The organism is Kitasatospora sp. NPDC059722 (genome assembly GCF_042733235.1).
In the GTDB taxonomy this organism is placed as follows: domain Bacteria; phylum Actinomycetota; class Actinomycetes; order Streptomycetales; family Streptomycetaceae; genus Kitasatospora.
Window position 1 is genome coordinate 89,887 of sequence record NZ_JBHWGD010000003.1, and the last position, 49,653, is coordinate 139,539.

46 protein-coding genes are annotated in these 49,653 nt (G+C 72.3%); 26 read left to right on the forward strand and 20 right to left on the reverse strand.

Translation table 11 applies throughout. The features are described from left to right. Positions 1–141 precede the first annotated feature (141 nt). The 3 genes from ACFV4F_RS02750 to ACFV4F_RS02760 form a co-directional block, all read right to left on the reverse strand. Complete coding sequence (locus tag ACFV4F_RS02750) at positions 142–1,779, reverse strand: alkaline phosphatase family protein (RefSeq protein ID WP_380500185.1); 1,638 nt, start codon at positions 1,777–1,779, stop codon at positions 142–144. Between the two features lie 283 nt (positions 1,780–2,062). Beyond that, positions 2,063–3,472 (reverse strand): M14 family zinc carboxypeptidase, encoded by a 1,410-nt coding sequence (locus ACFV4F_RS02755; protein WP_380500186.1) that lies wholly within the window; start codon positions 3,470–3,472, stop codon positions 2,063–2,065. Positions 3,473–3,758: 286 nt separating this feature from the next. Next, on the reverse strand, positions 3,759–4,052 hold the full coding sequence (locus ACFV4F_RS02760) for a hypothetical protein (protein ID WP_380444779.1): 294 nt from the start codon (positions 4,050–4,052) through the stop codon (positions 3,759–3,761). A gap of 83 nt (positions 4,053–4,135) precedes the next feature. On the opposite strand from ACFV4F_RS02760, the gene holA reads away from it, so the two are divergent. Further along, positions 4,136–5,134, forward strand: coding sequence for a DNA polymerase III subunit delta (gene holA, locus ACFV4F_RS02765; protein WP_380444780.1), 999 nt, complete (start codon positions 4,136–4,138; stop codon positions 5,132–5,134). Between the two features lie 346 nt (positions 5,135–5,480). Here holA and rpsT read toward each other — a convergent pair whose 3' ends face one another. Next, on the reverse strand, positions 5,481–5,750 hold the full coding sequence (rpsT, locus tag ACFV4F_RS02770) for a 30S ribosomal protein S20 (RefSeq protein WP_218205877.1): 270 nt from the start codon (positions 5,748–5,750) through the stop codon (positions 5,481–5,483). 199 nt (positions 5,751–5,949) lie between these two features. Next, positions 5,950–6,255: an antibiotic biosynthesis monooxygenase family protein gene (locus ACFV4F_RS02775; protein ID WP_380444781.1), complete on the reverse strand. Its 306-nt coding sequence runs from the start codon at positions 6,253–6,255 to the stop codon at positions 5,950–5,952. A gap of 214 nt (positions 6,256–6,469) precedes the next feature. Between ACFV4F_RS02775 and lepA the strand changes: the two genes are divergently transcribed. Beyond that, a complete protein-coding gene (gene lepA, locus ACFV4F_RS02780; protein WP_380444782.1) occupies positions 6,470–8,338 on the forward strand; it encodes a translation elongation factor 4 in 1,869 nt (622 codons plus the stop codon). 120 nt (positions 8,339–8,458) lie between these two features. Here the strand turns inward: lepA and ACFV4F_RS02785 are convergent, their stop codons facing one another. From ACFV4F_RS02785 to ACFV4F_RS02800, 4 genes are all read right to left on the reverse strand, one after another. Continuing rightward, the gene (locus ACFV4F_RS02785) at positions 8,459–9,538 is read right to left on the reverse strand and encodes an NAD(P)/FAD-dependent oxidoreductase (RefSeq protein ID WP_380500187.1); all 1,080 of its coding nucleotides are present in this window, start codon (positions 9,536–9,538) and stop codon (positions 8,459–8,461) included. Positions 9,539–9,627: 89 nt separating this feature from the next. Further along, entirely contained in the window at positions 9,628–10,539 is a 912-nt protein-coding gene (gene sigJ, locus ACFV4F_RS02790; protein WP_380500188.1) for an RNA polymerase sigma factor SigJ, read from the reverse strand. A gap of 180 nt (positions 10,540–10,719) precedes the next feature. Beyond that, a complete protein-coding gene (locus tag ACFV4F_RS02795) occupies positions 10,720–12,618 on the reverse strand; it encodes an ABC transporter ATP-binding protein (RefSeq protein WP_380444826.1) in 1,899 nt (632 codons plus the stop codon). 134 nt (positions 12,619–12,752) lie between these two features. After that, positions 12,753–14,486 (reverse strand): ABC transporter ATP-binding protein, encoded by a 1,734-nt coding sequence (locus tag ACFV4F_RS02800; protein WP_380444785.1) that lies wholly within the window; start codon positions 14,484–14,486, stop codon positions 12,753–12,755. Positions 14,487–14,832: 346 nt separating this feature from the next. Between ACFV4F_RS02800 and ACFV4F_RS02805 the strand changes: the two genes are divergently transcribed. Genes ACFV4F_RS02805 through ACFV4F_RS02815 form a run of 3 tightly spaced genes read left to right on the forward strand, consistent with a single transcriptional unit; the run spans position 14,833 to position 18,598 of the window. Beyond that, positions 14,833–16,755: an AMP-dependent synthetase/ligase gene (locus ACFV4F_RS02805; RefSeq protein WP_380500189.1), complete on the forward strand. Its 1,923-nt coding sequence runs from the start codon at positions 14,833–14,835 to the stop codon at positions 16,753–16,755. A 58-nt stretch (positions 16,756–16,813) separates the two neighbouring features. Beyond that, positions 16,814–18,043, forward strand: coding sequence for a radical SAM family heme chaperone HemW (gene hemW / locus ACFV4F_RS02810; protein ID WP_380500190.1), 1,230 nt, complete (start codon positions 16,814–16,816; stop codon positions 18,041–18,043). A gap of 42 nt (positions 18,044–18,085) precedes the next feature. Further along, complete coding sequence (locus ACFV4F_RS02815) at positions 18,086–18,598, forward strand: Uma2 family endonuclease (RefSeq protein ID WP_380500247.1); 513 nt, start codon at positions 18,086–18,088, stop codon at positions 18,596–18,598. On the opposite strand, the gene ACFV4F_RS02820 is transcribed toward ACFV4F_RS02815, so the two are convergent. From ACFV4F_RS02820 to htpX, 3 genes are read right to left on the reverse strand one after another with little or no spacing between them, the layout of a single operon-like run. After that, positions 18,589–19,422: a DUF3097 domain-containing protein gene (locus tag ACFV4F_RS02820; RefSeq protein ID WP_380498169.1), complete on the reverse strand. Its 834-nt coding sequence runs from the start codon at positions 19,420–19,422 to the stop codon at positions 18,589–18,591. The genes ACFV4F_RS02815 and ACFV4F_RS02820 overlap by 10 nt on opposite strands. 24 nt (positions 19,423–19,446) lie before the next feature. Continuing rightward, positions 19,447–20,031: a hypothetical protein gene (locus ACFV4F_RS02825; protein ID WP_380444792.1), complete on the reverse strand. Its 585-nt coding sequence runs from the start codon at positions 20,029–20,031 to the stop codon at positions 19,447–19,449. Positions 20,032–20,084: 53 nt separating this feature from the next. After that, entirely contained in the window at positions 20,085–21,005 is a 921-nt protein-coding gene (gene htpX / locus ACFV4F_RS02830; RefSeq protein WP_380444793.1) for a zinc metalloprotease HtpX, read from the reverse strand. Between the two features lie 249 nt (positions 21,006–21,254). Here htpX and hrcA point away from each other — a divergent pair, with 249 nt between their 5' ends. The 15 genes from hrcA (at position 21,255) to era (ending at position 35,685) form a co-directional block, all read left to right on the forward strand. Beyond that, positions 21,255–22,289: a heat-inducible transcriptional repressor HrcA gene (gene hrcA / locus ACFV4F_RS02835; RefSeq protein ID WP_380444794.1), complete on the forward strand. Its 1,035-nt coding sequence runs from the start codon at positions 21,255–21,257 to the stop codon at positions 22,287–22,289. 77 nt (positions 22,290–22,366) lie between these two features. Next, a complete protein-coding gene (dnaJ, locus tag ACFV4F_RS02840) occupies positions 22,367–23,509 on the forward strand; it encodes a molecular chaperone DnaJ (RefSeq protein ID WP_363649839.1) in 1,143 nt (380 codons plus the stop codon). A gap of 127 nt (positions 23,510–23,636) precedes the next feature. Next, complete coding sequence (locus tag ACFV4F_RS02845) at positions 23,637–24,386, forward strand: 16S rRNA (uracil(1498)-N(3))-methyltransferase (RefSeq protein ID WP_380498166.1); 750 nt, start codon at positions 23,637–23,639, stop codon at positions 24,384–24,386. Between the two features lie 148 nt (positions 24,387–24,534). Continuing rightward, positions 24,535–27,783, forward strand: a complete 3,249-nt coding sequence (locus ACFV4F_RS02850) for a S41 family peptidase (protein WP_380500191.1) — start codon at positions 24,535–24,537, stop codon at positions 27,781–27,783. Between the two features lie 100 nt (positions 27,784–27,883). Beyond that, positions 27,884–28,633 (forward strand): RDD family protein, encoded by a 750-nt coding sequence (locus ACFV4F_RS02855; RefSeq protein WP_380500192.1) that lies wholly within the window; start codon positions 27,884–27,886, stop codon positions 28,631–28,633. A 65-nt stretch (positions 28,634–28,698) separates the two neighbouring features. After that, on the forward strand, positions 28,699–29,052 hold the full coding sequence (locus ACFV4F_RS02860) for a histidine triad nucleotide-binding protein (protein ID WP_380444801.1): 354 nt from the start codon (positions 28,699–28,701) through the stop codon (positions 29,050–29,052). A 5-nt stretch (positions 29,053–29,057) separates the two neighbouring features. Beyond that, positions 29,058–29,981: a ribonuclease Z gene (locus ACFV4F_RS02865; RefSeq protein ID WP_380444803.1), complete on the forward strand. Its 924-nt coding sequence runs from the start codon at positions 29,058–29,060 to the stop codon at positions 29,979–29,981. Positions 29,982–30,187: 206 nt separating this feature from the next. Then, positions 30,188–31,324 carry a PhoH family protein gene (locus ACFV4F_RS02870; protein ID WP_380444804.1) on the forward strand — a complete coding sequence of 379 codons (1,137 nt, stop codon included), beginning with the start codon at positions 30,188–30,190 and terminating at the stop codon, positions 31,322–31,324. Positions 31,325–31,338: 14 nt separating this feature from the next. Next, on the forward strand, positions 31,339–31,833 hold the full coding sequence (gene ybeY, locus ACFV4F_RS02875) for an rRNA maturation RNase YbeY (protein ID WP_063347517.1): 495 nt from the start codon (positions 31,339–31,341) through the stop codon (positions 31,831–31,833). A gap of 19 nt (positions 31,834–31,852) precedes the next feature. After that, positions 31,853–33,178 (forward strand): hemolysin family protein, encoded by a 1,326-nt coding sequence (locus ACFV4F_RS02880; RefSeq protein WP_380444806.1) that lies wholly within the window; start codon positions 31,853–31,855, stop codon positions 33,176–33,178. Between the two features lie 43 nt (positions 33,179–33,221). Further along, positions 33,222–33,458: a hypothetical protein gene (locus ACFV4F_RS02885; protein WP_380444808.1), complete on the forward strand. Its 237-nt coding sequence runs from the start codon at positions 33,222–33,224 to the stop codon at positions 33,456–33,458. A 38-nt stretch (positions 33,459–33,496) separates the two neighbouring features. Beyond that, entirely contained in the window at positions 33,497–34,042 is a 546-nt protein-coding gene (locus ACFV4F_RS02890) for a DUF4383 domain-containing protein (protein WP_380498162.1), read from the forward strand. A gap of 46 nt (positions 34,043–34,088) precedes the next feature. Then, on the forward strand, positions 34,089–34,442 hold the full coding sequence (locus tag ACFV4F_RS02895) for a cytidine deaminase (protein WP_380444811.1): 354 nt from the start codon (positions 34,089–34,091) through the stop codon (positions 34,440–34,442). Between the two features lie 102 nt (positions 34,443–34,544). Beyond that, positions 34,545–34,706 carry a hypothetical protein gene (locus tag ACFV4F_RS02900; protein WP_380444812.1) on the forward strand — a complete coding sequence of 54 codons (162 nt, stop codon included), beginning with the start codon at positions 34,545–34,547 and terminating at the stop codon, positions 34,704–34,706. A 49-nt stretch (positions 34,707–34,755) separates the two neighbouring features. Continuing rightward, the gene (gene era / locus ACFV4F_RS02905) at positions 34,756–35,685 is read left to right on the forward strand and encodes a GTPase Era (protein ID WP_359969813.1); all 930 of its coding nucleotides are present in this window, start codon (positions 34,756–34,758) and stop codon (positions 35,683–35,685) included. Positions 35,686–35,734: 49 nt separating this feature from the next. Here the strand turns inward: era and ACFV4F_RS02910 are convergent, their stop codons facing one another. Then, positions 35,735–36,001 (reverse strand): protealysin inhibitor emfourin, encoded by a 267-nt coding sequence (locus ACFV4F_RS02910; RefSeq protein WP_329931097.1) that lies wholly within the window; start codon positions 35,999–36,001, stop codon positions 35,735–35,737. A gap of 143 nt (positions 36,002–36,144) precedes the next feature. Then, a complete protein-coding gene (locus tag ACFV4F_RS02915; protein ID WP_380500193.1) occupies positions 36,145–37,194 on the reverse strand; it encodes a M4 family metallopeptidase in 1,050 nt (349 codons plus the stop codon). Positions 37,195–37,543: 349 nt separating this feature from the next. Here ACFV4F_RS02915 and leuA point away from each other — a divergent pair, with 349 nt between their 5' ends. The 4 genes from leuA (at position 37,544) to ACFV4F_RS02935 (ending at position 42,093) form a co-directional block, all read left to right on the forward strand. Further along, a complete protein-coding gene (leuA, locus tag ACFV4F_RS02920) occupies positions 37,544–39,340 on the forward strand; it encodes a 2-isopropylmalate synthase (RefSeq protein WP_380444815.1) in 1,797 nt (598 codons plus the stop codon). A gap of 240 nt (positions 39,341–39,580) precedes the next feature. Continuing rightward, positions 39,581–40,273, forward strand: coding sequence for a TerB family tellurite resistance protein (locus ACFV4F_RS02925; RefSeq protein ID WP_380444816.1), 693 nt, complete (start codon positions 39,581–39,583; stop codon positions 40,271–40,273). Positions 40,274–40,505: 232 nt separating this feature from the next. Further along, positions 40,506–41,252 carry a DNA repair protein RecO gene (gene recO / locus ACFV4F_RS02930; RefSeq protein ID WP_359969802.1) on the forward strand — a complete coding sequence of 249 codons (747 nt, stop codon included), beginning with the start codon at positions 40,506–40,508 and terminating at the stop codon, positions 41,250–41,252. Between the two features lie 4 nt (positions 41,253–41,256). Next, positions 41,257–42,093 carry an isoprenyl transferase gene (locus tag ACFV4F_RS02935; RefSeq protein WP_380444817.1) on the forward strand — a complete coding sequence of 279 codons (837 nt, stop codon included), beginning with the start codon at positions 41,257–41,259 and terminating at the stop codon, positions 42,091–42,093. Between the two features lie 73 nt (positions 42,094–42,166). Here the strand turns inward: ACFV4F_RS02935 and ACFV4F_RS02940 are convergent, their stop codons facing one another. The 4 genes from ACFV4F_RS02940 to ACFV4F_RS02955 are packed head-to-tail and all read right to left on the reverse strand — an operon-like array spanning position 42,167 to position 45,343. Next, positions 42,167–42,577, reverse strand: coding sequence for a Fur family transcriptional regulator (locus ACFV4F_RS02940; RefSeq protein ID WP_329931091.1), 411 nt, complete (start codon positions 42,575–42,577; stop codon positions 42,167–42,169). Between the two features lie 35 nt (positions 42,578–42,612). Next, the gene (locus ACFV4F_RS02945) at positions 42,613–43,542 is read right to left on the reverse strand and encodes a metal ABC transporter permease (RefSeq protein WP_380444818.1); all 930 of its coding nucleotides are present in this window, start codon (positions 43,540–43,542) and stop codon (positions 42,613–42,615) included. Then, complete coding sequence (locus ACFV4F_RS02950) at positions 43,539–44,303, reverse strand: metal ABC transporter ATP-binding protein (RefSeq protein ID WP_380444819.1); 765 nt, start codon at positions 44,301–44,303, stop codon at positions 43,539–43,541. The genes ACFV4F_RS02945 and ACFV4F_RS02950 overlap by 4 nt, the downstream gene beginning before the upstream one ends. A gap of 11 nt (positions 44,304–44,314) precedes the next feature. Then, positions 44,315–45,343 (reverse strand): metal ABC transporter substrate-binding protein, encoded by a 1,029-nt coding sequence (locus tag ACFV4F_RS02955; protein WP_380500194.1) that lies wholly within the window; start codon positions 45,341–45,343, stop codon positions 44,315–44,317. 212 nt (positions 45,344–45,555) lie between these two features. On the opposite strand from ACFV4F_RS02955, the gene ACFV4F_RS02960 reads away from it, so the two are divergent. Then, positions 45,556–46,938: a glycine--tRNA ligase gene (locus ACFV4F_RS02960; RefSeq protein ID WP_380444821.1), complete on the forward strand. Its 1,383-nt coding sequence runs from the start codon at positions 45,556–45,558 to the stop codon at positions 46,936–46,938. 76 nt (positions 46,939–47,014) lie between these two features. On the opposite strand, the gene ACFV4F_RS02965 is transcribed toward ACFV4F_RS02960, so the two are convergent. Further along, entirely contained in the window at positions 47,015–48,070 is a 1,056-nt protein-coding gene (locus ACFV4F_RS02965) for a hypothetical protein (protein ID WP_380500195.1), read from the reverse strand. A 249-nt stretch (positions 48,071–48,319) separates the two neighbouring features. Next, positions 48,320–48,898: an NADAR family protein gene (locus ACFV4F_RS02970; RefSeq protein WP_380498157.1), complete on the reverse strand. Its 579-nt coding sequence runs from the start codon at positions 48,896–48,898 to the stop codon at positions 48,320–48,322. Positions 48,899–49,040: 142 nt separating this feature from the next. Here ACFV4F_RS02970 and ACFV4F_RS02975 point away from each other — a divergent pair, with 142 nt between their 5' ends. After that, positions 49,041–49,550, forward strand: a complete 510-nt coding sequence (locus ACFV4F_RS02975) for a hypothetical protein (protein WP_380444824.1) — start codon at positions 49,041–49,043, stop codon at positions 49,548–49,550. Positions 49,551–49,653: the final 103 nt, after the last annotated feature.

Below are 49,653 nucleotides of genomic sequence, written 5' to 3' on the forward strand. Positions count from 1 at the left end.
ATTCTTTATACCACACAGGCGCACGCCGTGGCGGCCCAGCAAAGGCCCCCGCGCTTGCGGGCGAGCGGCCGCCCGCGCGGGGGGGGGGGCCGCTCGGGGTGGGTCATCGGAGGCCGGCGGGCGGCTTCCGCCGTCCGGCCGTCAGTGGACCGGCAGGACCCGGGTGTGCTCCTCGCGGACGGCCTCCAGGGCGTTCGGCTTGAGGCCGAGCAGCTTCAGGATGGTCGGCGCGATCTGCTTGGTCTCGACCTTCTCGTCCTCGCGGACGCCGCCCGGGGTGCCGGCGCCGGAGACGACCAGCGGCACGTTCAGGTCGTCGGCGTGGGCCCCGCCGTGCTCGGCGATCTTGCTGCCGCCGGTGTAGACGACGCCGTACTGCGCGACGCCGAAGACGTCCGGCACCCGGGGGTCGCCCGGGTCGACGCCGAAGTGGTCGGCGGCCTCGTCGCCCGCGTAGATCCGCTCGATGCCGCTCCGGGTGAACGGGCGGGCCTTGCCGTTGATGTCGACGCCGTTGCCGCTCTGCGCCAGCAGGTAGTTCTTGGCGAACCCGGTGGCGGCGTCGGAGCGGTCGTTGAGCCAGAGCAGCACGCCGTCGTCGTCGACCGCGTGGGCGACGAGGTTGCCGGCGCCCGGGTGGGCGGCCTTCCAGGCGGCGTTGAGGCCGTCCAGCAGCGGCCCGTCGTCGATCCGGTTGAGCGCGGTCGGGTCGGTCGGGGACTGGCCGTGCTTGGCCGACAGGATGATCGTGGTGGAGCCGTCGAGGTGCTGTGCGCGCAGTTCCGCGGTCAGGGCGCCGATCTGCTGGTCGACGAACTCCAGGCTCTTCGCGAGCAGCGGGCCGGGCACGCCCTTGGTGGCGTAGCCGCCCTGGAGCCCGTCGGAGCTGTTGAGCTTCTGCGCGGTGGAGACGGACTGGAGGTTCAGGCCGAAGACCGCCGGGGTGCCGACCTTCTCCGCGCGGCTGTGGTCGTAGCCGTCGATCTCGTTGAGGACGGCCTGCACCTTGTACGAGTCGTACTGCTGGGTGGCCTTGTTGTCCTTGGTCCAGTCGCCGCTGTACCCGGTCGCCTTGCTGTTGATCTCCGGGGTGAAGAGGTCCTGGATGCCCTCGCCGGAGGGGCCGTTGAGGATGTCGTAGGCGGCGTGCTTGTCCGACCAGGCCGTGCGCAGGCCGGCCTGGCGGGCCACCTCGAAGACGGTGTTCACCTGGAGGTAGGAGTGCGGGTAGACCGGCTGGCAGGTGTCCGGGTCGACCGGCAGCTTGGCCGGGTTGATCAGCGTCTGCGGCCGGCCGGTCATCTGCAGGATGGAGCCGGGCAGGCCGGCGAGGCCCTGGCCGGCGTCGATCGAGTCCTGGTTCTTGTCCAGGTCCTCGGTGAGGTCGATCTCGACGCCGGGCTTGGCGTTCTCGCAGTCGGTGGTGCCGGCCGGGAGCAGTTCGGCGTTGTAGGTGTCGTCGTAGTAGACGCCGGTGGTGCCCGGACCGCCGCCGGTCAGCTGCGCGACCATGCCGGGGAAGGAGTCCGAGGGGTTGGTGGTGCTCGCGCGGGTGTACTCGACCCCGCCGCCGACCAGCCGGGCCAGCGCGGACTGGGGGTGCTGGGCCACGAACCAGGCGAGGTCCGACTGGTGCAGGCCGTCGACCGAGACCAGCAGCACGTGCTTGGCGTGGGCGTCGCGGCCCTCTTCGGCGGCGGCTGCCTGGGCGACGGTGGATCCGGCCAGCACTCCGGCGGCGCCGAGGGTGGCGGCGAGCCGGACGTAACGACGGGTCACGGAAGACTCCTGTCGAGGGGGAAGGTGGCTGCGGCGGTGCGCTCATAGGGTGGGAGGCCCCGGTATACCGGCGGCGGCCGGGGAATGAACAGCGTCGGACTCCTCGGCGGAGAAATTCGAGAATTCGGCGAATCTCACCAAGTGGACTCACGGTCAACGGAATTGGTGAACATGCACCGTCAATGAACGGGCAGCCGGAAATGTCCTCGGTCCGAATGGGGCCGGCCGCGGCGTTCCGGGGAGTCCGGAACGCCGCGGCCGGGGGTGGGGCGGGTGGGGCGGTTCAGCCGTCGGTCGCCGTGGTCGTGTACGGGGCCTGGGCGTGGGTGGCGGCGTACATCAGGGCGGTCTTCATCTTGGGCCAGAAGTAGGAGTCCTGGCAGGAGTAGGCGGGCATGAAGCCGGAGCAGCCGCGGGAGTCGCTGTCGCCGACCTCGATGGTGAAGCTGGCGGTCCCGAGCTTGTCGTAGACCCAGTCGTCGGTGCCGCCGGCGGCGTCGTAGAGGATCTCGCCGGCCTGGCCGGCCTGGTAGTTGGTGAGGGTGCCGAGTTTGCCGGCGAGGGCGCGCAGCGCGGCGTCGTTGCCGGTGTGGACGGTGTGGTCGTGGGCCCACGGGAAGATGACCATGCTGGCGTCGCTGTGCAGGGTGATCATGATGCCGCGGGTGTCCGCCGGGGCGGGGTCGGTGTCGCCGGGGCCGCGCACGGCCGGGTAGAGGTTGCGGAACAGCCCTTCCAGGGCGGTGTTCTCGACTTCGGAGTCGGCCTGCGGCCCGAGGTAGATCTCGGAGCACGGGTCGGGGGAGGTGCCGAGTCCGCCCCAGTGGGTGCCGGCGTTGCGGTTGAGGTCGACGCCGATCTGGCCGGAGAAGTCGCAGGCGGAGCCGTTCGAGTCGTCGGCGTTCTTGCGCTGGTAGAGCGGGTTGTCGCCGCCCTGCTGGACGATGTCGACGCCGTCGGGGTTGGCGATCGGCACGACCCAGAGTTCGGTGGAGTCGAGGAGCGCGGTGACGTCCTGGTCGGTGCCGTAGCCGCCGGTGAGGTGGTCGATCCAGCGCCACGACATTTCGCCGGTGGTTATCTCGCGGGCGTGGATCTGGCTCATCAGGAAGAAGCGGGGTTTGGCCGAGTTCGGTGAGAGCGAGCAGTCGTTCCCGGTCCGTTTGGTGATGCAGACGGCCTTGAGGTCGTAGCCGCCGGGTCGGCCGTTCTGCTTGCGCCAGGACTGGCCGTAGGTGACCACGGTCGCCAGGTCGGGGTGCTGGGAGGCGACTTGGTCGAGGTGGGCGTAGTGGGCGTTGACGGTGTGGTAGCCGCCGTCGTACGTCTCGTTCGGGTTGCCGGCCGCCAGTTGGCCGCTCCTGGGACGGAGTTGGAGCGGCGCCTGGGCCGGGTCGGGCATGGTCCGCTCGACCGTCGGCGTGAAGCCGAGCAGTCGCAGCCGGGTGCCGTCGCGGGCGTCGCCGAGGACGAACAGGTCGTCGCCCTGCCGGTGTTCGAGCAGGTCGAAGCCTGCGCCGGTGAGCGTCTGGGCGTCTGCCGCGGTGTGGGTGGGGATGCGGTAGACGAAGACGTTCCCGGGGCCGGACCGGTGGGTGTTCTGGGCCGTCGCGCTCGGTACGGCGGTGAGGGCGAGCGCGGTGAGTGCGGCGAGGGTGCCGGCCGCGAGGGCGATGGAACGCTTCCTGGCCATGGGGGGCCTCCGAAGTCGTGGGGGTGTCGCGTGGGGGACGGGTGGTGGAGCGGGCGGGGAGCGGGAAGCAGGGAGCGCCATGCGTTTGTGTCAGGGGCATGACATCAAGTGAGCCGCACGCCACCACCACCGTCCATGAAGCAAAGCGCCGCCCTGGCCACCCGTCAACTATCGGCGGGGAGTTTTCCGTTGTGGCCAGAGCGGTCAAGTCCGCCGGAGCGGTCAAGTCCGCCAGAGCGCGCAAGTCGCCCCGGGAGCCCGGGCGGTCGAGCCGCCCCGGGTGTGGTCAGCCCTCCTCGCGCCAGCCCTCGTACTCGGCGGCGAGCGCGTCCAGGGCGCGCAGCCTGGCCGGGGTCCACCCGTCCTCCGGGGGTTCGACGACGACCAGCCACTGGGCGTCCTCGGCGTCGTCCTCGCCGGCCAGGGCGTCGCGGACGACCTCCAGTTCGCCGAGGTCGGGCTGGGTGGCGCTGAGTTCCTCCGCGGCCTCGTCGGCGGCGTCGCGGTCGGGCAGGACGAGCAGCTGCCGGGCGTGCGGGTCGTCGACGTCCGGCTGGTCGGTGGTGAGGTCTTCGGTCACCGGCCCATTCTCCAGGTCCGCCGGGCGGTGCCGTCGCCCAGGTCCGGCCGGGGCTGTCCGCGCTCCGTGGGATGCTGGTGGGGATGGCCAGGAAGAGTGCACCCGACGACCTGCTCGCCCCGCTGACCCTCGCGGTCGGCCAGGAGGAGCTGCTGCTCGACCGTGCGGTCGCCCAGGTGGTGGCGGCGGCGAAGGCGGCGGATCCGGACACCGACGTGCGGGACGTCCCGCCGGGCGGGCTCCAGCCCGGCAGCCTGGCCGAGCTGACGACGCCGTCGCTGTTCGCCGAGCGCAAGGTGATCGTGGTCAGGGCCGCCCAGGACCTCTCCGCCGACTCCGTCAAGGAGGTCAAGGCGTACATCGAGGCCCCGGCCGAAGAAGTGATCATGGTGCTGGTGCACGCGGGCGGTGCCAAGGGCAAGGGCCTGCTGGACGCGGGGCGCAAGGCGGGCGGCCGGGAGGTGGCCTGCGCCAAGCTGGCGAAGGCGAGCGAGCGGCTGGCCTTCGTCAAGGGCGAGTTCCGCACGCTGGGGCGCTCCGCGACGCCGGAGGCCTGCCAGGCCCTGCTGGACGCGCTCGGCAGCGACCTGCGCGAGCTGGCTGCCGCGTGCAGCCAGCTCACCTCGGACGTCGAGGGCACGATCGACGAGACCGTCGTGGCCCGCTACTACAGCGGCCGGGCCGAGGCCACCGGCTTCGAGGTGGCGGACCTGGCCGTCACCGGCCGGGCGGCGGAGGCGCTGGAGCGGCTGCGCTGGGCGCTGGCGGTCGGGCAGCCGCCGACGGGCATCACCTACGCGCTGGCGTCCGGCGTGCGCAGCATCGGGCGGCTGGCGAGCGCCGGGCGGAACATGCGCCCGGGGGACCTGGCGCGCGAGCTGGGCATGCCGCCGTGGAAGGTCGACCGGGTCCGCCAGCAGATGCGCGGCTGGACGGGCGACGGCGTGGCCGTCGCGCTGACGGCGATCGCGCAGGCGGACGCCGCGGTCAAGGGGGGGTCGGACGATCCGGCCTTCGCCCTGGAGCGCGCGGTGGTCGCGGTGGCCCGAGCGGCCCGGGCGGGCAGCCGTCCGTCGTACTGAGCCGTCCTAGACCGTCCTGGGCCGCCCTAGGCCGTACTGAGCCGTACTGGGCCGTACCGACGAGCGCGGCCAGGGGCGCCTCGAAAGCCCCCGCGCCCCCGCACGCTCCCACGCTCCCGCGCGCCCTCGGGGGCGTCACTCCCACCGCCCGCATGGGCCCAACGCGACAGGCGCCGTGACCGGCCTCTGGAGAAGAGGGGGGTCACGGCGCCTGCCGTAGTGCTGTGTGCACCGCACCCGCGTGGCGAACGCAGGCCGCGTGCGGTGCGAGTCTCGCGCGCCTCAGGGGTCCGGGTAGAGGGCCGGGTCACCCTGCGGCGTCGGGGGCCGGTGGCCCCCGGTGGCGTCAGGCCTGGACGGCGGTGTTGACGCGCTTGGTGATGGCCGACTTCTTGTTGGCGGCCTGGTTGGCGTGGATGACGCCCTTGCTCACGGCCTTGTCCAGCGCCTTGGAGGCGGCGCGGGCCAGCACGACGGCCTTCTCGGTCTCGCCGGCGGCAGCGGCCTCACGGGCCTTGCGCAGAGCGGTCTTCAGCGAGGACTTGACGGCCTTGTTGCGCAGGCGCGCCTTCTCGTTGGTCTTGTTGCGCTTGATCTGGGACTTGATGTTCGCCACGAAGGAGCCTCAGTCTTGTCTAAAAGGTATTGAACGGGTTGCACCTTCGGGCCGTCGGACCAGCTGAGAGGGCATGCCGAGGCCAGGTGCAGCTGACTACGCTACCAGGGGCCCGCCGCCCGCCCCAAACCGGCCGGAGCGCCGCACCCCGGCCGGCCGCACGTCCGGCTGGCCGCATCCCGACCGCCCGCGCACCGAGCTACGCGTCGAGGACCGGCTCGCCGTAGTGCTCGACCTCAGGGAAGGGCCGGTAGAAGCGGTGCAGGAGGTCCCGCCAGCGTTCGTACTCGGCGGAGCCGCGGAAGCCCTCGGTGTGGTCGGCGAGGGTCTCCCACTCGACCTGGAGCAGGAAGCGCGAGCCGCGCCCCTCGTCGAGGCAGCGCCGCAGCTGCAGCGAGCGGAAGCCGCGCTGGACGGCGATCAGCGGCCGGGCCTCGGCGAAGGCGGCGAGGAACTCGTCCTCCCGGCCGGGCAGGACGTCGAGCAGGGCGCTTTCCAGGATCATGGGACGCCATCCTGTCGCCGCTCGGTCCGGGCGGGAAGGCCTGCTCCGCACCCCCACGAACGACCCGGGCCGGACCGAACGGCGGCCCGCGCCGGGGTCGTGGGAGGATGGGAGGAACTATTTCGATCGGACGAGACTGTCCGGTCCCCCCGGGAAGCCGGTCAGCGATGACCCGGACGCCCCCGGCCCCGGACCAACGGAGAATCGGACCAAGGTGCCCGCGACCCCCAGCAATGTGCCAGAGCCCAGCCGTACCGACCCGGCGCTGATCCGCAACTTCTGCATCATCGCCCACATCGACCACGGCAAGTCGACGCTCGCAGACCGGATGCTGCAGATCACCGGCGTCGTCGACCCGCGGCAGATGCGTGCCCAGTACCTCGACCGCATGGACATCGAGCGTGAGCGCGGCATCACCATCAAGTCGCAGGCGGTCCGCCTCCCGTGGGCGCCGAAGACCGGGCCGAACACCGGGTCGACGCACATCCTCAACATGATCGACACCCCCGGCCACGTGGACTTCACGTACGAGGTGTCCCGCTCCCTCGCCGCGTGCGAGGGCACCATCCTGGTGGTCGACGCGGCCCAGGGCATCGAGGCGCAGACCCTCGCCAACCTGTACCTGGCGCTGGAGAACGACCTCACGATCATCCCGGTGCTCAACAAGATCGACCTGCCGGCCGCCCAGCCGGAGAAGTACGCCGCCGAGATCGCGCACATCATCGGCTGCGACCCCTCCGACGTGCTCCAGGTCAGCGCCAAGACCGGTCTGGGCGTCGAGGACCTGCTGGACCACATCGTCAACACCATCCCGGCCCCGGTCGGCGTCAAGGACGCCCCGGCCCGCGCGATGATCTTCGACTCGGTGTACGACTCCTACCGCGGCGTGGTCACCTACGTCCGTGTCGTGGACGGCCAGCTCACCAAGCGCGAGCGCATCGCGATGATGTCCACCGGCGCGACCCACGAGCTGCTGGAGATCGGTGTCATCTCGCCCGAGCCGAAGGTCGCCGACGGCCTCGGCGTCGGCGAGGTGGGCTACATCATCACCGGCGTGAAGGACGTCCGGCAGTCCAAGGTCGGTGACACGATCACGTCGATGCACAAGGGCGCGACCGAGCCGCTCGGCGGCTACAAGGACCCGCGCCCGATGGTGTTCTCCGGCCTGTACCCGCTGGACGGCTCGGACTACCCGCTGCTGCGCGACGCCCTGGACAAGCTGCGCCTGAACGACGCCGCCCTGGTGTACGAGCCGGAGACCTCGGTCGCGCTCGGCTTCGGCTACCGCTGCGGCTTCCTCGGCCTGCTGCACCTGGAGATCATCCGGGAGCGCCTGGAGCGCGAGTTCAACCTCGACCTGATCTCCACCGCCCCGAACGTGGTCTACCGGGTGATCATGGAGGACGGCACCGAGCACACCGTCACCAACCCGAGCGAGTTCCCGAGCGGCAAGATCGCCGAGGTGTACGAGCCGGTCGTGCGCGGCACGATCCTCGCGCCCAACGAGTTCGTCGGCGCGATCATGGAGCTGTGCCAGTCCCGCCGGGGCAGCCTCCAGGGCATGGACTACCTCTCCGAGGACCGGGTCGAGCTGCGCTACACCCTGCCGCTCGCGGAGATCGTCTTCGACTTCTTCGACCAGCTGAAGTCCAAGACCCGCGGTTACGCGTCCCTCGACTACGAGCCCATCGGCGAGCAGACCGCCGACCTGGTCAAGGTCGACATCCTGCTGCACGGCGACGCGGTCGACGCGTTCTCCGCGATCGTGCACAAGGACAAGGCCTACAACTACGGCGTGATGATGGCGGGCAAGCTGCAGAAGCTCATCCCCCGCCAGCAGTTCGAGGTGCCGATCCAGGCGGCCATCGGTTCCCGGGTGATCGCCCGCGAGACGGTCCGCGCGATCCGCAAGGACGTCCTCGCCAAGTGCTACGGCGGTGACATCTCGCGCAAGCGCAAGCTGCTGGAGAAGCAGAAGGAGGGCAAGAAGCGGATGAAGATGGTCGGCCGCGTGGAGGTCCCGCAGGAGGCCTTCATCGCCGCGCTGTCCACCGACGCCGAGGCCCCCAAGGAAAAGAAGTAACGGAAGAGAAGTAGCAGCGGCGGAAGGGCCCGGAGCGATCGTGCTCCGGGCCCTTCCGCGCGTCCGGGGACGGTCATTTCCCGTCCGGGGAGGGTCACTTCTGCTCCCGTCCGGGGACGGTCACTTCAGTGCGCCGAGCACCCCGGCGACGATCGCGGCCTTGGCCAGCCGCCCCGCCGTCCCGGTGAGCACGGTGGGCCGCATCGAGTCGTCCCCGCGGACCAGTTGGAGCATCCCGTCGTGCCGCCCGAGGCTCAGGCACTGCGCGACGTACTTGTACGCGAAGGGCCCGTCCGTGCGCCCGTCGAGCAGCTTGCCGACGTACTGGCCCATCGGCAGGGCGGTGGCGCAGCCCATCCGCAGGGTCCCGGTGCCGGGGACGGTCACCGCGGCGGCGTCGCCGACGACGTGGACGTCCGGGTGGGACACCGACCGGAGGTACTCGTCGACCAGGGCCCGGCCGCGGTCGTCGACGGCCAGTCCCGCCGCGGCGGCCAGCGGGTGCGGCTCCATCGAGGCGGCCCAGACGGTGACGTCGGCGTCGACCGGGCCGGTGGTGGTGCGCAGCCCGGTGGGGGTGACCTCGGTGACGGTGGCGTCCTCGTGGACGGCCACGCCGAGCCGGTCGAGGACGCGGCGGACGTGGGCGCGGCCCTTGGGGGAGTAGATGCCGCCGACCCGGCCGGCGGTGACGATCCGCACCCGCCACCGGGGGTGGGCCTCGGCGAGCTCGGCGGCGAGCTCGATGCCGGTGGCGCCGCCGCCGACGACGGCGAGGGTGCCGGGTTCGCCGGCGTCGCGCAGGCGGTGGTCGAGTTCGGCGGCGCGTTCGGCGCCGTAGGCGTGCTCGGCGGCGCCGGGGACGTCGTGCCAGGCGGTGCGGCTGCCGAGGGCGTAGACGAGGGTGTCGTAGCCGAGGACGGTGCCGTCGTCGAGCTGGACCTTGTGGCCGTCGAGGTCGAGTCCGACGGCCCTGGCGCGGCGGTGCTCGATGCGCCGGCCGCGCGCGAGCCGTGCGATGGCGGGCCAGTCCCGCCCGCCGCCGGCCGCCGTCTCGTGCTGGCGGACGCGGTGGAGGAGCCGCTCCTCGGGCGCGACGAGGGTGACGGCGTGGTGCCGGCCGGCGCCCTTGGCGGTGCTGAGTCCGGCGTAGCCGGCGCCCAGGACGACGATCCGCTTCTCGGTGGTGGTGCTGCTCATCTCGTCCGCCTCCCTGCGAGGTGCGCTGTCGTTCAGCGCGGTTCGGCAAGGGGACGACGCAGCCGGACGGGGTGTGACAGTGACCTGCGTCACGCCCCGCTGCTCAGCCCCTCGAAGGGGCCGAGGTGGGTGAGCTTCCCGGGGTTGACCACGACGTACGTCCCGGTGATCAGGCCGTCGGCGACGGTGAACGCCAGCACGCCGGCGACGGCTCCGGTGGTCGAGTCGTACCAGACCATGCCGGGTTCGCCGTTGACCTCGGCGAGGGCGAGCCGCAGCTCCGGCGTGAACCACTTCGCGACCGAGCCGGCGATCAGGCGGGTGACCTTGTCGGCGCCGCGGACCGGGCGGGCGGCGGCGCGGACGATGCCGCCGCCGTCGGCGGTCCACACCACGTCCGGGTCGAGGACGGCCATCAGCCCCTGGAGGTCGCCGCCGAGTGCCGCGGCGGCGAACGCCTCGACGGCGCGCCGGTGTTCGGCCCGGTCGGCGCTCGCGCGGCGGCCGCCGTCCCGGACCCGGCGGCGGGCCCGGGAGGCGAGCTGGCGGGCGGCGTCGGGGGTGCGGTGGAGCGAGTCGCCGATCTCGTCGAAGCCGACCGCGAAGACGTCGTGCAGCACGAACGCGGCCCGCTCGGCGGGGGTGAGCTGTTCCAGGACGGCGAGCAGCGCGAGCGAGACGGACTCGCCGCGTTCGGCGAGTTCGGCGGGGGAGTCGGGGGCGCTCGCGTAGGAGACGGACGGCTCGGGCAGCCACTCGCCGCTGTAGGACTCGCGGCGGGCCCGGGCGGAGCCGAGCTGGTCGTAGCAGAGCCGGGTGACGACGGTGGTGAGGAACGCCCGTGGGTCGGCGACGGCGGCGCGGTCGGCGGCCCGCCAGCGCAGCCAGGCCTCCTGGAGGACGTCCTCGGCGTCGGTGAACGTGCCGAGCAGCCGGTAGGCGACCGAGCCCAGGTAGCGTCGGTTCGCCTCGAACGCGTCCGGGGCCTCCTCGTCGATCACGGGCCCAAAGGTAGCGGTCCGCACGGGGAAAGCGAAGGCCGGGTGAGCGGGTCCGGGCCGCGCGGAGGGCCGGCCCTTCGGACGGCCCGGGCCGTCCGAAGGGCCGGCGAACGCGAAGGGCCCGGGAACGCGGAGGGCCGGAGCGGGAGAGTCCCGCCCCGGCCCGAACGCGACCTCCGGTCAGTCCACCTCGGCCACGGCCTCCGCGAACTGCGCCTGGTACAGCCGCGCGTACGCGCCGCCGGCGGAGATCAGTTCGTCGTGCGAGCCCTGCTCGACGATCGAGCCGTTCTCCATCACGAGGATCACGTCGGCGTCCCGGATGGTGGAGAGCCGGTGCGCGATGACGAAGCTGGTGCGCCCGGTGCGCAGCCGGGCCATGGCCCGCTGGATGAGCACCTCGGTGCGGGTGTCGACGGAGCTGGTCGCCTCGTCGAGGACGAGGATGGAGGGCTGCGCGAGGAAGGCCCGGGCGATGGTGATGAGCTGCTTCTCGCCCGCGCTGACGCCGGCGCCGTCGTCGTCGATGACGGTGTCGTAGCCGTCCGGCAGGGTGCGCACGAAGCGGTCGACGTGGGCGGCCTTGGCGGCCTCGACGACCTGCTCGCGGGTGGCGCCCTGGGCGCCGTAGGCGATGTTGTCGGCGATGCTGCCGCCGAACAGCCAGGTGTCCTGGAGCACCATGCCGATGCCGGAGCGCAGGTCCTCGCGGGACATCGCGGAGACGTCGACCCCGTCGAGGGTGATCCGCCCGCCGCTGACCTCGTAGAAGCGCATCAGCAGGTTGACGAGGGTGGTCTTGCCGGCGCCGGTGGGGCCGACGATGGCGACGGTCTGGCCGGGTTCGACCTTGAGCGAGAGGTCCTCGATGAGGGGCTTGTCGGGCTCGTAGCGGAAGGAGACGTCCTGGAAGGCGACCCGGCCGTGGATCACGTCGGGCTTCTCGGGCATGGCCGGTTCGGGGGTCTGCTCGGGCGCGTCGAGGAGTTCGAAGACGCGCTCGGCGGAGGCGACGCCGGACTGCACCAGGTTGGCCATGCTGGCGACCTGGGTGAGCGGCTGGCTGAACTGCCGCGAGTACTGGATGAACGCCTGCACGTCGCCGATGGACAGCGCGCCGCTGGCGACCCGCAGTCCGCCGACGACGGCGACGAGCACGTACTGCAGGTTGCCGATGAGCATCATCGCGGGCTGGATGATGCCGGAGATGAACTGGGCGCGGAAGCTGGAGGCGAACAGTGCCTCGTTGTGCTCGCGGAAGGTCTCGGCGGACTCGCGCTGCCGGCCGAAGACCTTGACCAGGGCGTGCCCGGTGTACATCTCCTCGATGTGGGCGTTCAGCCTGCCGGTGGAGGCCCACTGCTGGACGAACTGCGGCTGCGCCCGCTTGCCGACCTTGGCGGCGACGACCACCGACAGCGGTACGGACACCAGGGCGATCGTCGCGAGCAGCGGGGAGATCCAGAACATCATCGCGAGCACGCCGACGACGGTGAGCAGCGAGTTGACGACCTGTCCGAGCGTCTGCTGCATCGACTGGCTGATGTTGTCGATGTCGTTGGTGACCCGGCTGAGGACCTCGCCGCGCGGCTGCTTGTCGAAGTAGCTCAGCGGCAGGCGGGCGAGTTTGGCCTCGACGTCCTGGCGCAGCCGGTAGCCGGCCCGCTGGATGGCCTTGGTGGCGAGGCGGCCCTGGACGATGCCGAACAGGGCGGAGGCGACGTAGATCGCGAGCACCCAGAGCAGGACGGTGCCGATGGCGCCGAAGTCCATGCCCTGGCCGGGGGTGAAGTCGACGGAGGAGAGCAGGTCGGCGATGCCGCCCTGGCCGTGGGCGCGCAGCCCCTCGACGGCCTGCGCCTTGGAGGTGCCGGGCTCGAAGCGGGCACCGACGACGCCGGCGAAGATCAGGTCGGTGGCGTTGCCGAGGACCTTGGGGCCGGTGACGGCGCAGCCGATGCTGAGCACGCCGAGGCCGAGGACGGCGGCGAGCAGGGGGCGTTCGGGGCGCAGCAGGCCGAGCAGGCGCTTGCCGGAGCCCTTGAAGTCCATGGACTTCTCGGTGCCCTGGCCGCCCATGAAGCGGCCGGGGCCGGCCGGTCCGCGGCGGGCGGCGGCGGCCTGGGAATCGCTGGGGAGCTCGTCGGCCGTCGCCCGGTCCGACGGCTGATGCCCGGCGGGCTGCTGGGGGGCGCTGGGCTTGCGGGGGGTGGTCACGCCGCCTCCTGCTCGGTGAGCTGGGAGAGGACGATCTCCCGGTAGGTCGGGTTGCCGGCCATGAGCTCGTGGTGGGTGCCGCTGCCGACGACGGCGCCTTCGTCGAGGACGATGATGCGGTCGGCGTCGCGGATGGTGGAGACGCGCTGGGCGACGATCAGGACGGTGGCGTCGGAGGTCTCGTGGGAGAGGGCCTTGCGCAGCCGGGCGTCGGTGGCGTAGTCGAGCGCGGAGAAGGAGTCGTCGAAGAGGTAGACGTCGGGCTTGCGCACGAGGGCGCGGGCGATGGCGAGGCGTTGGCGCTGGCCGCCGGAGACGTTGCTGCCGCCCTGGGCGATGGGGGCGTCGAGGCCTTCGGGGAGCTTCTCGACGAAGTCCTTGGCCTGGGCGACGTCGAGGGCGTGCCAGAGTTCCTCGTCGGTGGCGTCGGGCCGGCCGTAGCGGAGGTTGCTGGCGACGGTGCCGGTGAACAGGTAGGGCTTCTGGGGGACGAGGCCGACGCTCTCGGCGATCGCCTCGGGGGCGAGTTCGCGGACGTCGACGCCGTCGAGCAGGACCTGTCCGGTGGTGGCGTCGAAGAGCCGGGGGACGAGGCCGAGGAGGGTGGACTTGCCGCTGCCGGTGGAGCCGATGACGGCGGTGGTCTCGCCGGGGCGGGCGGTGATGGCGATGCCGCGCAGCACGGGGGCCTCGGCGCCGGGGTAGCGGAAGTCGACGTCGCGCAGTTCGAGGTTGCCGCGGCGCAGGACCTCGGTGACGGGCGCGGCGGGCGGCACGACGCTGGAGGAGGTGCCGAGGACCTCCTGGACGCGTTCGGCGCAGACCTCGGCGCGCGGCACCATCATGAACATGAAGGTGGCCATCATGACGCTCATGAGGATCTGCATGAGGTAGGAGAGGAACGCGGTCAGGGCGCCGATCTCCATGCCGCCGCTGTCGATGCGGTGGGCGCCGAACCACAGGACGGCGACGCTGGAGACGTTCACGACGAGCATGACGGCCGGGAACATGAACGACATCAGCCGGCCGACCTGGAGCGCGACGTCGGTGAGGTCGCCGTTGGCCTCGCCGAAGCGGGCCTGCTCGTGGTCGTCCTTGACGAAGGCGCGGATGACGCGGATGCCGGTGATCTGCTCGCGCAGGACGCGGTTCACCGTGTCGATCTTCTCCTGCATGCTGCGGAACTTGGGGCGCAGCGCGCGGACGAGCAGGAGGACGACGGTGCCGAGGAGGGGGATGACGGCGAGCAGCAGGCCGGACAGCGGGACGTCCTGGTTGAGGGCCATGATGATGCCGCCGACGCACATGATCGGTGCGGCGACCATGAGGGTGAAGCTCATCAGGGCCAGCATCTGGACCTGCTGGACGTCGTTGGTGGTGCGGGTGATCAGGGAGGGGGCGCCGAACTGGCCGACCTCGCGGGCGGAGAAGCTCTGGACGCGGTCGAAGACGGCCGCGCGGACGTCGCGTCCGAAGGCCATGGCGGTGTGCGCGCCGTAGTAGACGGCGCCGATCGAGCACAGGGCCTGGACGAGGGTGACGCCGATCATGACGGCGCCGACCCTGAGGATGTAGCCGGTGTCGCCCTTGACGACGCCGCTGTCGATGATGTCGGCGTTGAGAGTGGGCAGGTAGAGCGCGGCGAGGGTCGATACGAGCTGGAGGACGACCAGCAGGGCGATCGGTCGGGAGTACGGGCGCAGGTACGCCCTGAGCAGTCTGATCAGCACTTGCACACTCTTGTCGTCGACGGGTGGATTCGCATCCCAATTCTCGTTCCTTCGTGCACTCGTACAGACGATTCCCCCGGCCGGGACATGAGGTTTGTCCAGTCCTTTGCCGAACCGCCGGGCGGGCCGGGTTGCGGGGTTCACGCGGGTGCCGTCCGCGGGGCACCGGGGTGGTGGCGGGGTGCCTGGCGGGTAGACCCCCTTACGGAATGACCGGTTTCCCCCTAGGCTGCTGATTGCCCCCTTGTTACTCGCCGGTACCGCACGCGTAACGGGGGACCGGCGACCGCCCCCACGGGAGCCGCGACAAATCCCTCAGACGGCCACCCGCCCCCGGAGGTCCTCGTTGAGTTCCGCGCAGTCCCTGATCGACTCCGGCAGCGCCGACATCGTCGCCGGGCGTCCCGCCTCCGTCGCCCACCTGTTCCTGGAGCGGGTCGCCGCGACCCCCAACGCCGAGGCCTACCGCTACCCCGCCCCGGTCGACGAGCAGGCCGCGGACAGCGCCCCCGGCGCCGAGCAGTGGCGTTCGCTCACCTGGGCGCAGACCGCGGCCCGGGTCAAGGCGGTGGCCGCCGGCCTGATGGCGCTCGGCATCCAGCCCGAGGACCGGGTCGCCCTGGCCTCCTCCACCCGCCTGGAGTGGATCGTCGCCGACCTCGGCAACATGTGCGCGGGCGCGGCCACCACGACCGTCTACCCGAGCACCAACGCCGACGAGACGGCCTTCATCCTCTCCGACTCCGGCTGCCGGGCGATGTTCGCGGAGAACGCCGCGCAGCTCGCCAAGGCCGTCGAGCAGATCGGGGAACTGCCCGAACTGCGCACCGTCATCCTGTTCGACGCCCCCGCCGGGGCGCCCGAGACGGCCGGGCTCGACCTCATCACCCTGGCCGAGCTGGAGGAGCGCGGCGCCGCGTACCTCGAGGAGCACCCGGACGCCGTCGAGAAGGCCGTCGCCGCGCTCGACAAGGAGCAGCTGGCCACCCTGATCTACACCTCGGGCACCACCGGTCGCCCCAAGGGCGTGCGCCTGGTGCACGACTGCTGGGCGTACGAGGCGCGCGCCCAGGAGGCGAGCGGGCTGCTCGGCCCGGACGACGTCCAGTTCATGTGGCTGCCGCTGTCGCATGTGTTCGGCAAGACGCTGATCTCGGGCCAGATCGCCACCGGCCATGTGATGGCGGTGGACGGCCGGGTCGACCGGATCATCCACAACCTGCCGGCCATCCGGCCGACCGTCATGGCGTCCGCGCCGCGCATCTTCGAGAAGGTCTACAACGGCATCGCCGGGCGGGCCCGGGCCGAGGGCGGCGCGAAGTACAAGATCTTCCGCTGGGCCGCCGGGGTGGCCCGCGAGTACGCCCGGGTCGTCCAGGAGAACCGGATCGCCACCGGGGTGGACGGCGCGCCGTTCGCCCTGCGGGCGCAGCACGCGGTCGCCGACAAGCTGGTGTACGCGAAGATCCGCGCCGCGTTCGGCGGGCGCCTGCGCGGCGCGGTCTCCGGCAGCGCGGCGCTGGCCCCCGAGATCGGCTACTTCTTCCTCGGCGCCGGCGTGCCGATCCTGGAGGGCTACGGCCTGAGCGAGACCAGCGCCGGCTCCTGCGTCAACCGCAAGGAGGACGTGCGGATCGGCACGGTCGGCCGCGCCCTGCCGGGCACCGAGGTGCGGATCGCCGAGGACGGCGAGATCCTGCTGCGCGGCCCGGGCGTCATGCGCGGCTACCACAACCTGCCGGAGAAGACCGCCGAGGTGCTGGAGCCGGACGGCTGGTTCCACACCGAGGACATCGGCGAGCTCACCGCCGACGGCTTCCTGCGGATCACCGACCGCAAGAAGGACCTGTTCAAGACCTCCGGCGGCAAGTACGTCGCGCCGAGCGAGGTCGAGGGCAAGTTCAAGGCGGTGTGCCCGTTCGTCAGCAACATCCTGGTGATCGGCAACGGCCGCAACTTCTGCACCGCGCTGATCGGCCTGGACGAGGCCGTGATCATGCCGTGGGCCGCCGAGCACGGCCTGGCCGGCAAGTCCTACGCCGAGGTGACCGCCGACCCGCAGGTCCACGAGCTGATCGAGGGCTTCGTGAAGAAGCTCAACGGCGACCTCCAGCGCTGGCAGACGATCAAGAAGTTCCACCTGCTGCCGCGCGACCTCGACATCGAGCACGGCGAGCTCACCCCGAGCCTGAAGATCAAGCGCCCGGTGGTCGAGCGGACCTACGCGGACGCCGTGACCGCGATGTACGCGGGGGCCAACGAGGCCTGAGCCGCCCCCGTCCCGTACGGCCCGCGGGTTCGCCCCGGCCGTACGGGACAATGGGGTCATGCCCTCCGCACTCCCCGACGGCGATCCGGTGCCGTCCGACGGTTCCCTGCCCGCGCACGCCCTCGACGGGCTCGGCACCCGGCCGTTCGGCTTCTACCTGCACGTGCCGTACTGCGCCAGCCGCTGCGGCTACTGCGACTTCAACACGTACACCGCCACCGAGCTCCGCTCCTCGGGCGCGGTCGCCTCGCAGGAGACGTACGCCGACAACGTGATCGCGGAGATCCGGCTCGCCCGTCGCGTCCTGGGCGACGCGGACCTCCCGGTGGAGACGGTCTTCCTCGGCGGCGGCACCCCGACGCTGCTGCCCGCCCGCGACCTGGTGCGGATGCTCGCCGCGATCCGCGACGAGTTCGGGCTCGCCGACGGCGCCGAGGTGACCACCGAGGCCAACCCGGAGTCCGTCGGCCCGGCCTACCTCGCCGAACTGCGCGAGGGCGGCTACAACCGGATCTCCTTCGGCATGCAGAGCGCCCGCCCGCACGTGCTGCAGCTGCTCGACCGCCACCACACCCCGGGCCGCCCCGAGGCCTGCGTGGCCGAGGCCCGCGCGGCCGGCTTCGAGCACGTCAACCTCGACCTCATCTACGGCACCCCCGGTGAGTCCGACGACGACTGGCGGGCCTCCCTGGACGCCGCCATCGGCGCCGGGCCCGACCACGTGTCCGCCTACTCGCTGATCGTCGAGGAGGGCACCCGCCTCGCCGCCCGCGTCAAGCGCGGCGAGCTGCCGATGATCGACGACGACGTCCACGCCGACCGCTACCTGATCGCCGAGCGGGCGCTCGCCGCCGCCGGCTACCACTGGTACGAGGTCTCCAACTGGGCCACCACCCCCGAGGGCCGCTGCCGCCACAACGAGCTGTACTGGACCGGCGCCGACTGGTGGGGTGCCGGCCCCGGCGCCCACAGCCACGTCGGCGGCGTCCGCTGGTGGAACGCCAAGCACCCCGCCGCCTACGCCCAGGCGCTGGCCGAGGGCCGCACCCCCGCCCTGGCCCGCGAGGTGCTGACGGACGAGGACCGCCGCGTCGAGCGCATCCTCCTCGAACTGCGCCTCGCCGAGGGCATCCCGCTCACGCTCCTCACCGACACGGCCCGCGAGGCGGCCGCCGAAGCGCTCGCGAGCGGCCTCCTCGCCCCCGACACCTACGCCGGGGGCCGCGCCACCCTCACCCTCCAGGGCCGTCTCCTGGCGGACGCGGTCGTGCGTGACCTGGTGGACTGAGCCGACCTCTAGGGTGTTCGCGTGACTACTCCAAGTGCGCGAGTGTGGGGGGTTCTGGAGAGCCTTGAGATCCCGGAAGGTGTTCGCGCCGAGCTCATCTTCGGGGAGATCTTGCTGTCCTTGAGCTCCGACCTGACGACCAATCTCATCGTCGAGTCCCTGATCCATCAGATCCCCGCCGAGAGGTGGCATCGCTGGACCAGGCAGGATGTCTCCTGTGGTGGTGGCAGTCGATTGCAGCCGGATCTCGTGGTGTTCGAGAGAGGGGCTGCCGAAGCGACTGTGCCGGTGGCGACGGTGGAGGTGGTCTCGAAGACCAGTGCGCTCCGCGATTACCGGACCAAGCGCGAGCTCTACGCCGAGGGCACGATCCCCGTCTACCTGATCGTCGACCCGATCAAGGCCGTCTGTGTGCTGCTCACCGAACCCACCCGGGCGAGCGCCTCGGGTCTGCCGGATTACGTCTCCGAGCGGACCACCAAGTTCGGCGAGCCCATTCCGGTGCATCTGCTGGGCGTCACGCTCGACACCTCGGAGTTCCAGACCTACGCCTGACCCGGGAGGGTCGCGAAGTCGATCAACTCTTCCACCCTGCCCAGGAGTTCGGGCTCCAGGTCCTTGTAGGAGTTCACCTTCGACAGGATGTGCTTCCACGCCGCCGGGGTGTCGACGGGCCAGCCCAGGCGGCGGCAGACGCCTTCCTTCCACACCTCGCCGCGGGGGACCGTCGGCCAGGCCGGGATGCCGACCGAAGACGGCTTCACCGCCTGCCAGATGTCGATGTAGGGGTGGCCGACGACCAGCACGTCCTCGCCGGTGACCCGGGCGGCGATGCGGTGCTCCTTGGTGCCCGGCAGCAGGTGGTCGACCAGGACGCCGAGGCGGCGGCCGGGGCCCGGGGCGAAGTCGGCGACGATCGCGGGCAGGTCGTCCACGCCCTCCAGGTACTCGACCACGACGCCCTCGATCCGCAGGTCGTCGCCCCAGACCCGCTCGACCAGTTCGGCGTCGTGCCGGCCCTCGACGTAGATGCGGGACTCGCGCGCCACCCGGGCGCGGGCGCCGGGGACGGCGACCGAACCGGAGGCGGTGCGGGCCGGGGCGCGGACGGGGGCCGGGCCGGACGGCCGGACCAGGGTGACGACCCTGCCCTCCAGCAGGAAGCCGCGCGGCACCATCGGGAACACCCGGTGCTTGCCGAAACGGTCCTCCAGGGTGACGGTGAACCCCTCCGCCGTCTTCTCGCAGCGCACCACCGCCCCGCAGAAGCCGGTCGCCGCCTCCTCGACCACGAGGTCCCGCTCGGCGGGCACCTCCGGGGCGGGTGCCTGCTTCTTCCACGGCGGGGTCAGGTCGGGTCCGTACTGGCGGCTGCGCATGCCGGCGAGTCTACGGACGGCCCGTCAGAGCCCGGGCGCGCCCCACACCGGGAACCAGCGGCCGAGGTCCTTCTCCAGCCGCAGGTCGTTCGCCAGCATCGCGTTGATCTGCAGCTCCAGCGGGCTGTTGCGCCGCTCCCCGCCGCCGGGCATCGGCGCGAACGGGTAGAACGTGCCGCGCTTGTACAGGTAGACCAGCGCCAGCGACTGCCCCTCCCCGTTCCGGAAGCCCACCAGCGAGCAGAGCAGCTGCGGCCCGAAGCCGTTCGCCTCCAGCTCGCTGTTGACCGCGTGCAGGTCGTTCACCAGCTCCGGCAGTTCCTCCGCGGTGTGCCGGGCGAGCAGCCACGAGTAGCCGTAGCCGTCCTTGGAGGCCTCCACCGGGACGCCGCCGCGCTCGGTGTCGGCGTCGAGCAGCGCCCGCACCTGCTGCTCGACCTGGACGAACGCGGCGCCCTCGACGGCCGCGAAGCACACCGAGCCGAGCCCGGTGGGCAGGAACCCGGCGCCGGCCTCCAGGGTGAGCGCGGCCGAGGGGACGCCGAACAGCTGGTCGAGGTCGGGCTTGACGGGCTTGGTGCGGCCGAACAGGGCGTCCAGGATTCCCACGGCGGTCCCTTCAGGCGGGTCGGCGGGTCGGCGGGTCGGCGGGTCGGCGGGGCTCAGCGGCCCAGCTGGGCGGAGATCTTCGCCAGCTGCTCCAGCCGCTTCTCCAGCGTCGGGTGGGTGGAGAGCAGCTGGGAGGCCGTCTCCTTGGCGCTCAGCGCCGGGGCGAAGTAGAAGGCGTTGTAGGGCTGGGCCTGGCGCAGGTCCTTGGACGGGATCGCGGCGATCTGCCCGGTGACCTTGGTGAGCGCCGACGCGAGCGCGCTGGGCCGGCCGGTGAGCTGGGCGGCGGCGCGGTCGGCGGCGAGCTCGCGGTAGCGCGACAGCAGCCGCGTGAGCAGGAAGCTGATCGCGTAGACGACGATGGACACCAGCGGGATGATCAGCGCCGCGATCGCCGCGTTCTGGTCGTTGTTGTTGCGCCCGCCGCCGATGAACCCGCCGTACATGGCGATCCTGGTCATCGCCCCGGCGAGGACGCCGAGGAACCCGGCGATCGTCATCACGGCGACGTCCCGGTGGGCGACGTGCGAGAGCTCGTGCGCGAGGACGCCCTCCAGCTCCTCGGGCTCCAGCCGGCGCAGCAGGCCGGTGGTGACGCACACGACGGCGTTCTGCGGGTTGCGGCCGGTGGCGAAGGCGTTCGGCATGTCGCTGTCGGCGACCGCCACCCTGGGCTTGGGCATGTCGGCGAGCGCGCAGAGCCGGTCGACGGTGCCGTGCAACTGCGGGTACTGCTCGGGGGACACCGGGCGGGCGCCCATGGCCCGTTCGGTGATCTTGTCGCTGAACCAGAACTGGGCCACGAACAGCCCGCCGGAGATCAGCACGATCAGGGGCCAGGCGCCGCGCAGCAGCACGATCAGCAGGCCGGTGAATCCGACGTACAACAGCCCGATCACGAACATGGTCCCGACCATCCGGCCGGTCAGGCCGCGGTCGGGCGCGAATCGGGTGTGCTGGGCCGAGCTCGACATCGCTTGCTCCTCCGTTCGCCGTCCGCTATCGATGCTGCCACCCGGACGGCCGCGGGGCACCACCCCCGCGCCGGGAACTGCGGGCAGGATCACCCCCGCTGCGCCGTTCCTGCCGTCGGACCCGGGCCGTACACTGGCAGGTAGGGTTCTGGCACTCGTGCGCTCAGAGTGCCAAACCCGGGCCTTCCAGGCCCGCATCAGCTCGATACGTCACAACGGACAACGTGCGAAGACGGAGGTGCGTGCCCCATGGCCGGTGAGGTCCGCCAGCTCGACGACCGCAAGCTCGCCGTGCTGCGCGCGATCGTCCAGGACTACGTGGGCACCGAGGAGCCGGTCGGCTCGAAGGCCCTGGTGGAGCGGCACAACCTCGGGGTCTCCCCGGCCACCGTCCGCAACGACATGGCGGCGCTGGAGGAGGAGGGGTACATCCACCAGCCGCACACCAGCGCCGGGCGCATCCCCACCGACAAGGGGTACCGGCTGTTCGTCGACCGGCTCGCCGAGGTCAAGCCGATGAGCGCGCCCGAGCGGCGCGCGATCCGGCACTTCCTGGAGGGCGCGGTCGACCTGGACGACACCGTCGCACGCACCGTGCGGCTGCTCGCCCAGCTCACCCGGCAGGTCGCCGTCGTGCAGTACCCCTCGCTGAGCCGCTCCACCGTGCGGCACATCGAACTCGTCGCGCTCGCCCCGGCCAAGGTGATGCTGGTCCTGATCACCAACACCGGCCGGGTCGAGCAGCGGATGGTGGACTGCCCGGGCACCGTCGGCGAGACGGCCTTGTCGGACCTGCGGGCCCGGATCAACGCGCGGGCCGTCGGCCAGCGCCTGCCGGACGTCCCGGCGGCGCTGGAGGAGCTGCCCGCGATGTTCGAACAGGTCGACCGGCCGACCGTCACCACGGTCCTGGCGACGCTGTTCGAGGCGCTCGCCGAGCAGAACGAGGAGCGGATCATGCTGGCCGGCACGGCCAACCTGACCCGCTTCGGCCACGACTTCCCGCTCACCATCCAGCCGGTCCTGGAGGCCCTGGAGGAGCAGGTCGTCCTGCTCCGCCTCCTGGGTGAGACCACGGACGCGGCGATGACGGTCCGGATCGGCCGGGAGAACGCCTACGAGGGGCTGAATTCCACCTCGGTGGTGTCCGTCGGCTACGGTTCGGGCGACGAGAGCGTGGCCAAACTGGGTGTGATCGGTCCGACCCGGATGGACTATCCGGGCACAATGGGGGCGGTGCGAGCGGTGGCGCGGTACGTGGGTCAGATCCTGGCCGAGTCGTAGCAATCAGCCACCGCTGGACAGACCAGCGGTGGTGCCCTGTCGCAGCACTACTACAGGCGGAACAAGCGGAGCATTAGGTGGCCACGGACTACTACGCGGTACTCGGCGTCCGACGGGATGCGGGGCAGGACGAGATCAAGAAGGCGTTCCGGCGCCTGGCACGCGAACTGCACCCGGACGTCAACCCGGACCCGAAGACGCAGGAGCGGTTCAAGGAGATCAACGCCGCCTACGAGGTGCTCTCCGACCCGCAGAAGCGCCAGGTCTACGACCTCGGCGGCGACCCGCTCTCGCCGGGCGGCGGCGGTGGCGCGGGCGGCTTCGGCGCCGGCGCGGCCGGTTTCGGCTTCTCCGACATCATGGACGCCTTCTTCGGCGCCGCGGCCGGCCAGCGGGGCCCGCGCTCGCGCACCCGCCGCGGGCAGGACGCCATGATCCGGCTGGAGATCACCCTGGAGGAGGCCGCGTTCGGCACCACCAAGGAGCTCCAGGTCGACACGGCCGTCACCTGCACGACGTGCAGCGGGGAGGGCGCCGCGCCCGGCACCTCCGCGCAGACCTGTGACATGTGTCGCGGCAAGGGCGAGGTCTCCCAGGTCACCCGGTCCTTCCTGGGCCAGGTCATGACCTCCCGCCCCTGCCCGCAGTGCCAGGGCTTCGGCACCGTCGTGCCGACCCCGTGCCCGGAGTGCGCCGGCGACGGCCGGGTCCGCGCCCGCCGCACCCTGACCGTCAAGATCCCGGCCGGTGTCGACAACGGCACCCGGATCCAGCTGGCCGGCGAGGGCGAGGTCGGCCCCGGCGGCGGCCCGGCCGGCGACCTGTACGTCGAGATCGCCGAGACCACGCACACCGTCTTCCAGCGGCGCGGGGACGACCTGCACTGCACCGTCACCATCCCGATGACGGCCGCCTCGCTCGGCACCCAGGTGCCGCTGCAGACCCTGGACGGGCTGGAGGAGGTCGACATCCGGCCCGGCACCCAGTCCGGCCAGTCGATCCCGCTGCACGGCCGCGGCATCACCCACCTGCGCGGGGGCGGCCGGGGCGACCTGATAGTGCACGTCGAGGTGCAGACGCCCACCAAGCTCGACCCCGAGCAGGAGGAGCTGCTGCGCCGCCTCGCGGTGCTGCGCGGCGAGGAGCGCCCGTCCGGCCAGTTCGCGCCGGGCCAGCAGGGCCTGTTCTCGCGTCTGAAGGACGCGTTCAACGGCCGCTAGCCGTCCGCGGAGGGGTGCCGGGGTCCTCGCCCCGGCACCCCTTTCGCGTTCCGTCCCCCCTGGTCGCGGGCCCTGGCCGTGGTTGCCGGCCCGGGCCGCAGGTCCCACCCCGGAAAGGTTCCCCCTCATGACCGCCCCCGTGTTCGTCGTAGAGACCGAGCGGATCGCCGCCGCCGCGCCCGGGGCCGTGGTACGGCTGGACGGGCCGGAGGGGCGCCACGCGGCCGCGGTGAAGCGGCTGACGGCGGGCGAGGCGGTCACCCTGGCCGACGGGCTGGGGCTCGGCGTGGACGGGACGGTCGCCGAGGTGCTCGGCAAGGACGCGATCGACGTCACGGTGGCCGCCGTGCGCCGCGAGCCGGAGCCGGCGCCGCGGATCGTCGTCGTCCAGGCGCTGCCCAAGGGCGACCGCGGCGAGCTGGCCGTGGAGACCATGACCGAGGTCGGCGTGGACGTCGTGATCCCGTGGGCCGCCTCGCGCTGCATCACCCAGTGGAAGGGCGAGCGCGGCGCCAAGGCGCTCGCCAAGTGGCGCGCCACCGCCCGGGAGGCGGGCAAGCAGTCCCGCCGGCTGCGCTTCCCCGAGGTGCGGGACCTGATGACGACCCGCCAGCTGACCCCCGTCCTGGCCGGCGCCGCGTTCGCCGCGGTGCTGCACGAGGAGGGCTCCGAGCCGCTGGCCGCCGCCGCGCTGCCGGCCGCCGGGGACGTCGTCCTGGTGGTCGGCCCCGAGGGCGGCGTCTCCCCGGAGGAGCTGGCCGCCTTCGCCGAGGCGGGCGCGAAGCCGCACCGGCTCGGCCCGTCGGTGCTGCGCACCTCGACGGCCGGCGTGGCCGCCGGGGCGCTGCTGCTCGGGCGCACGGGGCGCTGGGCCTGACGGCCCCTGCGTTCGGGGGCCGCCCGGATCCCGTCCGGTTTTCGCCCGGATCCCACTCGGTTCCCGCCCGGATCCCGCCCCGGTCTCACCCGGGTGGAGTCGGGTAAAAGCGGCCCGCCCCGTCCGCGTACGTGCCTACGCTGGCGGCGTGACGGAACCCCTCAGCAACCCTGTCGGCGCATACCTGCGCCACCCGCATCTGCACGGTGACCTGGTCACCTTCGTCGCCGAGAACGACGTCTGGCTCGCCCCGCTGGACGGTGGCCGGGCCTGGCGGCTGACGGCCGATCACCTGCCCGTCCACCACCCGCGGTTCTCCCCGGACGGGCGGCACATCGCCTACACCTCCGCCCGGGACGGCGCGCCCGAGGTGCACGTCGTGCCGGTGGACGGCGGCCCGTCGCGGCGCCTCACCCACTGGGGCAGCGGCCAGACCCAGCTGCAGGGGTGGAGCGCCGACGGCCGTCCGATCGCCACCACCACCGCCGGGCAGGCCACCCTGCGCCGCACCTGGGCGCACGCGGTGCCGCTGGACGGCGGCGAGCCGGTGCGGCTGCCGTACGGGCCGGTCGGCGGGCTGGCCTTCGAGCCGGACGGCGACCGGGTGCTGCTGGGCACCGTCAACAACCGCGAACCGGCCTGGTGGAAGCGCTACCGGGGCGGCCGGGCGGGCAAGCTGTGGATCGGCCGGGACGAGTTCGTCCGGATCCACGAGGACCTCGACGGGCAGCTCTCCTCGCCGCTGTGGGTGGCCGGCACGGACGGCTCGCGGATCGCGTTCCTGTCCGACCACGAGGGCGTCGGCGAGCTCTACTCCAGCCTCCCGGACGGCACCGGCCTGCGCCGCCACACCACCTCCCCGGACGGCTTCTACGCCCGCAACGCCGCCACCGACGGCACCCGGGTGGTCTGGCACCGGGCCGGCGACCTGTGGCTCCTGGAGGACCTGGCCGAGGGCGCCGAGCCGCGCCGCCTGGACGTCCGGCTGGCCGGGCCGCGCACCGGCCGCCGCCCGCGCCCGGTGCACGCCGCGCACTGGCTGGAGACCGTCGCCCCGGACCGCACCGGCCGGGCCAGCGCCGTCGTGGTGCGCGGGAGCGTGCACTGGCTGACCCACCGCGAGGGCCCGGCCCGGGTGCTGGACGAGACGCCGGGCGTGCGCGGCCGGCTGGCCCGCGTGGTGCCGGGCGAGGACGGCGCGCAGGGCGTGCTGTGGGTGTCGGACGCCGGGGGCGAGGACGGGCTGGAGTTCGCCCCCGCCGTCCACGGCGCCGAGCGCCGCCGGCTGGCCGCCGGACAGCTCGGCCGGGTCAACTCGCTGGTGGTCTCCCCGGACGGCAAGCAGGCGGCGCTCGGCGTGCACGACGGCCGGGTGCTGCTGGTGACGCTCGCCGACGGCGCCGTGCACGAGCTGGCCCGCAGCACCGACGGCGAGGTCAGCGGCCTGGTGTTCAGCCCGGACTCCGCGTGGCTGGCCTGGTCGCGACCGGTGCCGGGCAGCGGGGCGTGGTCGCTGCGCCAGATCGTGCTGGCGAACCTGGCCACCCGGACGGTCGGCGAGGTCACCCAGCAGCGCTTCGTCGACACCGCGCCGGCCTTCACCGCGGACGGCCGCTACCTGGCCTTCCTGTCGGTGCGCAACTTCGACCCGGTCTACGACTCGCACGTCTTCGACCTGTCCTTCCCCAACGGCTGCCGCCCGTACCTGATCACGCTGGCCGCCGACACGCCGTCCCCGTTCGGCCCGCAGCGGGCCGGGCGCCCGCTCGGCGGGGAGGACGAGGAGCCGCGCGGCAAGAAGGGCGACGGCGAGGAGGGCGGCGCCGACGCCGCGCCGGTGACCAGGGTCGACCTGGACGGCATCGCCGACCGGATCGTCCCCTTCCCGGTGGAGGGCGGCCGCTTCGGCGCGCTCAAGGCGGGCAAGGACGGCGTGCTGTGGACGCGCCTGCCGCTGCTCGGCGAACTCGGCGACGAGGCGGCCTCGCTGGAGGACGAACGGCCCCGGGCCACGCTGGAGCGCTTCGACCTCAAGAAGCGCCGGGCCGAGCCGCTCGTGCACGGCCTGGACTGGTTCGCGGTCAGCGGGGACGGCAGCCGGCTGGCGGTCGTGGACGAGGGCGAGCTGCGGATCCTCCCGGCCGACCACAAGGCGGGCGACGAGGACGAGACGGCCGTCGACCTCGCCCGGTTGCGGGTGACGGTCGACCCGGCCGCCGAGTGGCGCCAGATGTACGCCGAGAACGGCCGGCTGATGCGCGACAACTTCTGGCGCCCGGACCTCGCCGGCGTCGACTGGGACGGCGTCCTGGAGCGCTACCGCCCGCTGGTCGAACGGGTCGGCTCGCACGACGACCTGGTCGACCTGCTCTGGGAGGTGCACGGCGAACTCGCCACCTCGCACGCCTACGTCATGCCCTACGGCCTGCACACCGAGCCCGCGCGGCGCCAGGGCCTGCTCGGCGCCGACCTGGTCAAGGACGGGGACCTCTGGCGGATCGCCCGGATCCTGCCCGGCGAGTCCTCCGACCCCCGGGCCCGCTCGCCGCTCGCCGCGCCCGGCGCCGCGATCCGCCCCGGGGACGCCGTCCTCGCCGTCAACGGCCGCCCGGTGGACCCGGTCACCGGCCCGGCGCCGCTGCTGGCCGGGACCGCCGGGCAGCCCGTCGAGCTCACCGTGGCCGGCAAGGACGGCACCGACCAGCGCCACCCGGTGGTCGTCCCGCTCGCCGACGAGGAGGCGCTGCGCTACCACGACTGGGTGGCCGGGCGCCGGGCCGAGACCCGCGAGCTGTCCGGCGGGCGGCTCGGCTACCTGCACATCCCGGACATGCAGAGCGCCGGCTGGGCCCAGCTCCACCGCGACCTGCGCTCCGAGATGGCCAAGGAGGGCGTGATCGTCGACATCCGGGAGAACCGGGGCGGCCACACCTCCCAGCTGGTGATCGAGAAGCTGGCCCGCCGGATCGTCGGCTGGAACGTCGCCCGGGACATCACCAGCTCGCAGCCCTACCCCGGGGACGCCCCGCGCGGACCGGTCGTCGCGCTCGCCGACGAGTACTCCGGCTCGGACGGCGACATCGTCAACGCCGCGATCCAGGCGCTGGGGCTCGGCCCGGTGGTCGGCACCCGGACGTGGGGCGGGGTGATCGGCATCGACAGCCGCTACCACCTGGTCGACGGCACCCTGGTCACCCAGCCCAAGTACTCGTTCTGGCTGGAGAACTACGGCTGGGGCGTGGAGAACCACGGCGTCGACCCGGACGTCGAGGTGCCGATCGCGCCGCACGAGTGGGCCGCGGGCGAGGACCCGCAGCTGGCCGCCGGCGTGCGCATCGCGCTGGCCGCGCTCGCCGAGGCGCCGGCCCGGACGGCGCCGCCGCTGCCCTGGCAGTAGGGGCGGGTCCGGAGCGGGAAGTCGGGTGGGCCGACTTCCCGCTCCGGGCGGTGAGTAGGATGCGGGGCTGATCTTGCTCGACAGCTCTACGGGGGAGCACATGGCACAGGGCTATCCATCACCGCAGCAGTACGGCCAGAACCCTTACGCACAGCCGCAGCCGCCGCAGCAGGCGTACCCGGCGCAGGGGTACCCGCCGAATCCGTACGGGCAGCAGCAGCCGCCGCAGCAGTACCAGCAGCCGCAGCAGCAGTCGCCACAGCCGCAGTACGGTCAGAATCCGTACCCGCCGCACGGGCAGAACCCGTACCCGGCGCACGGCCAGCCGTACCAGCCGCAGCCGGCCCAACAGCCGCAGCCCGCGCAGCCGTACGCGGCCCACGGGCAGGGGTTCGACGCCGCCACCGCGGCGCCCACGCCGCCGGAGACCAGCAACTACCGGCGCTTTCCGGCCATCCTGATCGACTTCCTGGTCGCCGTCGGCCCGGCCTTCGCCGTCGCGAACAAGGCCGGCCACGCGGGCAAGCACGGCGCGGTCGCCGGCGTGCCGTGGATCGTCGGCCTGCTGGCCACCGGCCTCGTCCTGTCGTTCGTCAACCAGGTGCTGCTCGCCCGCCTCACCGGCTTCAGCGTCGGCAAGGGCGTCATGGCGCTGCGGGTGATCCGCCGCAAGCGCGTCATGCACCCCAACACCTGGCGGCTCACCCGGCGTTGGCTGATCGGCTTCGTCGTCCTGCTGGTCAGCTGGCTCAGCGAGGAGTTCGAGGGCGAGGGCGACATCGTCGGCGTGCGGATCGTGCGCTGGAAGCACCTGCGGGAGTACGAGCAGGCCACCGGGCGGCTCGGCTAGGCTGCGGCCGTACGGCCCCAGCGCAGACGAAGCACGACCCCGAACGCGATCCCGAGGAGAATCCGATGGCCGGCGAGCCGCAGCCCGACTGCCTGTTCTGCAAGATCGTGGCGGGCGACATCCCGGCCACGGTGGTGCGCAAGACCGAGCGCGTCCTCGCCTTCCGCGACATCGCCCCGAAGGCGCCGGTGCACGTCCTCGTCATCCCGCACGTCCACTACCCGAACGCCGCCGCGCTGGCCGCCGCCGAGCCGGAGATCGCCGGCGAACTCCTCGCCGAGGCGGGCCTGGTGGCCAGGGACGAGGGCGTCGAGGACTACCGGCTGATCTTCAACACCGGCGCCGGCGCGGGGCAGACCGTCTTCCACGCGCACGTGCACGTGCTCGGCGGCAAGCCGATGACCGAGAGCATGGTCTGACCTACGTGTCGCAGCGCGAACTCGTCGTCCTCGGCACCGCCAGCCAGGTGCCCACCCGGCACCGCAACCACAACGGCTACCTCCTGCGCTGGGACGGCGAGGGACTGCTGTTCGACCCCGGCGAGGGCACCCAGCGGCAGATGCTGCACGCCGGGGTCTCGGCCACCCAGATCACCCGGATCGCCGTGACCCACTTCCACGGCGACCACTGCCTGGGCCTCGCCGGGGTGATCCAGCGGATCAACCTGGACCGCGTCCCGCACCCGGTCGACGTCTACTTCCCCGCCTCCGGCGAGGTCTACTTCGAGCGGCTGCGGCACGCCACCGCCTACCACGAGACGGCGGTGCTGCGCCCGCGCCCGATCGACGAGCCGGGCCCGCTGCCCGCGCCCGGCGCGCGCTTCGCGCTGGACGCGGTGCGCCTCTCGCACCCGGTGGAGTCCTTCGGCTACCGGCTGTCCGAGCCGGACGGCCGCCGCCTGGTGCCCGAACGGCTCGCCGCCCTCGGCATCCGGGGCCCGGCGGTCGGCCGGCTGCAGCACGATGGCGCGATCGAGGCGGACGGCCGGACGGTCACCCTGGACGAGGTCAGCGAGCCCAGGCTCGGCCAGAAGTTCGCGTTCGTGATGGACACCCGGCTCTGCGAGGGCGTCCACGAACTGGCCGAGGGTGCCGACCTGCTGGTCGTCGAGTCCACCTTCACCGACGCCGACGCCCACCTCGCCGAGGACCACGGCCACCTCACCGCCGGGCAGGCCGCCAAGGCCGCCGCCGAGGCCGGTGTGCGCACCCTCGTGCTGACCCACTTCTCCCAGCGCTACCCCGACCTCGGCCAGCACCTGGCCGACGCCCGCAAGCACTTCGACGGCGAACTGGTGCTCGCCGGCGACCTCGCCCGGGTGCCCGTCCCGCCGCGGCGGCTGCCCTGAGCGTCCGCCTTCGCGCTCGCGGAACCCGTGGTGAGGCCGGGAGCGCCGAAAAGGGCTCGCGCCGTCCCCCGATCTGCCGCAGCATCGTCGGGTGCGGCCCCGCCGCCCGCCGCGGCGATCACGCTCGCGGCGTACCCTGGTGCCCCGGAGACACCGAGCGGCACACGACACCACGGATGGGATGAGGCAGGCCCCAGCGCCGACCTATGAGTGACACATCGCAGACCCGTACCAATGGTCAGTCGCGCCCCGAACCGGCCGACGACGGCCGCGTCAGCGCCCGGATCGTCATCCCCGAAAAGCACCCGATGGTCACCCTGCTCGGCACGGCGGACTCGCTGCTGCGCGTGATCGAGCAGGGCTTCCCCGCCGCCGACATCCACGTCCGCGGCAACGAGGTGACCGCCACCGGGGCACCCGCCGAGGTCGGCCTCGTGCAGAAGCTCTTCAACGAGATGATGCTGGTGCTGCGCACCGGCCAGCCCCTCACGGAGGACTCCGTGGAGCGTTCCATCGCCATGCTCCGCAGCCAGGAGGAGGACCCGGACAGCCCGGCGCCGTCCCAGGTGTTCACCGCGAACATCCTGTCCAACCGCGGCCGCACGATCCGCCCCAAGACCCTCAACCAGCAGCGCTACGTCGACGCGATCGACCGGCACACGATCGTCTTCGGCCTCGGCCCGGCCGGCACCGGCAAGACCTACCTCGCGATGGCCAAGGCCGTCCAGGCCCTGCAGGCCAAGGAGGTCAACCGGATCATCCTGACCCGCCCGGCCGTCGAGGCGGGGGAGCGGCTGGGCTTCCTGCCCGGCACCCTCTACGAGAAGATCGACCCGTACCTGCGCCCGCTGTACGACGCGCTGCACGACATGATGGACCCGGACTCCATCCCGCGCCTGATGGCGGCCGGCACCATCGAGGTCGCCCCGCTCGCCTACATGCGCGGCCGGACCCTCAACGACGCCTTCATCATCCTGGACGAGGCCCAGAACACCTCGCCCGAGCAGATGAAGATGTTCCTCACCCGCCTCGGTTTCAACTCCCGGGTGGTGGTCACCGGCGACACCAGCCAGATCGACCTCCCGGGCGGCACCCGCAGCGGTCTCAAGGTCGTCCAGGAGATCCTGGCCGACGTGCCCGACATCCACTTCTCCGTCCTCACCAGCACCGACGTGGTCCGCCACAAGCTGGTCGGCCGGATCGTGGACGCGTACGAACGCTGGGACGCCCGGCAGGAGGCCGAGGACAACGCCCCGGCCGCCCGCAAGCCCGCCCAGCGGCGCGCGGCGAGCAAGGCCACGGCGCCCCGCGCACCCCGACAGTCCCATCGCACCGAAAGCTGAGCGAACAGCCCGTCATGTCGATCGACATCGCCAACGAGTCCGGTTGGGACGCCGACGAGGAAGCCATCCTCGACGTCGCCCGCTTCGCCCTGGACAAGATGCGGATCCACCCGCAGTCCGAACTGTCCGTGATCCTGGTGGACGGCGCGGCGATGGAGGAGCTGCACATCCAGTGGATGGACCTCCCCGGACCCACCGACGTGATGTCCTTCCCCATGGACGAGCTGCGCCCCGGCAAGGAGGGCGAGGAGCTGCCGCAGGGCCTGCTCGGCGACATCGTGCTCTGTCCCGAGGTCGCCGAGCAGCAGGGCAAGGCGGCCCCGTCCAAGCACTCGATGGACGAGGAGCTCCAGCTGCTCACCGTCCACGGCGTGCTGCACGTGCTCGGCTACGACCACGAGGAGCCCGAGGAGGAGGAAGAGATGTTCGCCCTCCAGAAGCGGATCCTCGACGACTGGCGGGCCGGTCGCGGGCTCGGCGGCCTCTCGCCGGCCCCCACCACCCACTGAGCGCGGAGCCCGAACTCCTGTGAGTGGTGAGAGTACGAGCTTCATCCTCGGTGCCGTGCTGCTCGTCGTGCTCGGCTGGCTGGCCGCGTGCGCCGAGGCGGGCATCTCCCGGGTGTCCCGGTTCCGGGCCGAGGAGGCCGTCCGCTCCGGGCGGCGCGGCTCGGCCCGGCTGCTGACCGTCGCCTCCGACCCGATCCGCTACCTCAACCTGGCCACCCTGATCCGGGTGGCCAGCGAGATGGCGGCGGCCGTCCTGGTCACCGTGGTGTGCGTGCGCAACGTGGCCCCGACCTGGCAGGCCGTGCTGCTCGCCTTCGGCGTGATGGTGCTGGTGTCGTTCGTCGCGGTGGGCGTCTCGCCGCGCACGATCGGGCGCCAGCACCCGCTGACCACGGCGACCGCGGCCTCCTTCGTGCTGCTGCCGCTGGCCGCCGTGCTCGGCCCGATCCCGCGGCTGCTGATCCTGCTCGGCAACGCGCTGACCCCGGGCAAGGGCTACCGCGAGGGGCCGTTCGCCTCCGAGGCGGAGCTGCGCGCCCTCGTCGACCTCGCCGAGAAGGACGACCTGATCGAGGACGAGGAGCGCCGCATGGTGCACTCGGTCTTCGAGCTGGGCGACACCATCGTCCGCGAGGTCATGGTGCCGCGCACCGACCTGGTGATGATCGAGCGGCACAAGACCGTCCGGCAGGCGCTGACGCTGGCGCTGCGCTCGGGCTTCTCGCGCATCCCGGTGGTCGGCGACAACGAGGACGACGTCGTCGGCATCGTCTACCTCAAGGACCTCGTCCGGCGCACCCACATCAACCGGGAGGCCGAGTCGGAGGAGGTCGGCGCGGTGATGCGCCCGGCCGTCTTCGTCCCGGACTCCAAGCCGGCCGGCGACCTGCTGCGCGAGATGCAGCAGCGCCGCTCGCACGTGGCGATCGTGATCGACGAGTACGGCGGCACGGCCGGCCTGGTCACCATCGAGGACGTCCTGGAGGAGATCGTCGGCGAGATCACCGACGAGTACGACCGGGAGATCGCGCCCGTGGAGGACCTCGGCGACGGCTCCTACCGGATCACCGCCCGCCTCCTGGTCGAGGACCTCGGCGAACTCTTCGGCATCGAGCTGGAGGACGAGGACGTCGAGACCGTCGGCGGCCTGCTCGCCAAACACCTCGGCCGCGTCCCGATCCCCGGCTCCGCCTGCGAGATCCCGCTGCCCGAACCCGCCGACACCGGCCTGACCGGCATCCTGCTGACCGCCGAGTCCTCCGCCGGCCGCCGCAACCGCATCGGCTCGATGGTCGCCACCCCCGTCCGCCGGGCCGACGACCCCTCGGACGACCAGGGCGAGTAGCCGCGAGTAGCGGCGGCGGGGCGGCGGAGCGACCATGGAGGGCATGACGCATCAACTTCGCGCGGAGTACGGCCCGCAAGGGGCGGCGGGCGGGGTCAAGGTCTGGCACGTGGTCCGGGACGGCGACCTCGCGATGGCGCTGTGCGGCCGGACCATGGCGGACGAGGCCGAGACCCGGCCCGAGCAGGAATGGGGCACCGGGTTGCGCTGCTGTCAGCAGTGCGGCTCGCTCTACATGCACGAGGTCCCGCACATGCAGGGGAGCCATCCCTACAGCTAGGCCGGGTGCCGCCCGGCCGGCCCATGGTGGAGGTCGCCATGAAGCTGCAAGACGAACTGCCCGTCGACTCGAAGCTCGCCACCGTGTGGCGGGCCGGGGCGGGGCTCGGGGGGATCTTCCTGATCGTGTTCGGGTGCCTCGGCCTGGCCGACCACCCGGGGTTCCTCGCGACGCACGGTGACCGTGTCGCCGGGCTGTCGACCAACGGGGCGCTGAGCATCCTGTCCATCGTGGTGGGCGCGATCCTGGTGGTGGGGGCGGTGATCGGCGGGAACTTCGCGTCGAACCTGAACATGGTGGTCGGCGTGCTGTTCGTGCTGTCAGGGTTCTACGGGCTGACGGTGCTCGGCCGGCCGGACGCCAACATCCTCAACTTCCGGATGTCGAACGTGCTGTTCGCCTTCGTGTTCGGGACCGTCGTGACGACGTTCGGGATGTACGGACGGGTGAGCAGCCACCTGCCGCACGACAACCCGTTCTGGCGCGGGCGCATCGAGCGGGAGACGCCGCTGCCGTCCGGTCCGAAGACCTTCGTCAAGGTCCTCAACCCGAACCCGGGACCGACCCAGCCGGTCGGCCACTGAGGGCCGCCCCGGGCCCCGCGGGCCGGTCGGCGCCTATGCTCGGCGCATGAGTGACAACGTCGAGCTCGACCCCGAAGACAAGAAGATCATCACCCTGGCCCGCTCGGCCCGCGCCCGCAACGGCGTCCCCGAGGGGGCCGCGGTGCGTGACGAGACCGGGCGGACGTACGTGGCCGGGACGGTCGCGCTGGAGTCGCTGCGGCTGAGCGCGCTGCAGACGGCCGTCGCGATGGCGGTGGCCAGCGGGGCGAAGTCGCTGGAGGCGGCGGCCGTGGTGAGCGAGGCGGAGCGGCCGGCCGAGGCCGACCTGGCGGCCGTGCGGGACCTCGGCGGGGCCGGGACGCCACTGCTGCTGGCCGGTCCGGACGGGACGCTCCGGGTGGCGGTCAAGGCCTCCTGAGGGGCGTTCTCGCGCGTTCCCGACGCGTCGGTGGCCCGGCGGAACGTTCCTGTGTTCAGCAGATAATCTCACCGGAGGGGAATCGGTGAGGGGGCTGGGGACATGGGCACGGTGGCGTTCTTCGCCGGGCTGCTGCTGTTCGTGATGGGGATGGGCAAGTGGCAGGAGACCGGCTCGCCCTGGTGGCTCGGGGGCTCGCTGGCCTTCCTCCTGCTGCTGATCGTCGCCGCGCTGACCTCGCGCGGCGGCGGTTCCAAGGGCTGACCGCGCGGCCGGGTCGGCCGGCTCCCGGTGATCAGGGAGAATGGAGCGCATGAGTGCCCCTTCCTCCCCGTACCGATCCGGATTCGCGTGCTTCGTCGGCCGGCCCAACGCGGGCAAGTCGACCCTGACCAACGCCCTGGTGGGGACGAAGGTCGCGATCACCTCCGACCGTCCGCAGACCACCCGGCACACCGTGCGCGGCATCGTCCACCGCCCGGACGCCCAGCTCGTCCTGGTGGACACCCCCGGTCTGCACAAGCCCCGCACCCTGCTCGGCGAGCGCCTCAACGACCTGGTCCGCTCCACCTGGGCCGAGGTCGACGTGATCGGCTTCTGCCTGCCCGCCGACCAGAAGCTCGGCCCCGGCGACAAGTTCATCGCCAAGGAGCTCGCCGAGATCAAGAAGACCCCCAAGGTCGCCATCGTCACCAAGACCGACCTGGTCGACTCCAAGCGGCTGGCCGAGCAGCTGATCGCCGTCCACCAGCTCGGCGTCGAGCTGGGCATCGAGTGGGCCGAGATCATCCCGGTCTCGGCGGTGGGCGACAAGCAGGTGGAGCTGGTCGCCGACCTGATCACCAAGCTGCTGCCGGAGGGCATGCCGCTGTACCCGGACGGCGACCTCACCGACGAGCCCGAGCAGATCATGGTCGCCGAGCTGATCCGCGAGGCCGCCCTGGAGGGCGTGCGGGACGAGCTGCCGCACTCGCTGGCCGTCGTGGTCGAGGAGATGCTGCCGCGCGAGGGCCGCCCGGCGGACCGTCCGCTGCTGGACATCCACGCGAACGTCTACATCGAGCGGCAGAGCCAGAAGGCGATCGTCATCGGCGCCAAGGGCGCGCGGCTCAAGCACGTCGGCACGACGGCCCGCAAGCACATCGAGGCGCTGCTCGGCACGCCGGTCTTCCTCGACCTGCACGTCAAGGTGGCCAAGGACTGGCAGCGCGACCCGAAGCAGCTGCGCAAGCTCGGGTTCTGACCGGCCGCGGGGCCGGGTGCCGCGCGGGGGCGGGTGCCCGGGGAACGTCCTACGCGCCCTCGCGCAGCACCAGCGACACCAGCTCGCGCTGCGAGTCGGTGAGCTTCGGGTCGGCGCAGTGGACCGTGCGGCCGTCGACGGTGATCTCGTAGTGGAAGCCGTCCGGCACCCCGTACGACGGGGCCCGCAGCCCGCCCGCGACGGCCTCGCGGGCGAGCGCGTGGACGTGCGGGGCGTCCGTACGGTCGGTGGTGTCGAGCTCCGCGCGGCGGACGATTCCCGCGAGGCCGCCGGTCCGGGTCACCTGGATACGCATGGTGGCCATGGTGCTACGTAGGGATGGGTTTTTGCCGGGCTTTTCCCGGACCGTGACCTTAAGCCCGGCTCAACCTGGTCTCGGCCGGTCCCGAACTCCCGCTCCCCGGCCCGGGGAACGGGAGTTCGGGGGCCGGGGTGCCGTCAGCCGGGGCTGACGCCGACCTGCGCCCACGCGGCCGTCACGGTGTCCGCGATCGAACTCCGGTCGGGGTAACGGGCCTTGGCGGCGGCCACGGTGGCCCGGGCGAAGGCGGTGAAGTCGGCGTCGGCGGGCAGCCGGCGGCCGGTCAGCGCGTCGTACCAGATCCGTCCGGCGCACTCCCAGGCCGAGCCGCCGAGCGCGGTGGCCAGCAGGTAGAACGCGTGGTTGGGGATGCCGGAGTTGATGTGCACGCCGCCGTTGTCCCCGGCGGTCTGCACGTAGTCCCGCATGTGCGCCGGCTGCGGGTCCTTGCCGAGGCGCGGGTCGTCGTAGGCGGTGCCGGGCGCCTTCATCGAGCGCAGCGCGACGCCCTGCACGCCGGGGACGAGCAGGCCGGCGCCGATCAGCCAGTCGGCGTCGGCCGCGCCCTGGCGCAGCGCGTACTGCTTGACCAGCGAGCCGAAGACGTCGGAGACCGACTCGTTGAGCGCCCCCGGCTGGTCCCGGTACTCCAGGCCGGCGGTGAACTGGGTGACGCCGTGGGTGAGTTCGTGGCCGATGACGTCGATGCAGGCGGTGAAGTCGCCGAACACCTCGCCGTCGCCGTCGCCGAAGACCATCCGCCTGCCGTTCCAGAACGCGTTGTCGTAGTCCTGGCCGTAGTGCACCGTCGCGTCCAGCCGCAGCCCGCGGCCGTCGACGGAGCGGCGGCCGAAGGCGTCGGCGTACAGCGCGAAGGTCGCGCCGAGGCCGTCGTAGGCGTGGTCGACGGACCGGTCGGCGACCGGGGCCTGGCCCTCGGTGCGGACGGTCCGTCCGGGCAGTCGCTCGCTGTGGCCGGTGTCGGCGATCACCCGGCTGAGCCCGGTGGCACCCGGGCCGGCAGGGCCGGCGGGGCCGGCGGGGGCGGCCGGGGGAGCGGCGTGGCGGGTCGAGCGGTGGGCGGCGTCGAGGAGCAGGGAGCGGGCGGCGGGCTCGTGACCGGCCTCGGCGAGGTGGTCGAGGACGTACGGCGGAACGATGGTGCACAGCGGCGGCGCGGCAGTCATGTGGCCCAGAGTGAGGCCTCGATGACCGGTTGTCACCGGCGCGCGCGCAAGCGGAGGCGCCGGTGCCGCCGTCTCAAGGAGTGGGAAGGTTGCCCGGATCACTTCGGGGGCGCACGTGCCTCGGTTACGCTGGGGATCATCATGCGCAACGGGCTGCTTCTTCTTAGCTGCCGCGTCGAGGGCCTGTAGTCCACTGGGGCCGGCTCCCTCGCCGCGGGGATCGAGCTGTGCGCGTCATCCGGCGGTCCAACGGCGGATCGTGAGCGGCAGCAGGCCGGCCAGTCGGTGTTTTCCCCCCTTTCACAGGACCCGACCAGCCCCGCACCCACAGGAAGCCGAGAGCCGTTCCATGACCGAGCAGACCTCCGCCGCGCCCATCCCCGCCGGCCGGGCCTTCGTCGACCGTCCCACCCCGATCACCGCCGCGAGCGTGCGCCAGCAGCCGTCCGGCATGCGCCACGGGCGCTACCTGCCGTTCGGCACGGTCGACCTGCCCGACCGCACCTGGCCGGACAAGGTGATCACCAAGGCGCCGCGCTGGCTGTCCACCGACCTGCGGGACGGCAACCAGGCGCTGATCGACCCGATGTCGCCGGCCCGCAAGCGCAAGATGTTCGACCTGCTGGTCTCGATGGGCTACAAGGAGATCGAGGTCGGCTTCCCGTCCTCCGGGGCCACCGACCACGCCTTCGTACGGTCGCTGATCGAGGAGGGGGCGATCCCCGAGGACGTCACCATCTCGGTGCTGACGCAGGCCCGCGAGGAGCTGATCGAGAAGACCGTCGAGTCGCTGGTCGGCGCCCCGCGCGCGACCGTCCACCTGTACAACGCGACCGCGCCGCTCTTCCGCCGGGTGGTGTTCCGCAACGACATGGCGGCCACCAAGGCGATCGCCACCGACGGCACCCGGCTGGTGATGGAGTACGCGGAGAAGCTGCTGGGCGAGGACACCGTCTTCGGCTACCAGTACTCGCCGGAGATCTTCGTCGACACCGAGCTGGACTTCGCGCTGGAGGTCTGCGAGGCGGTCATGGACGTCTGGCAGCCGGGCGAGGGCCGCGAGATCATCCTGAACCTGCCGGCCACCATCGAGCGGGCCACCCCGAACGTCCAGGCCGACCAGTTCGAGTGGATGTCGCGCAACCTGTCGCGCCGCGAGTTCGTCTGTCTGTCGGTGCACCCGCACAACGACCGTGGCACCGCCGTCGCCTCCGCCGAACTGGCCTACATGGCCGGTGCGGACCGCATCGAGGGCTGCCTGTTCGGCCAGGGCGAGCGGACCGGCAACGTCGACCTGGTGACCCTGGGCATGAACCTGTTCTCGCAGGGCGTCGACCCGCAGATCGACTTCTCCGACATCGACGAGGTGCGCCGCACCGCCGAGTACTGCAACCAGATGGAGGTGCACCCGCGCCACCCGTACGCCGGTGACCTGGTCTACACCTCCTTCTCGGGCTCGCACCAGGACGCCATCAAGAAGGGCTTCGACGCCCTGGAGGCGGACGCGAAGGCGGCGGGCGTGCCGGTGGCGGAGCACACCTGGGGCGTGCCGTACCTGCCGATCGACCCGAAGGACGTCGGCCGCACCTACGAGGCGGTCATCCGGGTCAACAGCCAGTCCGGCAAGGGCGGTGTCGCGTACGTCCTGAAGAACGACCACAAGCTGGACCTGCCGCGCCGCATGCAGATCGAGTTCTCCCGGATCATCCAGGCCAAGACCGACGCCGAGGGCGGCGAGGTCACCCCGGCCGAGATCTGGCGGGTCTTCGAGGACGAGTACCTGCCGACCACGGACAACCCGTGGGGCCGGATCACGCTGAGCGGTTCGCGCACCCTGACCACCGAGGACGGCCGGGACGCGCTGATCGCCGGGGCCGTGGTGGACGGCGTGCCGGTCACCCTGACCGGTGTCGGCAACGGCCCGGTCTCCGCGTTCGCCGACGCGCTGGGCCGGATCGACGTGGACGTGCGGGTCCTGGACTACTCCGAGCACGCGCTGAGCGAGGGCGGCGACGCCCAGGCCGCCGCGTACGTCGAGTGCGCGGTGGACGGCAAGGTGCTGTGGGGCGTGGGCATCGACGCCAACACCGTGCTGGCGTCCCTGAAGGCGATGATCAGCGCCGTCAACCGGGCGCAGCGCGGGTAGTTCGTACGAGTGGCACGCACGGAGGGCCGTCCTGCGGGGCGGCCCTCGGCGTTGCCCGCCCCGACTGTGTCCTGGGCCACATTTTTTCGCTCCGGAAGGCGTTCGGGGTACTGACACCCGCCTCCGGGCGTGGCAACATCGATCCACCGGAAAGCCGGGTCGGTGGGACGGCCTCGGTGTCCGGTCGCGTGACCTGCCCATAGTTGTGCAGGCCGCCTGCCATGTCTGGGGAGTGGCGCCGTGACCAGCTTGTGGGGTGTTCGCCCGAGGTGGCGGACCGACGTTCTCGGTGACTTCTTCTGCCCGGGCTGCGGCGGGGACCGCAACTACCGCCGGCAGCACGGCCGGCGGTGGCTGCGGCTGCTGGGCACCCCGGTGCTCCCGCTCGGACCGGTGATCGGCAGCGTGCAGTGCACCGGCTGCGACGGCCGGTACGGGGTCGAGAGCCTCGAACAGCCCACCTGCGTCCGGCTCGGCGGCATGCTGCGGGACGCCCAGTACACGATCGCGCTGGCCCTGCTCGCGGCCGGCGGCACCGCCCACCGCGCGGCCCGCGAGGCCGCCTGCGCGGCGGTGCGCGAGGCCGGGTTCGAGGACTGCGGCGAGGCCCAGGTGCTGGCCGCGCTCGCCGCCCTGTCCGGGCTCGGCGGCGAACTCTACGACGCCCAGGACCTGGGGGCACCTCCCGGCCGGAGGCTGGGGGAGGCCGGCGGCCTCGCCGTGGAACTGCACGCGGTGCTCGAACCGCTCGCCCCGCACCTGGCCCACCAGGGCCGCGAGCGGCTGCTGCTCCAGGGCGCGGCGATCGCGCTCGCCGACGGGCGCTACCTGCCGCAGGAGCGGGAGGCGCTGGCCGCGGTCGGGCGCTGCCTGGACCTGCCCCAGACCCGGGTCTCGGCGCTGCTGGAGGCGGCCACCCGGGCGCCGTACTAGACCTGCTCTCTCCACACACTGCCGCAGAGCCATCACCAACCCCCACAAACGGGCCCGTCTCCCCCCCTCCGGGCCCGCCGTGACCCGCACCGCACAGGTCCTCCCCCACGGCCTGGGTGCGGGCACACGGCTGCGCCCGGGTGGGCGACAATGGTGGGCATGGCGGAGCGAGCGAGTCATTGAACAGGTGCGAGTGGGCGAATGCCCCTGCCGAGCGTAGCGAGGCGGGCGCATGAGCTTGTTCCGGGACGACGGCGTGGTGCTGCGGGCGCAGAAGCTCGGCGAGGCCGACCGGATCATCACCCTGCTGACCCGCCAGCACGGCAAGGTGCGCGCGGTGGCGCGCGGGGTGCGCAAGACCAAGTCCAAGTTCGGCGCCCGGCTGGAGCCGTTCTCGCACGTGGACGTGCAGTTCTTCAGCCGGGGGAGTGAGCTGATCGGCCGCGGGTTGCCGCTGTGCACCCAGGTCGAGACGATCGCGCCGTACGGCGGTTCGATCGTCACCGACTACGGCCGGTACACCGCCGGGACGGCGATGCTGGAGACGGCCGAGCGCTTCGCCGAGAACGAGGGCGAGCCGGCCGTCCAGCAGTACCTGCTGCTCGTGGGGGGTCTGCGCACGCTCGCGGCCGGGCTGCACGAGTCGCACCTGGTGCTGGACGCCTTCCTGCTGCGCTCGCTCGCGGTGAACGGGTACGGCGCGAGCTTCACCGACTGCGCCAAGTGCGGGCTGGACGGGCCGAACCGTTTCTTCTCGCTCCCGGCGGGCGGGGTGCTGTGCGCGGACTGCCGAGTGCCCGGATGTGCCGTACCCTCCCCTGAGACACTGGTACTGCTCGGGGCGCTGCTGTCGGGCGACTGGCAGACGGCGGATTCCTGCGAGCCGCGGTACTGGCGGGAGGGCAGCGGCCTCGTCGCGGCCTATCTGCAGTGGCACCTGGAGCGGGGAATCCGCTCGATGAGATACGTGGAGAAGTGAGCACATGGCAGCGCGACGGCTCTTCGGCGGCGGCAAGCAGCGGGAGTACCTCCCCCCGACCCCGCACCCCAGCGGCGCCCGGCCCCCGAAGATCCCCGGCGAGCTGGTGCCGAACCACGTCGCCATCGTGATGGACGGCAACGGCCGCTGGGCCAAGGAGCGCGGGCTGCCGCGCACCGAGGGCCACAAGGTCGGCGAGGCGGTCGTGCTGGACGTGCTCAAGGGCGCGATCGAGCTCGGCGTGAAGAACATCTCGCTGTACGCGTTCTCCACCGAGAACTGGAAGCGCTCGCCCGACGAGGTGAAGTTCCTGATGAACTTCAACCGGGACGTCATCCACCGCCGCCGCGACGAGATGGACGCGATGGGCGTGCGGGTGCGCTGGGCCGGCCGGATGCCCAAGCTGTGGAAGAGCGTCGTCCAGGAGCTCAAGGTCGCCGAGGAGCAGACCAAGGACAACGACGCCGTCACGCTCTACATGTGCGTCAACTACGGCGGCCGGGCCGAACTGGCGGACGCGGCGCAGGCCATCGCGGCCGACGTCGCGTCCGGCAAGCTCGACCCGAAGAAGGTCGGCGAGAAGACCATCGCCAAGTACCTGTACCACCCGGACATGCCGGACGTGGACCTGTTCCTGCGCCCCAGCGGCGAGCAGCGCACCTCCAACTTCCTGCTCTGGCAGTCCGCTTACGCCGAGTTCGTGTTCCAGGACGTGCTCTGGCCGGACTTCGACCGCCGCGACCTGTGGCGTGCCTGCGAGCAGTACGCGATGCGCGACCGGCGCTTCGGCGGGGCCATCCCGAACGAGGTGCCCGCGCAGGGAGTCCCCGCGCAGCGCTGAGGACACGACGGAAGGGCCCGTGGGATCCGTTCCCACGGGCCTTTCCGTCGTTCCGTCAGGCGTGTGCGGCCCGTCAGGCCTTCTTGGCGCACTCCGCGCAGGTGCCGAAGATCTCCAGCGTGTGCGCGATGTCGCTGAACCCGTGCTCCGAGGCGACGGAGTTGGCCCACCGCTCCACCGCCGGGCCCTCGACCTCGACGGTCGCGCCGCAGTGCCGGCAGACCAGGTGGTGATGGTGACCGCTGCTGCAGCGCCGGTACACCGCCTCGCCGTCGGCGGTGCGCAGCACGTCGACCTCGCCGGCGTCGGCGAGGGACTGGAGCGTGCGGTAGACCGTGGTCAGCCCGACGGAGTCTCCGCGGTGCTTGAGCATGTCGTGGAGCTCCTGCGCGCTGCGGAAGTCCTCGATCTCGTCCAGGGCCGCCGAGACGGCGGCACGCTGCCGGGTCGATCGGGCACGCGGCGACGGGCCGGCGGTGGTCACCGTGGGTCCTCCTGGGGTGGTGGGCGTCTCGCACCTCATTGTGCCAGCCCCGCCCGCCCCTCCGGCGTGCCCGCGTCAGAGGTGTTCGAAGAAGCCCGTCCGGGCAGTTGGACGTCGCACTCGCGCGGCCCCGGGTCGGCGCCCGCCCGGTGGCGGCGTCGGGCCAGCGGCGCGGCGATCGCGCTGAACACCGCGAACACCGCGATGGCGAGCAGCACGATGGCCGGGCCGGAGGGCACGTCGAGCTGGTAGGAGCCGGTGACGCCGGCCAGCGAGACGACCACGCCGAGCGCGATCGAGGCCGCCTGGGTGGCGGCGAAGGAGCGGGTGAGCTGCTGGGCGGCCACCACCGGGACCACCATCAGGGCGCTGACCAGCAGCAGGCCGACGACCCGCATGGCGACGGTGACGGTGACCGCGGCCATGACCGCGAGCAGCAGGTTGAGCGTGCGCACCGGCAGGCCGGTGACCCGGGCGAAGTCCTCGTCCTGGCAGATCGCGAAGAGCTGGCGGCGCAGGCCGACGGTGACGGCGATGACCACCGCGCCGAGTGCGGCGATCGCGGCGAGGTCCGCGGGGGCGACGGTGAGGATGGAGCCCCACAGGTAGCTCTCCAGCGAGCCGGCCCCGGCCTGGGCGGAGAGCGAGACGAGGAGCTTGCCGCAGGCCATGCCGCCGTAGAAGAGCATCGCGAGGGCGATGTCGCCGCGCTGGTTGCCGCGCGAGCGGACGAGCTCCATGGTGACGGCGCCGAGCACGCAGACCAGGACGGCCATCCAGACCGGGCTGGTCTGGAAGATGAAGCCGAGTCCGACGCCGGTCATCGCGACGTGGCCCATGCCGTCGCCCATCAGGGCCTGGCGGCGCTGCACCAGGTAGATGCCGACGGCGGGGGCGGTGATCCCGACCAGTACGGCGGCGAGCAGGGCGCGCTGCATGAAGTCGTAGGAGAGCATCTCGGTCATGCGAGCAGCCTCGGCGGGGTGTGGTCGGCGTGCGGGTGGACGTGGTCGTGGCCGGGCAGGGCGTGCAGGCCGGTGTTTGGCACCGGCGGGCCGTCGTGCGCGACGCAGCCGTCCCGGAGCACCACGGCGCGGTCGATCAGCGGCTCCAGCGGCCCGAGTTCGTGCAGGACGAGGAGCACGGAGGCGCCGCGGGCGACCTCGGCGCGCAGGGTGTCGGCGAGCACCTGCTGGCTGGCGGCGTCGACGCCGGCCATCGGCTCGTCCATGATCAGCAGGTCGGGGGAGCCGACCAGGGCGCGGGCGATGAGCACGCGCTGCTGCTGGCCGCCGGAGAGGTCGCCGACGCCGTCCCCGGCCCGGTCGAGCATGCCGACGGCGGCGAGCGCGCGGTCCACGGCGTCCCGGTCCCTGCGGCGGAACGGCAGCAGGCGGTGCTGCGGGAGCCGTCCGGTGGAGACGACCTCGCGCACCGTCGCCGGGACGCCGGAGGCGGCGGTGGTGCGCTGCGGGACGTACCCGATCCGGTGCCAGGCGCGGAACTTGGCGAAGGGGATGCCGAACAGCTCCAGCGCGCCCTGCTCCAGCGGGACGGAGCCGATCACGGTCTTGACGGTGGTCGACTTGCCGGAGCCGTTCGCGCCGAGCAGGGCGACGACCTCGCCGGGCTCGACCGTGAGGTCGATCCCGCGCAGCACCGGCCGGCCGCCGCGCGAGGCGACGGCGCTGTGGAGGCGGACGGCCGGGGGTATCGGGTGGTTCATCGGGGGTCCCGTCAGCTGGCGGTGGGCGCGGGGGTCGGGGCGGTGGTGGCCGGGGCGTCCGTCGTCGGGGCGGTGCCGGTCGGGGCGGCGGCAGGAGCTGCGCCCAGGGCGGCCTGGAGGTTGGCCAGGTTCTGCCGCATCACGCTCAGGTAGTCGTCCTTGGCCGGGTCCTTGACGCCCTCCAGCGGGTCCAGGACCGCGGTCTTGAGACCGAGGTCCTTGGCGACGGTGTTGGCGAGCTTGGGGTCGACGAGGGCCTCGAAGAAGATCGTGGTGACGCCGTTGTCCTTGGCGGCCTTCTGCACCGCGGCGAGGCGGGCCGGGGTGGGCTCGGACTCCGGGTCGACGCCGTTGATGGCGACCTGGGTGAGGCCGTAGTGGTCGGCGAGGTAGCCGAAGGCGGCGTGGCTGGTGACGAAGGTCCTGGTCCTGGCGTCCTTCAGCCCGGTCTGGAACTCCTTGTCCAGGGCGCCGAGCCGGTTGACGAGGTCGTCGGTGTTCTTCCGGTAGTCGTCCGCGTGGGCCGGGTCGGCCTTGGCGAAGGAGTCGCCGATGCTCTTGGCGATCGCCGCGTAGCGGGCCGGGTCGAGCCAGATGTGCGGGTCGCCGGCCGGGCCGTCGTGCTTGTGGCCGTCGCCCGCGGCGGTGTCCTCGTCGAGGTGGTGGTCGACCAGCGGGCTGGCGGCGGTGGCGTCGATCTTCGCCTTCGCGGAGGACTGGCCGACGGCCTGGTCGACGGTCGGCTGCAGGCCCTTGAGGTAGAGGATCGCGTCGGCCTTCTGGACGCTCGCGACCTGCTTGGCGGTGAGCTCCAGGTCGTGCGGCTCGACGCCAGGGGCGGTGAGGTCGGTGACCGCGACGTGGTCCTTGCCGATCTGCTGGGCGAGGAACTCCATCGGGTAGAAGGAGGCGACGACGTTCAGCTTGCCGTCCGCGTCCTTGGCGCTGCTGCTGCCGCCGCACGCGGTGAGCGTGAGCGCGGCGGCGATCGTGGTGGCGGCCAAGGCTATGGAGGTGCGAGCGTGTCGTCGGATCATCATGACAATCATTCTCATCTTGATTGGAAACGATTGTCAAATCACTCGGGTGGGTGAACGGCGGGTGACCGGCTCGGGTGGTGCGATGGGAATCAGTGGGGCCGGTCCGACGATACCGATTTGAACCCCGTACCCATGGGGCCGGTAATCTGAGGTATTCGGGTACGAGCAACCAGCCGTGCCCTGACCGTGCCTTACGTACTGAAGAGAGCACTGTGGCCGCCGACAAGATCGACACGATCGTCAGCCTGAGCAAGCGCCGTGGCTTCGTCTACCCCTGCAGCGAGATCTACGGCGGTACGCGTGCCGCCTGGGACTACGGGCCGCTGGGCGTCGAGCTCAAGGAGAACATCAAGCGCCAGTGGTGGCGCACGATGGTGCAGGCCCGTGAGGACGTCGTCGGACTGGACTCGTCGGTGATCCTCGCCCGCGAGGTGTGGGAGGCCTCCGGCCACGTCGCCACCTTCAACGACCCGCTGACCGAGTGCCTTTCCTGCCACAAGCGCCACCGCGCCGACCATCTTGAGGAGAAGTACGAGGCCAAGCACGGCTTCCCGCCGCCGAATGGCCTCAAGGACGTCAACTGCCCCGACTGCGGCACCAAGGGCCAGTTCACCGAGCCCAAGGACTTCTCGGGCATGCTGAAGACCCACCTCGGCGTCACCGAGGAGGCCGGCGGCCTGGCCTTCCTGCGCCCCGAGACCGCCCAGGGCATCTTCACCAACTTCAAGGCAGTCCAGACCACTTCGCGCAAGAAGCCGCCGTTCGGCATCGCCCAGACCGGCAAGAGCTTCCGCAACGAGATCACCCCCGGCAACTTCATCTTCCGCACCCGCGAGTTCGAGCAGATGGAGATGGAGTTCTTCGTCAAGCCGGGCGAGGACGAGCAGTGGCACGAGTACTGGCTCCAGCAGCGCTGGGACTGGTACGTCGGCCTCGGCCTGCGCACCGAGAACATGCGCTTCTTCGAGCACCCGAAGGAGAAGCTCTCCCACTACGCCAAGCGCACGGTGGACATCGAGTACCGCTTCAACTTCGGCGGTAGCGAGTTCTCCGAGCTCGAGGGCGTCGCCAACCGCACCGACTACGACCTGCGGGTGCACAGCGAGGCTTCCGGCCAGGACCTCAAGTACTTCGACCAGGAGAGCGGCGAGCGGTACTTCCCGTACGTCATCGAGCCGGCGGCCGGCCTCAACCGCGCCATGCTGGCCTTCCTGATCGACGCCTACTTCGAGGACGAGGCGCCCAACGCCAAGGGCGTCCTGGAGAAGCGCGTCGGCATGCGGCTCGACCCGCGCCTGGCCCCGGTCAAGGTCGCCGTCCTGCCGCTGTCGCGCAACGCCGAGCTGTCCCCGAAGGCCCGCGGCCTCGCCGCCGACCTGCGCACCGCGTGGAACGTCGAGTTCGACGACGCCGGCGCCATCGGCAAGCGCTACCGCCGCCAGGACGAGATCGGCACGCCGTTCTGCGTCACCGTCGACTTCGACACCCTTGAGGACAACGCGGTGACCGTGCGCGAGCGCGACACCATGGCGCAGGAGCGCGTCTCGCTCGACCAGGTCAAGTCGTACCTGGCCGCGCGCCTGATCGGCTGCTGAGGCCGCTCGCTCTCCGGGGAGCCCCCGTTCGTCCTGCGGGACGGGCGGGGGCTTCCTCGCGTTCGGGCTCCGCGCCCTACCGCCGGCCCCAGCGGGAGCGGGCGGGCACGGCGGGTTCGGTCGGCAGGCCCGCCGCGCGGAGGGCGGCCAGGGTCGCGCGGTGCCTGGCCGGGTCGGCGTGCAGGGCGGAGAGGAGCAGGTCGTAGAGGCCGCGGTGGTGGTCCAGCGAGGCCGCCAGCCGGACGAGTTCGACGGGCGGGCGGAGCGCGGCGAGCTCGTGCAGCAGCACGGCGGGCAGGGGCGCCGGGAGGTCCGTCGCGAGGGCCGCGAGGTCGGCCGTCGGGCGGCCTGCGGCCTGGCGCAGCAGCGTCCGGACGTCGTTGTGGCGGCCCGCCTGCCGGAGGCCGGCGGCGAGGACGGTCAGCTCGGGCGTCGGGGCGGAGCCCCACTCCCACAGGAGCGTGGCCCCGTCGGCGAGTTGGCCGGCGTGCTCCAGGGCCGCGAGGAGGGCGGGCAGGGCGGTGGCCGGGTAGCCCCAGAAGGCGTGGAACAATTCGGCCGCCTCGTCGGCGAGCCCCGCCTCGCGCAGTTCGGCGAGCACCGCGACGGCGTGCTCGGGGGCCGTGTGCGCGGCGCTGCGGGCGAGTTGCCGGGAGGCCTCGCCCGGGCCTCTTCGGGCCAGGAGGCCGGCGAGCTGGGCGGTTTCGTCCGGGGTGAGCCGGACGGCGGCCTGGGTCAGCAGGTCGGCCACCTCGGTGAGGGCACCGCTGCGGTGGAGCGTGGTCACCCGCCCCGCCAGCGCCCCGATGTCCGGGCGCGGCGGTGGCGGCTCCGGGGTGGCGAATTGCGGCGCCTGCGCCGGGTGCTGGCGCAGGTCGAACTCCAACTGCTGTAGCTGGTCGCTCAGTTGGATGCACCGGGCGCCCAGGCCCTCGCGCAGCGTGCGCGCCTGGGCGAGCTGCCGCATGAGCTCCCCGTCCGGCCACTGCCGGTCCGGGGAGGCCTGTATCGCCTCGGTGAGCCGTCGCTCGCGCTGCCCGGCGTACCGGCTGGCGCGGAGTAACTCGTCCAGCTCCGCGCGCAGTTCGTGAGCCTGCAGTTCGCTTTCTTGCGCGCTCGACCGCATGCGCATGATCGCCCCACCCTGTCCATCTGGTCCCTGACTGCGAGACATCCTGGTGTCAGAATGTGGCGGGGCGGTTACGGGGGCACGTCCAGCCGTCTCCGGCTGGTGTCAAGGAGCGCGCGGACGGCGGTCGTTGCGAGAAGTGCGCCGGTCGCGCTCCGGGGGAGGCGACCGGCCTCGGGCGGCGAGGGGGGTGACCGGCCTCAGGCGGTGAGGCGGGGCGACCGGCCTCAGGCGGTGAGGCGGGCGCGGGCCTCAGGCGGTGAGGCGGGCGCGGGCCTCCATGAGGGCGAAGCCGAGGAGGTTCTCCCCGCGCCACTCGGCCGGGCGTTCCGCGCGTTCGTCGTCGGCGGCGAGGCCGATGCCCCAGACGCGGTCGACCGGGCTGGCCTCGACGAGGACGCGGTTCGCGGTGCCGAGCAGGTAGCTGCGCAGGGCCTCGTCCTGGCCGAACTTCGCGACGTTGCCCGCCACGACGAGCTCGAAGCGCCCGGCCGTCCAGGTGGCCTCGTCGAAGTCCGCGACCAGTCGGCCGAGCTTCTTGGCCTCGGCGGGCGTGCGGGCCGCCAGGACGCGCCGCTCGATCGCGGCGTCCCCGAACATGCGGGCCTTGCCGGCCATCATCCAGTGCTCGGCGCTCGCGTACTCCACGCCGTCCACGGTGAACCGGCACGGCCACCACTGGCTCAGCGCGCCCTGCCCGATCGCGCCGTCCTGCCGGGCCCGGTGCCCCCAGAACATCAGCCACTTCGGCCGGGCGCCGGCGTCCACGAGCGCCGCCAGCTCCGTCCGGTCGCGGGTGTCGACCGGGTCCCCCATGTGCTCGTTGCTCATATCGTCATTCTGACACGAAGTCCCGGAGGCGGCGCAACCGTATTTCGATCGGACCCGGAGCAGCCTGGCGGGACAAGGCTGACCGGACGTCACCAAGGGGGCGCCGCCCGGACTGTCGAGAGCTCCCACTAGCATGCGCCGCATGGGACCACTGCAGCCAGATCCAGCTGAACTCGTCGTCGGCCTCTTCTGCTTCTTCCTGATATTCGGCGTTCTCGGTGCGGTGCTGCTGCCGCGCATCGAGAAGAACCTCGCCGCCCGTGCGGACGCCATCGAGGGCGGGGCCGAGCGGGCGGAGGCCGCGCAGGCGGAGGCGCGGGCCGTTCACGACCAGCTCCAGGCCGAGCTCAGCGCGGCCCGGCACGAGGCCGCGGAGATCCGCCAGAACGCCGCCGAGGAGGGCGCGGCCCTGATCGCGGCCGTGCGCGCCGAGGGCCAGGCGCAGCGCGACGGCATCGTCGCGGCGGCCAAGGTGCAGCTGGAGGCCGACCGCGTGCTCGCGGAGGCCGCGCTCAAGGAGGACGTCATCGCCGTCGCCGTCGACCTGGCGGGCCGCGTGGTGGGCGAGCCGCTGGGCGACCTGCCGCGCACGCGCGCGATCGCCGACGAGTTCTTCGCCGAACTGGACGCCGAGCCGGCCGCCACCGCCTGAGCCCGCACTCGACTCCCCGAGGGCCCGGATCCCCGCGATCCGGGCCCTCGGCCGTTCTCCGGCGAGGAAACGGCGCGGGCCCCGCCACCGGTGTGTACCGGTT

What these genes read in the sequence shown, in the direction of transcription:
- ACFV4F_RS02970 (WP_380498157.1), bottom strand. Translation starts at nt 48,898, where the DNA reads ATGAGCAACGAGCACATGGGGGACCCGGTCGACACCCGCGACCGGACG.
- holA (WP_380444780.1), top strand. Translation starts at nt 4,136, where the DNA reads ATGGCCAGGAAGAGTGCACCCGACGACCTGCTCGCCCCGCTGACCCTC.
- ACFV4F_RS02775 (WP_380444781.1), bottom strand. Translation starts at nt 6,255, where the DNA reads ATGATCCTGGAAAGCGCCCTGCTCGACGTCCTGCCCGGCCGGGAGGAC.
- ACFV4F_RS02890 (WP_380498162.1), top strand. Translation starts at nt 33,497, where the DNA reads ATGAAGCTGCAAGACGAACTGCCCGTCGACTCGAAGCTCGCCACCGTG.
- ACFV4F_RS02855 (WP_380500192.1), top strand. Translation starts at nt 27,884, where the DNA reads ATGGCACAGGGCTATCCATCACCGCAGCAGTACGGCCAGAACCCTTAC.
- htpX (WP_380444793.1), bottom strand. Translation starts at nt 21,005, where the DNA reads ATGTCGAGCTCGGCCCAGCACACCCGATTCGCGCCCGACCGCGGCCTG.
- ybeY (WP_063347517.1), top strand. Translation starts at nt 31,339, where the DNA reads ATGTCGATCGACATCGCCAACGAGTCCGGTTGGGACGCCGACGAGGAA.
- ACFV4F_RS02945 (WP_380444818.1), bottom strand. Translation starts at nt 43,542, where the DNA reads ATGACCGAGATGCTCTCCTACGACTTCATGCAGCGCGCCCTGCTCGCC.
- ACFV4F_RS02950 (WP_380444819.1), bottom strand. Translation starts at nt 44,303, where the DNA reads ATGAACCACCCGATACCCCCGGCCGTCCGCCTCCACAGCGCCGTCGCC.
- hemW (WP_380500190.1), top strand. Translation starts at nt 16,814, where the DNA reads ATGCCCTCCGCACTCCCCGACGGCGATCCGGTGCCGTCCGACGGTTCC.
- ACFV4F_RS02915 (WP_380500193.1), bottom strand. Translation starts at nt 37,194, where the DNA reads ATGACTGCCGCGCCGCCGCTGTGCACCATCGTTCCGCCGTACGTCCTC.
- hrcA (WP_380444794.1), top strand. Translation starts at nt 21,255, where the DNA reads ATGGCCGGTGAGGTCCGCCAGCTCGACGACCGCAAGCTCGCCGTGCTG.
- ACFV4F_RS02935 (WP_380444817.1), top strand. Translation starts at nt 41,257, where the DNA reads ATGGCAGCGCGACGGCTCTTCGGCGGCGGCAAGCAGCGGGAGTACCTC.
- ACFV4F_RS02975 (WP_380444824.1), top strand. Translation starts at nt 49,041, where the DNA reads ATGGGACCACTGCAGCCAGATCCAGCTGAACTCGTCGTCGGCCTCTTC.
- ACFV4F_RS02785 (WP_380500187.1), bottom strand. Translation starts at nt 9,538, where the DNA reads ATGAGCAGCACCACCACCGAGAAGCGGATCGTCGTCCTGGGCGCCGGC.
- ACFV4F_RS02910 (WP_329931097.1), bottom strand. Translation starts at nt 36,001, where the DNA reads ATGCGTATCCAGGTGACCCGGACCGGCGGCCTCGCGGGAATCGTCCGC.
- ACFV4F_RS02895 (WP_380444811.1), top strand. Translation starts at nt 34,089, where the DNA reads ATGAGTGACAACGTCGAGCTCGACCCCGAAGACAAGAAGATCATCACC.
- era (WP_359969813.1), top strand. Translation starts at nt 34,756, where the DNA reads ATGAGTGCCCCTTCCTCCCCGTACCGATCCGGATTCGCGTGCTTCGTC.
- ACFV4F_RS02885 (WP_380444808.1), top strand. Translation starts at nt 33,222, where the DNA reads ATGACGCATCAACTTCGCGCGGAGTACGGCCCGCAAGGGGCGGCGGGC.
- ACFV4F_RS02860 (WP_380444801.1), top strand. Translation starts at nt 28,699, where the DNA reads ATGGCCGGCGAGCCGCAGCCCGACTGCCTGTTCTGCAAGATCGTGGCG.
- ACFV4F_RS02955 (WP_380500194.1), bottom strand. Translation starts at nt 45,343, where the DNA reads ATGATGATCCGACGACACGCTCGCACCTCCATAGCCTTGGCCGCCACC.
- ACFV4F_RS02755 (WP_380500186.1), bottom strand. Translation starts at nt 3,472, where the DNA reads ATGGCCAGGAAGCGTTCCATCGCCCTCGCGGCCGGCACCCTCGCCGCA.
- ACFV4F_RS02845 (WP_380498166.1), top strand. Translation starts at nt 23,637, where the DNA reads ATGACCGCCCCCGTGTTCGTCGTAGAGACCGAGCGGATCGCCGCCGCC.
- ACFV4F_RS02795 (WP_380444826.1), bottom strand. Translation starts at nt 12,618, where the DNA reads ATGGGCGGCCAGGGCACCGAGAAGTCCATGGACTTCAAGGGCTCCGGC.
- ACFV4F_RS02870 (WP_380444804.1), top strand. Translation starts at nt 30,188, where the DNA reads ATGAGTGACACATCGCAGACCCGTACCAATGGTCAGTCGCGCCCCGAA.
- recO (WP_359969802.1), top strand. Translation starts at nt 40,506, where the DNA reads ATGAGCTTGTTCCGGGACGACGGCGTGGTGCTGCGGGCGCAGAAGCTC.
- ACFV4F_RS02965 (WP_380500195.1), bottom strand. Translation starts at nt 48,070, where the DNA reads ATGCGCATGCGGTCGAGCGCGCAAGAAAGCGAACTGCAGGCTCACGAA.
- leuA (WP_380444815.1), top strand. Translation starts at nt 37,544, where the DNA reads ATGACCGAGCAGACCTCCGCCGCGCCCATCCCCGCCGGCCGGGCCTTC.
- ACFV4F_RS02900 (WP_380444812.1), top strand. Translation starts at nt 34,545, where the DNA reads ATGGGCACGGTGGCGTTCTTCGCCGGGCTGCTGCTGTTCGTGATGGGG.
- ACFV4F_RS02820 (WP_380498169.1), bottom strand. Translation starts at nt 19,422, where the DNA reads ATGCGCAGCCGCCAGTACGGACCCGACCTGACCCCGCCGTGGAAGAAG.